53 protein-coding genes and 1 pseudogene (1 of these 54 cut by a window edge) are annotated in these 56230 nt (G+C 64.6%); 20 read left to right on the top strand and 34 right to left on the bottom strand.

Annotated elements, in window-relative coordinates; genetic code table 11:
* The 7 genes from AC2FM3_RS08735 to hutI all read right to left on the bottom strand — a co-directional run.
* On the bottom strand, positions 1 to 267 hold the 5' portion of the coding sequence (locus AC2FM3_RS08735; RefSeq protein WP_496680692.1) for an SRPBCC family protein. The gene continues 171 nt to the left of window position 1, outside the view; the window shows 267 of its 438 coding nt (coding positions 1–267); the start codon lies at positions 265 to 267; its stop codon lies beyond the left edge, outside the window.
* On the bottom strand, positions 255 to 584 hold the full coding sequence (locus tag AC2FM3_RS08730) for an ArsR/SmtB family transcription factor (protein WP_496680690.1): 330 nt from the start codon (positions 582 to 584) through the stop codon (positions 255 to 257). Before AC2FM3_RS08730 ends, AC2FM3_RS08735 begins: the two co-directional genes overlap by 13 nt.
* Before the next feature lie 50 nt (positions 585 to 634).
* A complete protein-coding gene (serB, locus tag AC2FM3_RS08725; RefSeq protein WP_496680688.1) occupies positions 635 to 1513 on the bottom strand; it encodes a phosphoserine phosphatase SerB in 879 nt (292 codons plus the stop codon).
* Between the two features lie 72 nt (positions 1514 to 1585).
* Positions 1586 to 3268 (bottom strand): urocanate hydratase, encoded by a 1683-nt coding sequence (gene hutU, locus AC2FM3_RS08720; RefSeq protein WP_496680687.1) that lies wholly within the window; start codon positions 3266 to 3268, stop codon positions 1586 to 1588.
* Positions 3265 to 4080: an N-formylglutamate deformylase gene (gene hutG, locus AC2FM3_RS08715; RefSeq protein WP_496680685.1), complete on the bottom strand. Its 816-nt coding sequence runs from the start codon at positions 4078 to 4080 to the stop codon at positions 3265 to 3267. The genes hutU and hutG overlap by 4 nt, the downstream gene beginning before the upstream one ends.
* The gene (gene hutH / locus AC2FM3_RS08710; RefSeq protein ID WP_496680683.1) at positions 4077 to 5615 is read right to left on the bottom strand and encodes a histidine ammonia-lyase; all 1539 of its coding nucleotides are present in this window, start codon (positions 5613 to 5615) and stop codon (positions 4077 to 4079) included. The genes hutG and hutH overlap by 4 nt, the downstream gene beginning before the upstream one ends.
* A complete protein-coding gene (gene hutI / locus AC2FM3_RS08705) occupies positions 5612 to 6817 on the bottom strand; it encodes an imidazolonepropionase (protein ID WP_496680681.1) in 1206 nt (401 codons plus the stop codon). The genes hutH and hutI overlap by 4 nt, the downstream gene beginning before the upstream one ends.
* Before the next feature lie 81 nt (positions 6818 to 6898).
* Between hutI and AC2FM3_RS08700 the strand changes: the two genes are divergently transcribed.
* From AC2FM3_RS08700 to AC2FM3_RS08690, 3 genes are all read left to right on the top strand, one after another.
* Positions 6899 to 8260, top strand: a complete 1362-nt coding sequence (locus tag AC2FM3_RS08700) for a formimidoylglutamate deiminase (protein WP_496680679.1) — start codon at positions 6899 to 6901, stop codon at positions 8258 to 8260.
* Between the two features lie 28 nt (positions 8261 to 8288).
* A complete protein-coding gene (gene hutC, locus AC2FM3_RS08695; protein WP_496680677.1) occupies positions 8289 to 8993 on the top strand; it encodes a histidine utilization transcriptional repressor HutC in 705 nt (234 codons plus the stop codon).
* Between the two features lie 88 nt (positions 8994 to 9081).
* On the top strand, positions 9082 to 10599 hold the full coding sequence (locus AC2FM3_RS08690; RefSeq protein WP_496680675.1) for a malonate--CoA ligase: 1518 nt from the start codon (positions 9082 to 9084) through the stop codon (positions 10597 to 10599).
* Here AC2FM3_RS08690 and AC2FM3_RS08685 read toward each other — a convergent pair whose 3' ends face one another.
* The 5 genes from AC2FM3_RS08685 to AC2FM3_RS08665 form a co-directional block, all read right to left on the bottom strand.
* Complete coding sequence (locus AC2FM3_RS08685; protein ID WP_496680673.1) at positions 10600 to 11106, bottom strand: hypothetical protein; 507 nt, start codon at positions 11104 to 11106, stop codon at positions 10600 to 10602.
* Between the two features lie 276 nt (positions 11107 to 11382).
* Complete coding sequence (gene serA / locus AC2FM3_RS08680) at positions 11383 to 12978, bottom strand: phosphoglycerate dehydrogenase (protein WP_496680671.1); 1596 nt, start codon at positions 12976 to 12978, stop codon at positions 11383 to 11385.
* 68 nt (positions 12979 to 13046) lie between these two features.
* On the bottom strand, positions 13047 to 14201 hold the full coding sequence (locus AC2FM3_RS08675) for a phosphoserine transaminase (protein WP_496680669.1): 1155 nt from the start codon (positions 14199 to 14201) through the stop codon (positions 13047 to 13049).
* A 182-nt stretch (positions 14202 to 14383) separates the two neighbouring features.
* Positions 14384 to 15484 carry a Gfo/Idh/MocA family protein gene (locus AC2FM3_RS08670; protein WP_496680668.1) on the bottom strand — a complete coding sequence of 367 codons (1101 nt, stop codon included), beginning with the start codon at positions 15482 to 15484 and terminating at the stop codon, positions 14384 to 14386.
* Positions 15485 to 15497: 13 nt separating this feature from the next.
* The gene (locus tag AC2FM3_RS08665) at positions 15498 to 16208 is read right to left on the bottom strand and encodes a GntR family transcriptional regulator (RefSeq protein ID WP_496680666.1); all 711 of its coding nucleotides are present in this window, start codon (positions 16206 to 16208) and stop codon (positions 15498 to 15500) included.
* 104 nt (positions 16209 to 16312) lie between these two features.
* Here AC2FM3_RS08665 and AC2FM3_RS08660 point away from each other — a divergent pair, with 104 nt between their 5' ends.
* From AC2FM3_RS08660 to AC2FM3_RS08635, 6 genes are read left to right on the top strand one after another with little or no spacing between them, the layout of a single operon-like run.
* On the top strand, positions 16313 to 17467 hold the full coding sequence (locus AC2FM3_RS08660; protein WP_496680664.1) for an LLM class flavin-dependent oxidoreductase: 1155 nt from the start codon (positions 16313 to 16315) through the stop codon (positions 17465 to 17467).
* Positions 17467 to 18357 carry an aldo/keto reductase gene (locus tag AC2FM3_RS08655; protein WP_496680662.1) on the top strand — a complete coding sequence of 297 codons (891 nt, stop codon included), beginning with the start codon at positions 17467 to 17469 and terminating at the stop codon, positions 18355 to 18357. The genes AC2FM3_RS08660 and AC2FM3_RS08655 overlap by 1 nt, the downstream gene beginning before the upstream one ends.
* A complete protein-coding gene (locus AC2FM3_RS08650; protein WP_496680661.1) occupies positions 18354 to 18872 on the top strand; it encodes a flavin reductase family protein in 519 nt (172 codons plus the stop codon). Before AC2FM3_RS08655 ends, AC2FM3_RS08650 begins: the two co-directional genes overlap by 4 nt.
* A gap of 52 nt (positions 18873 to 18924) precedes the next feature.
* Entirely contained in the window at positions 18925 to 19512 is a 588-nt protein-coding gene (locus AC2FM3_RS08645; RefSeq protein WP_496680659.1) for a TRAP transporter small permease, read from the top strand.
* The gene (locus AC2FM3_RS08640) at positions 19513 to 20802 is read left to right on the top strand and encodes a TRAP transporter large permease (protein WP_093964183.1); all 1290 of its coding nucleotides are present in this window, start codon (positions 19513 to 19515) and stop codon (positions 20800 to 20802) included. It begins immediately after the preceding gene.
* Between the two features lie 25 nt (positions 20803 to 20827).
* A complete protein-coding gene (locus tag AC2FM3_RS08635; RefSeq protein WP_496680656.1) occupies positions 20828 to 21889 on the top strand; it encodes a TRAP transporter substrate-binding protein in 1062 nt (353 codons plus the stop codon).
* Between the two features lie 40 nt (positions 21890 to 21929).
* Here the strand turns inward: AC2FM3_RS08635 and AC2FM3_RS08630 are convergent, their stop codons facing one another.
* Positions 21930 to 22400 carry a tetratricopeptide repeat protein gene (locus AC2FM3_RS08630; protein ID WP_496680654.1) on the bottom strand — a complete coding sequence of 157 codons (471 nt, stop codon included), beginning with the start codon at positions 22398 to 22400 and terminating at the stop codon, positions 21930 to 21932.
* Positions 22401 to 22406: 6 nt separating this feature from the next.
* On the opposite strand from AC2FM3_RS08630, the gene AC2FM3_RS08625 reads away from it, so the two are divergent.
* The gene (locus tag AC2FM3_RS08625) at positions 22407 to 23687 is read left to right on the top strand and encodes a cytochrome-c peroxidase (protein ID WP_496680652.1); all 1281 of its coding nucleotides are present in this window, start codon (positions 22407 to 22409) and stop codon (positions 23685 to 23687) included.
* A gap of 39 nt (positions 23688 to 23726) precedes the next feature.
* Here AC2FM3_RS08625 and gcvP read toward each other — a convergent pair whose 3' ends face one another.
* The 3 genes from gcvP to gcvT form a co-directional block, all read right to left on the bottom strand.
* Entirely contained in the window at positions 23727 to 26582 is a 2856-nt protein-coding gene (gcvP, locus tag AC2FM3_RS08620; RefSeq protein ID WP_496680650.1) for an aminomethyl-transferring glycine dehydrogenase, read from the bottom strand.
* A gap of 143 nt (positions 26583 to 26725) precedes the next feature.
* The gene (gcvH, locus tag AC2FM3_RS08615; protein WP_496680648.1) at positions 26726 to 27091 is read right to left on the bottom strand and encodes a glycine cleavage system protein GcvH; all 366 of its coding nucleotides are present in this window, start codon (positions 27089 to 27091) and stop codon (positions 26726 to 26728) included.
* An 18-nt stretch (positions 27092 to 27109) separates the two neighbouring features.
* The gene (gene gcvT / locus AC2FM3_RS08610) at positions 27110 to 28207 is read right to left on the bottom strand and encodes a glycine cleavage system aminomethyltransferase GcvT (RefSeq protein WP_496680646.1); all 1098 of its coding nucleotides are present in this window, start codon (positions 28205 to 28207) and stop codon (positions 27110 to 27112) included.
* 366 nt (positions 28208 to 28573) lie between these two features.
* Between gcvT and AC2FM3_RS08605 the strand changes: the two genes are divergently transcribed.
* Genes AC2FM3_RS08605 through AC2FM3_RS08590 form a run of 4 tightly spaced genes read left to right on the top strand, consistent with a single transcriptional unit; the run spans position 28574 to position 32080 of the window.
* Positions 28574 to 29224, top strand: coding sequence for a histidine phosphatase family protein (locus tag AC2FM3_RS08605; RefSeq protein ID WP_496680644.1), 651 nt, complete (start codon positions 28574 to 28576; stop codon positions 29222 to 29224).
* Between the two features lie 24 nt (positions 29225 to 29248).
* Positions 29249 to 29866, top strand: coding sequence for a glutathione S-transferase family protein (locus AC2FM3_RS08600; protein ID WP_496680641.1), 618 nt, complete (start codon positions 29249 to 29251; stop codon positions 29864 to 29866).
* 12 nt (positions 29867 to 29878) lie between these two features.
* Positions 29879 to 30934 carry a saccharopine dehydrogenase gene (locus AC2FM3_RS08595; protein WP_496680639.1) on the top strand — a complete coding sequence of 352 codons (1056 nt, stop codon included), beginning with the start codon at positions 29879 to 29881 and terminating at the stop codon, positions 30932 to 30934.
* Positions 30935 to 30937: 3 nt separating this feature from the next.
* Positions 30938 to 32080, top strand: coding sequence for a saccharopine dehydrogenase family protein (locus AC2FM3_RS08590; protein WP_496680637.1), 1143 nt, complete (start codon positions 30938 to 30940; stop codon positions 32078 to 32080).
* Between the two features lie 82 nt (positions 32081 to 32162).
* Here the strand turns inward: AC2FM3_RS08590 and AC2FM3_RS08585 are convergent, their stop codons facing one another.
* The 5 genes from AC2FM3_RS08585 to AC2FM3_RS08565 form a co-directional block, all read right to left on the bottom strand.
* Positions 32163 to 32366 (bottom strand): hypothetical protein, encoded by a 204-nt coding sequence (locus tag AC2FM3_RS08585; RefSeq protein ID WP_496680635.1) that lies wholly within the window; start codon positions 32364 to 32366, stop codon positions 32163 to 32165.
* 41 nt (positions 32367 to 32407) lie between these two features.
* On the bottom strand, positions 32408 to 32641 hold the full coding sequence (locus AC2FM3_RS08580; RefSeq protein WP_496680633.1) for a hypothetical protein: 234 nt from the start codon (positions 32639 to 32641) through the stop codon (positions 32408 to 32410).
* Between the two features lie 128 nt (positions 32642 to 32769).
* Positions 32770 to 33822, bottom strand: coding sequence for a hypothetical protein (locus AC2FM3_RS08575; RefSeq protein ID WP_496680631.1), 1053 nt, complete (start codon positions 33820 to 33822; stop codon positions 32770 to 32772).
* A gap of 106 nt (positions 33823 to 33928) precedes the next feature.
* Positions 33929 to 34246, bottom strand: a complete 318-nt coding sequence (locus tag AC2FM3_RS08570; protein WP_496680628.1) for a DUF3775 domain-containing protein — start codon at positions 34244 to 34246, stop codon at positions 33929 to 33931.
* Positions 34247 to 34332: 86 nt separating this feature from the next.
* Positions 34333 to 35103 (bottom strand): DUF1365 domain-containing protein, encoded by a 771-nt coding sequence (locus AC2FM3_RS08565; RefSeq protein WP_496680626.1) that lies wholly within the window; start codon positions 35101 to 35103, stop codon positions 34333 to 34335.
* Positions 35104 to 35241: 138 nt separating this feature from the next.
* On the opposite strand from AC2FM3_RS08565, the gene AC2FM3_RS08560 reads away from it, so the two are divergent.
* The 3 genes from AC2FM3_RS08560 to AC2FM3_RS08550 are packed head-to-tail and all read left to right on the top strand — an operon-like array spanning position 35242 to position 37020.
* Entirely contained in the window at positions 35242 to 35898 is a 657-nt protein-coding gene (locus AC2FM3_RS08560) for a sigma-70 family RNA polymerase sigma factor (RefSeq protein ID WP_496680623.1), read from the top strand.
* A 10-nt stretch (positions 35899 to 35908) separates the two neighbouring features.
* Positions 35909 to 36559, top strand: coding sequence for a ChrR family anti-sigma-E factor (locus AC2FM3_RS08555; RefSeq protein ID WP_496680622.1), 651 nt, complete (start codon positions 35909 to 35911; stop codon positions 36557 to 36559).
* Positions 36560 to 36615: 56 nt separating this feature from the next.
* Entirely contained in the window at positions 36616 to 37020 is a 405-nt protein-coding gene (locus AC2FM3_RS08550; protein ID WP_496680620.1) for a hypothetical protein, read from the top strand.
* Positions 37021 to 37023: 3 nt separating this feature from the next.
* Here AC2FM3_RS08550 and AC2FM3_RS08545 read toward each other — a convergent pair whose 3' ends face one another.
* The 6 genes from AC2FM3_RS08545 to AC2FM3_RS08520 form a co-directional block, all read right to left on the bottom strand.
* On the bottom strand, positions 37024 to 38262 hold the full coding sequence (locus tag AC2FM3_RS08545; RefSeq protein ID WP_496680618.1) for a DNA recombination protein RmuC: 1239 nt from the start codon (positions 38260 to 38262) through the stop codon (positions 37024 to 37026).
* 57 nt (positions 38263 to 38319) lie between these two features.
* A complete protein-coding gene (gene mutL / locus AC2FM3_RS08540) occupies positions 38320 to 40182 on the bottom strand; it encodes a DNA mismatch repair endonuclease MutL (RefSeq protein ID WP_496680617.1) in 1863 nt (620 codons plus the stop codon).
* Between the two features lie 283 nt (positions 40183 to 40465).
* Positions 40466 to 41395 (bottom strand): metal ABC transporter permease, encoded by a 930-nt coding sequence (locus AC2FM3_RS08535; RefSeq protein ID WP_496680614.1) that lies wholly within the window; start codon positions 41393 to 41395, stop codon positions 40466 to 40468.
* Positions 41392 to 42597 carry a metal ABC transporter permease gene (locus AC2FM3_RS08530; RefSeq protein WP_496680612.1) on the bottom strand — a complete coding sequence of 402 codons (1206 nt, stop codon included), beginning with the start codon at positions 42595 to 42597 and terminating at the stop codon, positions 41392 to 41394. The genes AC2FM3_RS08535 and AC2FM3_RS08530 overlap by 4 nt, the downstream gene beginning before the upstream one ends.
* Positions 42598 to 42600: 3 nt before the next feature.
* Complete coding sequence (locus AC2FM3_RS08525; protein WP_496680610.1) at positions 42601 to 43404, bottom strand: metal ABC transporter ATP-binding protein; 804 nt, start codon at positions 43402 to 43404, stop codon at positions 42601 to 42603.
* 1 nt (position 43405) lies between these two features.
* Positions 43406 to 44359, bottom strand: a complete 954-nt coding sequence (locus AC2FM3_RS08520; protein ID WP_496680607.1) for a metal ABC transporter solute-binding protein, Zn/Mn family — start codon at positions 44357 to 44359, stop codon at positions 43406 to 43408.
* Between the two features lie 197 nt (positions 44360 to 44556).
* On the opposite strand from AC2FM3_RS08520, the gene deoC reads away from it, so the two are divergent.
* The 3 genes from deoC to AC2FM3_RS08505 are packed head-to-tail and all read left to right on the top strand — an operon-like array spanning position 44557 to position 48743.
* On the top strand, positions 44557 to 45555 hold the full coding sequence (gene deoC, locus AC2FM3_RS08515) for a deoxyribose-phosphate aldolase (RefSeq protein WP_496680605.1): 999 nt from the start codon (positions 44557 to 44559) through the stop codon (positions 45553 to 45555).
* Between the two features lie 11 nt (positions 45556 to 45566).
* Complete coding sequence (locus AC2FM3_RS08510) at positions 45567 to 47900, top strand: aldehyde dehydrogenase family protein (RefSeq protein WP_496680602.1); 2334 nt, start codon at positions 45567 to 45569, stop codon at positions 47898 to 47900.
* A gap of 27 nt (positions 47901 to 47927) precedes the next feature.
* Complete coding sequence (locus tag AC2FM3_RS08505; protein ID WP_496680600.1) at positions 47928 to 48743, top strand: SDR family oxidoreductase; 816 nt, start codon at positions 47928 to 47930, stop codon at positions 48741 to 48743.
* A 20-nt stretch (positions 48744 to 48763) separates the two neighbouring features.
* Here AC2FM3_RS08505 and AC2FM3_RS08500 read toward each other — a convergent pair whose 3' ends face one another.
* From AC2FM3_RS08500 to AC2FM3_RS08470, 7 genes and pseudogenes are all read right to left on the bottom strand, one after another.
* Positions 48764 to 50074: a M16 family metallopeptidase gene (locus AC2FM3_RS08500; RefSeq protein ID WP_496680597.1), complete on the bottom strand. Its 1311-nt coding sequence runs from the start codon at positions 50072 to 50074 to the stop codon at positions 48764 to 48766.
* On the bottom strand, positions 50071 to 51411 hold the full coding sequence (locus tag AC2FM3_RS08495) for a M16 family metallopeptidase (RefSeq protein ID WP_496680595.1): 1341 nt from the start codon (positions 51409 to 51411) through the stop codon (positions 50071 to 50073). The genes AC2FM3_RS08500 and AC2FM3_RS08495 overlap by 4 nt, the downstream gene beginning before the upstream one ends.
* A gap of 82 nt (positions 51412 to 51493) precedes the next feature.
* The gene (locus AC2FM3_RS08490; protein WP_496680591.1) at positions 51494 to 52009 is read right to left on the bottom strand and encodes a DUF3035 domain-containing protein; all 516 of its coding nucleotides are present in this window, start codon (positions 52007 to 52009) and stop codon (positions 51494 to 51496) included.
* Between the two features lie 50 nt (positions 52010 to 52059).
* Entirely contained in the window at positions 52060 to 52536 is a 477-nt protein-coding gene (gene lspA / locus AC2FM3_RS08485; protein ID WP_490360251.1) for a signal peptidase II, read from the bottom strand.
* Positions 52536 to 54125 (bottom strand): bifunctional phosphoribosylaminoimidazolecarboxamide formyltransferase/IMP cyclohydrolase, encoded by a 1590-nt coding sequence (gene purH / locus AC2FM3_RS08480; protein ID WP_496680590.1) that lies wholly within the window; start codon positions 54123 to 54125, stop codon positions 52536 to 52538. Before purH ends, lspA begins: the two co-directional genes overlap by 1 nt.
* Positions 54126 to 54146: 21 nt before the next feature.
* Entirely contained in the window at positions 54147 to 55886 is a 1740-nt protein-coding gene (locus AC2FM3_RS08475) for a heparinase II/III family protein (RefSeq protein ID WP_496680589.1), read from the bottom strand.
* A gap of 88 nt (positions 55887 to 55974) precedes the next feature.
* Positions 55975 to 56230, bottom strand: a pseudogene (locus AC2FM3_RS08470) (16S rRNA methyltransferase); the annotation flags it as partial.

Genomic DNA, 56230 nt, shown 5'->3' with positions numbered 1-56230 from the left:
GTCCTGGTCGTCATGCCAGCCCCAGGTGAACCCGACCGAGTTCGGCGGGTCCACATGGGTCACATGCCCGGACACCTTGAACCGCTGCCCGTCGCCATTGACCATGACCGAATACCACGGACCAAGGCGCGAGAAATCCAGGTCGTGCTCCGGCACCTCGACCCCTTCAGGGCCCCACCACTGCAACAATCTGGTTCCGTCGCTGATCCAGACGAACAGGGTTTCGGCGCTGACCGGAAAGTCGCGCACCAGCTTCAGGTCGGCCATGAGGGGTCCTCCTGCAGAATGTCGCCCAGGCGGTCCAGGCTTGCCTCCCAGAACTTGCGTTTCGAGATGGTCCATTCGGCAATCGCCCGCAGCCCCTCGGGGCGGATCGAATAGATCCGCTGGGTGCCGTTGACGCGCAGGCTCACCAGCCCGGCCTGCCGCAAAACCTTCAGGTGCCGGGAAATGGCCGCGCCGGACATACCCTTGCCCCGGGCAAGGTCGCCTGCGGGCAGTTCGCCCTGATCCATCAGTTGTTCAACGATCGTGAATCGGGTCGGGTCGGACAGGGCCGAAAAGGCATCGAGCAGCGTGTTCATGCCCATTGTTTAACACGAATGTTAAACAATGAAAACCCGAAACCGTCGGATCAGCCCTGCGCAAAATCCGATCGGGCATATCCCTGCAGGTACAGCAGCGCGGTCAGGTCGCCATGGTTGATGCGCACGTCACACTGCGCGGCGACCGAGGGTTTGGCGTGCAAGGCCACCCCCGTCCCGGCACGCTCCAGCATGCCCAGATCATTCGCCCCGTCGCCCACGGCGATCACCTCGGCCTCGGAAATACCCAGCCGGGCCGAAATCTGTTCCAGCGCCTCAACCTTGGCCTGACGGCCCAGGATCGGGCGCTGCACGTCACCTGTCAGCTTGCCGTCCGCCGCCAGCAGCGTGTTGGCGCGGTTCTCGTCAAAACCCAGCAGCTCGGCCACGCGGGCCGTGAACGCGGTGAACCCGCCCGAGACCAGCGCGGCATAGCCGCCATTGGCCCGAATCGTAGCAACCAGTTCTCGGCCGCCCGGCATCAGGGTGATGCGTTGGTTCAGCACCCGGTCGATCACCGACACGTCCAGCCCCTTCAGCAGGCCCACCCGCTCGGTCAGCGCGCCTTCGAAATCCAGTTCGCCATTCATGGCGCGGGCAGTGATGTCCTTGACCCGCTCGCCCACCCCGGCCTCGTCGGCCAGTTCGTCGATGCATTCCTGCTGGATCATCGTGCTGTCCATGTCGGCCAACAGCATCTTCTTGCGGCGGCCCTGGGCCGGCTGCACCACCAGATCGACGCCTAGTTTCTGCAGGTCGGCCCAGACATCCCAGCGGTTTTCCGGAACCGCCGGCAGAGTAAATTCGGCCGCCTCGTCGGGGCTCAGCCACTGGATGTCGCCCCCACCCCAGGCATTGCGCAACGCGTCGATCAGCGCCCCGTCCAGCGACGGCGTCTTGGGGTTGGTCAACAGGGTGGCTACGTACATCTTGATCCTCCGGAAGCCTGCCCTGCGCATATCGCAGGCGCAGCATTTCCGCCAGAGGCCAATTCCGCGCCGCTACCCCAGAATGCCCGGCAGGCGCAGCCCGTGTTCGCGGGCGCAGTCCTTGGCGATGTCATAACCCGCATCCGCATGGCGCCACACGCCCGAGGCCGGGTCGTTCCACAACACCCGCTCCAGCCGCCGCGCGGCGTCCTCGGTGCCGTCAGCGCAGATCACCACGCCCGCGTGTTGACTGAAGCCCATGCCGACCCCGCCGCCGTGATGCAGCGACACCCAGGTCGCGCCGCTGGCGGTGTTGATCAATGCGTTCAGCAGCGGCCAGTCCGACACGGCGTCGGACCCATCCAGCATCGCCTCGGTCTCGCGGTTTGGGCTGGCGACCGAGCCGCTGTCCAGGTGATCTCGGCCGATGACGACCGGTGCGCTCAGCTCTCCATTCGCGACCATCTCGTTGAAGGCCAGCCCGGCCCGGTGCCGGTCGCCCAGCCCGATCCAGCAGATCCGCGCGGGCAGACCCTGAAACGCGATCCGGTCACGGGCCATGTCCAGCCAGCGATGCAGATGCTCGTTCTCGGGGAACAGCTCTTTCATCTTGGCGTCGGTCTTGTAGATATCCTCGGGGTCGCCCGACAGCGCGCACCAGCGGAACGGGCCGATGCCACGGCAGAACAGCGGGCGGATATAGGCCGGGACGAATCCGGGAAAGGCAAAGGCGTTCTCCAGCCCCTCGTCCTGCGCCACCTGCCGGATGTTGTTGCCGTAATCCAGCGTCGGCACGCCCGCGTTCCAGAAATCGACCATCGCCGCGACATGCTGCTTCATCGAGGCGCGCGCGGCCTTTTCCACCGCTTTAGGGTCTGTTTCCCGCTTTTCGCGCCACTGCGCCAGAGTCCAGCCCAGCGGCAGATACCCGTTGATCGGGTCGTGGGCGCTGGTCTGGTCGGTCACGATGTCGGGGCGCATCCCGCCCGCGGCCATGCGGCGGTAAATCTCAGGGAAGATCTCGGCCGCATTGCCCAGCAGACCCACGGATTTCGCCTCGCCCGCCTTGGTCCAGCGGTCGATCATGGCGAGCGCCTCGTCCAGCGTTTCGGCCTTCTCATCCAGGTATTTGGTGCGCAGACGGAAATCGATGCTGTCGGGGTTGCATTCCACCGCCAGACAGCAGGCCCCGGCGAAGACTGCCGCCAGGGGCTGTGCCCCGCCCATGCCGCCCAGCCCCCCGGTCAGGATCCATCGCCCGGTCAGGTCGCCGCCATAGTGCTGGCGCCCGGCCTCGGCGAAGGTTTCATAGGTGCCCTGAACGATGCCCTGCGTGCCGATATAGATCCACGACCCGGCCGTCATCTGGCCGTACATCATCAAGCCCTTCCGATCCAAATCGTTAAAGTGGTCCCAGGTCGCCCAATGCGGCACGAGGTTGGAATTGGCGATCAGAACCCGCGGCGCGTCCTTGTGCGTTCGGATGATCGCCACCGGCTTGCCGGACTGCACGATCAGGGTCTCGTCGGCCTCGAGATCCTTCAAACTGGCTACAATAGTGTCGAAATCTTTCCAGGTTCGCGCCGCACGGCCGATGCCGCCATAGACTACCAATTCGTGCGGGTTTTCGGCAACGTCGGGGTGGAGGTTGTTCATCAGCATCCTCAACGGGGCCTCGGTCAGCCAGCTTTTGGCATTCAGGTCCGGCCCGGTCGGTGGAAAGACGTCACGGGTGTTCTTGCGCGGGTCACTCATTTCGGGGCTCCTTTTTCGGCCAGTGCGCCCGACAAGGCCAAGGCACGCAGGCGGTCAAGCATCTCTTGCAGGTGCGGGCGCAGGCGTTCAGCCCGGTCCGCGCGCCAGGTCCAGGGCGGGGTCTCGTCCATATAGGCGCGTTGGGCGATCTCAATCTGGATCGCATGTATGCCCTTGTCCGGGCGGCCATAGTGCCGGGTGGTCCAACCGCCCTTGAATCGGCCGTTCAGCACCGCGGTACAGCCCGACGCCTGAGCCACGGCATCCACCGCCTGCGCGACCTCGGGTGCGCAGGTGGTGCCGTCATTGGTGCCCGTGTTGAACACCGGCAACTCTCCGTCGAATAGGAAGGGGATCAGGGACCGGATCGAGTGGCAGTCGAACAGGATCACCACGCCATGCCTGGCCCGCACCCGCTCCAATTCTTCCTGCAACGCGGCGTGATAGGGAGCGTGGAACTTTTCGCGCCTCTCCTCGATTTCATCTTCCGACGGTTCCTGTCCTTCCAGCCATATGGGTTGCCCGTCGAAATCGGTCAGCGGCACCAGGGTCGTCGTGTTCTGCCCCGGATAGAGCGACACGCCCGCCGGATCGCGATTGGCGTCGATCACATAGCGGTGCACGCGGGACTGAACCACCGTCGCATCGCTCAAGAGCCCTTGATAGAGCCTGTTTATGTGCCAATCCGTGTCGGCCAACGCCCGGCCGGTCTGGTTCAGGCGCGCATGGATCTCCTCGGGCACGAAGGTTCCGCCATGCGGTTGGCCCAGCACGATCGGGCTCTGCCCTTGCTGCACCTCGACCACGATCATGCCGTCACCTCCGGGAGCGGTACGCCCAGCGCCTCCAGGATCGCGCCGCTGGCCACAAGATCCTTGGCCTGTTCCAGTTCCGGGGCCAGGTACCGGTCCTCGGCCAAAGGCGGGATGTCGGCGCGCAGCCGCGCAATCACCCGCTGCAAGGGCGCGCTGGTGACTAGCGGGGCGCGGAACTCGACGCCCTGAGCGGCGCAGAGCAGCTCGATCCCCAGAATGTGGTTGAGGTTTTCCACCATACGCGTCAAACGCCGCGCACCGTGGGCGGCCATCGAGACGTGATCTTCCTGGTTGGCCGAGGTGGGCGTGCTGTCGGTGACGCACGGGTTGGCCAGATGCTTGTTTTCGCTCATCAGCGCGGCGGTCGTGACCTCAGCGATCATGAAGCCGGAATTCAGACCCGGGTCGGGGGTCAGGAATGGCGGCAGGTCGAAGCTGAGAGTCGGATCCACCATCAAGGCGATCCGGCGCTGCGCGATGGCACCGATCTCGGACAAGGCCAGTGCAATCATGTCGGCGGCAAACCCCACCGGTTCAGCGTGAAAATTGCCGCCCGAGACGATCGTGTCGGGATCGGACAGCACCAGCGGGTTGTCGGTGGCCGCGTTGGCCTCGGTCTGCAAGGTCGCGGCGGCCTGCCGGATCACGTCGATCGCGGCACCGGTGACCTGCGGCTGACAGCGGATGCAATACGGGTCCTGCACGCGACTGTCACCCTCGCGATGGCTTTCACGGATTTCCGAGCCCTGCAACACGGCGCGCATGGCGCTGGCGGCCTCTATCTGGCCGCGATGACCGCGCAGAGCGTGAATCTCGGGTTGAAGCGGCGCAGTGGACCCCATGATGGCATCGGTCGAAACGGCCGAAACGACCAGCGCGTTTTGCGCCGCGCGCCAGCCTTCGAACAGGCCCGCCAAGGCGTAGGCTGTCGAAAACTGGGTGCCGTTGATGAAGGCCAAGCCCTCCTTCGGCCCCAGCTGAACAGGCTCTAACCCGGCTTTTTTCAAGGCTTGGGCGCCCGGCATGACCGTACCGTCCAGTTCGGCTTTGCCTTCACCGATGACCACCGCCGTCATGTGGGCCAGCGGCGCCAGATCACCCGAGGCCCCGACCGAGCCCTGCGCCGGGATCACCGGGGTCACGCCACGGGCGAGCATCTGTTGCAGCAGGTCCACCAGCGCCCACCGCACGCCGGATGCGCCGCGCCCGAAGGACAACAGCTTGAGCGCCATCATCAGGCGCGCCAATCGCCGCGGCACCGCCGGGCCAACCCCGCAGCAATGGCTGAGGATCAGGTTGCGCTGCAGCGCCGAGGTGTCCTTGGCCGCGATCTTTAGGCTGGCCAGCTTGCCGAAACCGGTATTCACGCCATAGACGGGCTGGTCACCGGCGGCGGCCTCGGCGATGCGAGCGGCGGCGGCCTCGACAGCCGGGCGACAGCAATGATCCAGAACCACCGGCGTTTCGTTCCAGTAGATGTCCGCCAGTTGGGCCAGCGAGACCTGTCCCGGAACCAAGGTCAGAGCGCTCATGCCTCCCCTCCGAAAATGCGTGCGTGCAGCGGGTTGAACCCGATCCGATAGGCCAGCTCGGCCGGGTGAGAGACGTCCCAAACAGCCAGATCCGCCCGCTGGCCAGGCGCAATCGTACCGGCATCGGCCAGCCCAAGCGCGCGGGCGGCATTGCGGGTGACCCCGGCTAGTGCCTCGGCCGGGGTCATGCCAAACAGGGTGCAGCCCATGTTCATCGACAGCAGCAGCGACGTCAGCGGCGAGGACCCCGGATTGCAATCGGTGGCCAGGGCCATCGGCACCCCGGCCTTGCGGAACAGGTCGATCGGCGGGGCCTGCGTTTCCCGCAGCGTGTAGAACGCGCCGGGCAGCAGAACCGCAGTCGTTCCGGCCTCGGCCATGGCGTCCACCCCTGCGGCGTCCACATATTCGAGATGATCGGCCGACAGGGCGCCGTAGGACGCCGCCAGCCGGGCCCCGCCCAGATTCGACAATTGCTCGGCATGCAGCTTGACCGGCAGCCCCAGCTCACGCGCGGCGTCGAACATCCGCGCGATCTGAGCCGTATCGAAGGCGATTCCCTCGCAGAACCCGTCGACCGCGTCGATCAGCCCCTCGGCATGGGCCGCGCGCAGGGTCGGGATGCAGACCGTGTCGATATAGGCGTCCGCGCGCCCGTTGAATTCGGGCGGGATCGCGTGCGCGCCCAGAAAGCTGGTCATTACCCGAACCGGGCGCAGCTGCGGGATCTGACGGGCCACGCACAACATGCGCAGCTCCGCTTCTGGCTCCAGACCATAACCCGACTTGATCTCGATGCAGGTCACCCCTTCGGCGATCATGGCATCGACGCGGGGCAAGGCGGTGTCCAGCAACTCCTGCTGGCTGGCCGCGCGAGTGGCCGCCACCGTGGACAGGATACCGCCACCGGCCCGGGCGATATCGGCGTAAGAGGCACCGTTCAGACGCATCTCGAACTCGGCGGCGCGATTGCCGCCAAACACGACATGAGTGTGCGGGTCGATCAGGCCCGGCGTGATCAGGCGATCCCGGTAATCAATGACCGGGCCGGCCTGTCGCGCCAAGGGGTCCTGCCAAGATCCCACCCAGTCTATCCGGTCGCCGTTCAGCACGATGACGGCATCCTCGATCAGGCCATAGGGCGACGCGCCTTCGGCCATGGTCGCAACGTGCTGACAGCGGAGGACAGTTTTTTCGGCCATGGCGATTCTTTTGGACTCCCGTTGCAGTTGGATTTTTCGTATACGGGTAAAAGTCTAAAGTCTACACAAATTGAACGCAGTATGATGATACACGCAAAAACCGCTTTGTTAGGCTATAATTGGGTTCCGAACCTGCGGGTGGAAATCACCGAAGGGCGGATTGCCGGGCTGCAGGCCAACGTCCCGCCCGCGCCCGGTGATACATGCGTCGATCTCTTGCTGCCGGCCCTGTCGAACCTGCACAGCCACAGCTTTCAACGCACCATGGCCGGGATGACCGAGACCCGGACCGCTGGCCGGGAAAGCTTCTGGAGCTGGCGGCAGCTGATGTACCGGTTTCTGGAGAACCTGACGCCTAGGCATATCGAGGCCATCGCCGCCCTGACCTTCCTTGAGATGCAGGAGGCCGGATATGCTGCGGTCGGCGAGTTCCACTATGTCCATCACCAACCCGGCGGCGCGCCCTATGCCGATCTGTCCGAACTGAGTCAGCGCATCTTTGCCGCCGCGCAGCAGACGGGGATCGGGCTGACCCATCTGCCGGTGCTCTATACCTTTGGCGGAGTCCGGCAAGAGGCTTTGACCGGCGGGCAAATGCGGTTCGGCAACGATCTGGTCCGCTATCTGGACCTGCTCGACGCGACCCGGGACCGGGCCCGACAGGCCCCGGCCGACACCGTTGTCGGCATCGCCCCGCATTCGCTGCGGGCCACCCGCCCCGGCGACCTTTGCGCCCTGATCGACAACGTCCCGGACGGCCCTGTTCACATCCACATCGCCGAGCAGGTGAAAGAGGTTCAGGACGTGCAGGCCGCTTTGGGCAGCCGTCCGGTGGAGTGGTTGCTGAACACCCTGCCGGTCGATGACCGCTGGTGCCTCGTCCACGCCACCCATATGACGCCCGGCGAAACCCGGGCCCTAGCACGGTCGGGCGCCGTGGCGGGGCTGTGCCCGATCACCGAGGCCAATCTGGGCGACGGTATTTTCGAAGGTCCGACCTTTGTTGGTGAGAACGGGAGGTTCGGGGTTGGATCAGACTCTAACATTCGGATTTCGCTGCCCGAGGAACTGCGGACCCTCGAATATTCGCAACGCCTACGCGACCGCACGCGGGCGGTTCTGGTGCGGGGCGAAGGCTCGGTCGGGCATGCACTGTATACAGGTGCGGCCCAAGGCGGCGCGCAGGCGCTTGGGCGCGACGCCGGCGAAATCGCCCCAGGCAAGCTGGCCGATCTGGTGGCCATCGACCGCGCGCACCCGACCCTGTGCGCACTGCGAGACGACCAACTGCTGGACGGGCTGTGTTTCGCGGCCCCCGACGGGCTGGTAACCGATCTGTGGTCGGCCGGCCGCCACATGGTCCGCGCCGGGCGCCACGTCGCGCGCGACACGATCATCCCCGCCTATCGCCGGGCCATTGCCGATCTGCTGTCCCGAGTCTAATCAACTCCAACACCAAGCCGAGCGCCCTATGACCCAAAGCCCCGAGACCACCAGCTACAAGGACATCAAACAGACCGTGCTAGGCCGCATCCGTTCCGGCGAATGGCGGCCCGACACACTGCTGCCCAACGAAGAGGAACTGGCGGTCGAGTTTTCCTGCACCCGCACCACGGTGAACCGCGCGCTGCGCGAACTGGCCGAGGAGGGTTTCCTGGAACGCCGCCGCAAGGCGGGCACCCGCGTGTCCAGCGCCCCGCAGCGGCAGGCCCGCTTTACCATCCCGCTGGTACGCGACGAGGTCGAGGCCATGGGCGGCACCTATCGGTATGCACTGGTCTCGGCGCTGACTGAGACCGCGCCAGAATGGCTGGGGGCGCGGCTGGCGCTTACACCGAGGCAGCGCGTGGTGCATGTGCGCTGCATGCACTATTCCGGCAACACCCCCTTTCAGTTCGAGGACCGCTGGATCGTCATCGACAGCGTGCCGCAGGTCGAACAGGCAGATTTCTCCGCCATCGGCCCGAATGAATGGCTGGTGCAGACGGTCCCCTTCACCAATGTCGAACTGTCCTTTCTGGCCAGCCGGGCCGACGCCACGCTGGCCGGTTTTCTGGACGTGACCGAAGGCGAGCCGGTCTTTACCGCCGAACGCATCACATGGCTGCAGGGCGCACCTGTGACGCTGGCCAAGATGTATTTTGCCGCTGGCTATCGCATGACCACCCGGCTCTGATGCAAAAAGGCCCACAACAGGGTCTTTACCAGCGGCGCAATCCGATACAGGGTCCGGATCGGCAGCACCGCAATCAGGAGGACCCGAAATGGCCAACCCGCTTTATGATCGTCTGTTCGGCATCCATGCGGGCAAAGACACGCCGTTTCTGCATCTTCCGGACGGCCGTACGCTGACCCATGCCGCGTTTCTGGACATGGCGGCGCGGGTGGCCAATGCGCTGACGGGGCTGGGGCTGGAACCGGGCGACCGGGTGGCGGTTCAGGTCCACAAATCGCCCGAGGCGCTGGCGCTGTATGCGGCCTGCGTTCAAGCCGGGCTGATCTTTCTGCCGCTGAACACCGCCTATACCGGCGCCGAGCTGAGCTATTTCATCGATAACAGCGGCGCTGCGCTGGTGGTCTGCGATGCGGGTACGCTGTCCGAACTGGAGCCCATTGCCCACAGCCATGGCGCGCGGGTCGAAACGCTGAACGCCGACGGCTCGGGCAGCCTGATGCGGCGCGCGCTGGGGATGCTGCCGGCGTTTGAACCGGTGCGCCGCACTTCGGACGATCTGGCCGCGTTTCTCTATACCTCGGGCACTACCGGGCGGTCCAAGGGCGCCATGCTGACGCAGGCGAACCTGCTTTCGAACGCCGAAACGCTGGTGCAGGAGTGGCGCTTCACCGCGGATGACGTGTTGCTGCACGCGCTGCCGATCTTTCACACCCATGGCCTGTTCGTGGCCACCAATGTCATGCTGTCGGCCGGCGGGTCGATGATCTTTCTGCCGGGCTTCGATCTGGACGACATCCTGCGCCTGATGCCCAAGGCCACCTCGATGATGGGGGTGCCGACCTTCTATACTCGCCTTCTGAACGACGACCGATTCACCGGGGATCTGGCCCAACACATGCGGCTGTTCATTTCCGGCTCGGCGCCGTTGCTGGCCGAAACCCACACGCGGTTCGAGCAACGCACCGGCCACCGGATCCTGGAACGCTATGGCATGACCGAGACCAACATGAACACCTCGAACCCCTATGACGGCGAGCGCCGCGCCGGGACGGTGGGCTTTCCGCTGCCGGGGGTCGAGTTGAAGATCACCGACCCCGAAACGGGCGATCCGCTGCCGCAGGGCGAGATCGGCATGATCGAGGTGCGCGGCCCGAACGTGTTCAAGGGCTATTGGCAGATGCCCGAGAAAACCGCCGCCGAGCTGCGTGAGGACGGGTTCTTCATCACCGGTGATCTGGGCCGCATCGACGCTGACGGCTATGTGCATATCGTCGGGCGCGGCAAAGACCTGATCATCTCGGGCGGCTACAACATCTATCCCAAGGAAATCGAGCTGGTTCTGGATGAACAGCCCGGCGTGCTGGAAAGCGCAGTGATCGGCGTGCCGCACCCGGATTTCGGGGAAACCGTTCTGGGCATACTGGTGCCCGAGGCCGGCGCGGCACCGGATCTGGGCGCGATCATGGATGCGGTGAGCCAAAGCCTTGCCCGTTTTAAACATCCCCGCAAGCTGATCCTGCTGGACGAATTGCCCCGCAATACGATGGGCAAGGTGCAGAAAAACGTTCTGCGCGAGACCTACAAGGACATGTTCGCGGGCGGCTGATCAGGGGCGCAGCGGCACGCGCCCGGCTTCGGTCAGCAGCCAGCAGTCGCGCCCCCCGAACACGGCGACCCCGGTTTGGCGGCCATAGCCCGCGCCGATGTCCAGGTTGATGCGGTTCCTGTAATGGGTGGGGTGGTCCACCACCGTGTGGCCATGCACGATCAGCTTGGGGTTCGGGGTCTGACGGGCGTGAAAGCTCTGACGGAGCCAAACCAGATCATCCTCGGCCTGCGCGCTCAGCGGCACGCCCGGCCGGATGCCGGCATGAACAAAAGCAAGCTCGGGGGTCTGGTGCTTCCGCACCAGGTCTCGCAGAAATGCCTTGTGCGCAGCCGGCACCGCCGCGTGAGCCGCGCGATGCACACTCTGCAGCCGGATGCGATCTTCGAATTCGACACCATAGCTGCGCAGGGTTTCGGTTCCGCCCAGCCGCGCGTGCAGCAAGTGGTAGCCGACCAGAAGATGCGGATCATGGCACAGCTCATCCTGCAGGAACCACGCGAACATCCGGTCATGGTTGCCCAGCAGCGTGGCCCAGTTTCGCCCCGCGTCGCGCCCGGCAATCAGCCGGTCCAGCAGACCCCTGCTGTCGGGCCCCGATCGACGTAGTCGCCCAGAAACACGATCCGCACATCGCGTCCGCCATACTGCTCGATCAGGGACAGGGCGCGGTCATGCCGATGTCTCCGTTCCGGGCCGGGTTGGATTTGCGGGCCTTTGCAACGACAACGCCTGCACCGGGCGGGTGCAGGCGTCAATCGCTTTCATCCGGGTCTTGCCGGATCAGATCACGTCGAACTCCAGCGGCTTGATCTGGGTGAACAGCCCGGTTTCAGCCAGCTTGGCGCGGGCTTCAGCCGGAACCGGCTCGTCAACATACAGCAGCGCGATCGCCTCGCCACCCGCCTGGGCGCGGCCCAAGGTAAAGTTGGCGATGTTCACGCCATGCTCGCCCATGGTCTTCCCCAGGGTGCCGATGATGCCCGGCACGTCCTCGTTGGTGGTGTAGAGCATGTGCGCGCCGACCTCGGCATCGATGTTGATGCCCTTGATCTGGATGAAGCGCGGCTTGCCGTCGCTGAACACGGTACCCCCGATCGAGCGTTCGCGCTTGTCGGTCACCACGGTCACTTTGATATAGCCCTCGAAGGCGCCCGACTTGTCCTGATTGGTGGTCGAGATCTTGATGCCACGCTCTTTGGCCACGACCGGGGCCGAGACCATGTTCACCTCGGGGTTCGAGCGCTTCATGATCCCCGCTACCACCGCGCAGTTCAGCGCCGCCAGGTTCATCTGCGCCGCCACGCCGTCATACAGGATGTTGATTGCCTTGATCGGCTCGTCGGTCATCTGGCCGATGAAGCTGCCCAGATGGCCGGCCAGCTTGATCCAAGGCCCCATGACCTTGGCCTCTTCGGCGGTGACGCTGGGCATGTTCAGCGCATTCTCGACCGCGCCGGTCAGCAGATAGTTCGAGATCTGCTCGGCCACCTGCAGCGCCACGTTTTCCTGCGCTTCGGTAGTCGCCGCGCCCAGATGCGGGGTGCAGACCACGTTGGGCAGGTCGAACAGCGGGTTTTCCTTGGCCGGCTCTTCGCTGAACACGTCGAAGGCTGCTCCCGCGACATGGCCGGATTTGATCAGTTCGGCTAACGCCTCTTCGTCGACCAGACCGCCGCGGGCGCAGTTGATGATGCGCACGCCCTTCTTGGTCTTGGCCAGATTCTCGCGGCTGAGGATGTTGCGGGTCTGGTCGGTTAGCGGCACGTGCAGGGTGATGAAATCGGCCCGCGCCAGCAGCTCGTCCAGCTCGACCTTTTCCACGCCCATCTTGTCGGCCTTCTCCTGGCCCAGATAGGGGTCATAGGCGATGACCTTCATCTTCAGGCCATGCGCCCGGTCACAGACGATGCCGCCGATATTGCCGGCACCGATCACGCCCAGCGTCTTGTTGGTCAGCTCGACCCCCATGAATTTGGACTTTTCCCACTTGCCCGCATGGGTGCTGGCATTGGCCTCGGGGATTTGACGCGCCACGGCGAACATCATCGCGATGGCGTGCTCGGCGGTGGTGATCATGTTGCCGAACGGCGTGTTCATCACGATCACGCCCTTTTTCGAGGCGGCTTCCTTGTCGATATTGTCGGTGCCGATGCCGGCGCGGCCGATCACCTTCAGCTTGTCGGCTTTTTCCAGGATCTTCTCGGTGACCTTGGTGGCCGAGCGGATGGCCAGGCCGTCATAGTTGCCGATGATCTCGGCCAGCTTTTCCTTGTCCTTGCCCACGTCGGGCATGAAATCCACGTCGATGCCGCGATCACGGAAGATCTGAACCGCGGTTTCGCTGAGCTTGTCGGATACGAGTACTTTGGGGGCCATGTGCGTGGTCCTTGAATGGAATGATAACTCCGGGCCGGACACGGCCCGGATCTTGTAAGGGAAAGGGGTCAGGCGGCTTCGGCCTGGGCTGCGATCTCGGCCTCGAACGCCCATTTCAGCCAGGGCAGCATCGCCTGGATGTCGGACGTCTCGACCGTGCCGCCGCACCAGATGCGCAGCCCGGCCGGCGCATCGCGGTACGCGCCGATGTCCAGCGCCACGTTCTCGGCCTCCAGCCGCTTGGCGACCGCCTTGGCAAAGCTTGCGCCGTCGCGAATGCGCGGATCGGTGAATTTCAGGCAGACGCTGGTGTTCGACCGGGTGGCCGGGTCCTCGGCCAGGTTGTCGATCCAGTCGTTCTGGTCGCAGAATTCGAAAATCGCCTGCGCATTGGCATCGGCGCGGGCGATCAGGCCCTGCAGCCCGCCGACCGAGCGGGCCCAATCCAGCGCGAAAAGGTAATCCTCGACCGCAAGCATCGACGGCGTGTTGATGGTTGCGCCGGTAAAGATGCCCTCGTTTAGCTTGCCGCCCTTGGTCAGGCGGAAGATCTTCGGCAGCGGCCACGCAGGGGTATAGCTTTCCAACCGCTCGACCGCGCGGGGGCTGAGGATCAGCATGCCATGCGCGGCCTCGCCACCCAGAACCTTCTGCCAGCTGAAGGTGGTGACATCCAGCTTGTCCCAGGGCAGGTCCATCGCAAATGCGGCGCTGGTGGCGTCGCAGATGGTCAGGCCGGCGCGGTCATCGGCGATCCAGTCGCCATTCGGAACCCGCACGCCCGAGGTGGTCCCGTTCCAGGTAAAGACCACGTCATTGTTGAAATCGATGGTCGCCAGATCGACGATCTGCCCGTAATCGGCGGTTTTCACCTCGGCGTCGATCTTCAGCTGTTTGACCACGTCGGTGACCCAACCCGCGCCAAAGCTTTCCCAGGCCAGCATCTCGACCTTGCGTTCGCCCAGCAGCGACCAAAGCGCCATTTCCACCGCACCCGTATCCGAGGCCGGAACGATGCCGATACGATAGTCGGCCGGAATGCCCAGCACTTCGCGCGTGCCTTCGATGGCGGCCTTCAGCTTGTCCTTGCCGATGGCGGCGCGGTGCGACCGGCCCAGCGCGGCACCGGCCAGCTTGTTCAGCTCGAATGTGGGGGGTTTGGCGCAGGGGCCCGAGGAAAAACGCGGATTGGCCGGCCGCGTTGCCGGTCGTTCGATGGTCATTGGTGTTACCCTTCCAGATATACGCCCCTCGTTGGGGAGGGGTGTCCCGCGGCCAGACCTAGGGGGCCGCAGATGGACGGGCAAGCGGAAAAGACGCTTTGAATATCAAAAACGACATGGGCGGTGACGCCAAATTGGAACACAGGTTTCCGATCGGCGCATTTTGCACCCGCAGAAAGACCTCAGCGATCCAGCCAGATGGTTTCACCCGTGGCCAGAGATTGCTGTGCCGCCAGCCCCATGCGCACGGCCCACATGCCGTCGGTCAGGCTGACATCCGGGGCGTCGCGCTCACCGCGCACCAGCGCCAGAAAGCCCTGGTGCTGATAGAAGGTCGAGCCGTTGTGGTCGCCCGCCGCCAGCAGGCGCGGATCGACGGGAATGTCGCGGGCGATCGGACCTTTGGGGTCGCGCGGGCTGACGATGAGCTGCGGCACCGGCGGCTCGCCCAGATGTTCGGGCCAGAACCGGCCCGGCCCGGGGACCAGCGCCTCGATCTTGGCCTTGGGGCCGACGACCGAGATTTCCTCCTGATACCGCGCGCCCTCGGCGAACATGCAAAGTTCCAGCATCGCCCGCGCACCCGAGGCGAAATCGACGATGACATAGCCGTGGTCGAGGATGTCAGGCGTTTCGCCGTCATAGGTTTCGTCCAGATGGTTCACGGCCTGACCGCCGCTGGCGCTGATGCGCACTGGGTCGGATTGCAGGATCAGGCGCATCAGGTCGAAGAAATGACAGCATTTCTCGACGAAGGTGCCGCCCGTGTTGCGGTTGAACCGGTTCCAGTTGCCGACCTTTTCGAGGAACGGAAAGCGGTGTTCGCGGATGCTCAGCATCTTGACCCCGCCGCTGGTGTCCTGCGCCTCGGCGATCAGGGCGGCGATGGGCGGCATATAGCGGTACTCCATCGCCACCCAGATCGGACAGGGATAGCTGCGCTCGATCTCGGCCAGACGGGCCGCATCGTCGGGGTTGGTGAACAGCGGCTTCTCCACCAACAGCGGCAAGGGACGCGTTTCGGCGATCTGGGCGATCTGATCCACATGCAGATGGTTGGGGCTGGCGATGACGAGGCAGTCCAGCGCCTCGACCGCCAGCAGGTCCTGCACCGAAGCCATCATCCGGGCCCCCGGCGCAATCGCCTGCGCGGCGCGCGCCATCTCGGGGTCGGGCTCGAAAATGGCGGCCACTTGCGTGCCCTCCAGCAGGGCGATGTTGTGCAGGTGTTCCTGCCCCATCATGCCACATCCGATCAGCCCGTAATTGATGGTCCGGGTCATGCGCGTTTCCTCGTCATTTCAGTCGTTGGACGTAAGTTGCCCGGTCCGGGTCGAACCAGGTTTTCGAAAACTCGACGGGTTCAGGCCGTTCCGACCAGCTGAACCGCTCGATGTAACCGACGGTCTCGCCCGCCGGCCGGGTGAAGTTCGCAGGGGTCCAGTCGGGCAGCCGCCCGACCGAAACCCGATCCTCGGCGCGGGTGATCCAGAACCCAAGCTGCTGCTGGTAATAGCGATAGAGCGAGTCCGACAGCAGCCGCCGGTCGATCAGACCGGCTGATTCGTCCAGCCAGATCTCCTCGACCGCGATGATTGTGTCATTCAGATAGCGCATCCGCCGCACGCGCGACCCGCGCCGTGAGGTGCCGAAATCGGGCAGGTCGGCGGGCTTGTCCAAGTGATCGACCGACAGGATGTCGGCGCGCGGCAGGCCGCCGCCCTCGGGCAGCTCCAGCCGGAACATGGCATAGACGCTGTTCTGGGACCCAGTCTCGCGCACGTAGTTGCCCGAGCCCTGGATCCGCTCGAGCATCCCCTTTTTTTCCAGCTCGGCGAGCGATTTTCGCAGCGTTCCGACCGAGACGTTCAGCTGCGCCGCCATGTCCCGCTCGGGCGGCAGACGCTCGCCATCGATCAGCCGGCCGGCGGCGATGTCGCGGATCAGCAGCTCGGCGATCTGCACATAGATCGGCAGGGCGTTGGGGTTTCTGGTGGATGGGGGCACGCGGGCGCTTCACTTGGTCGCAGAAAAAATTGATACACTATTGATCTACATCAATGTGGTTGCTACGCAAGAGAAAAGTTGAGCCCGGCAGGAGAGAGAATCAGATGACGATCGTCCCCATCACATCCCCCGATCTGGATGCGGCCGAGGTTTCGTGGTTCGCGGCGCTGTGCTCGGACGATTATCAGTTTCTCGGTGTGCCCGACGGCGATCTGCGCTCCAGCTGGGAACATTGCTCGGGCATCGTGAAAGAGGCCGAGGCGCAGGGCTTCCGCAACATCCTGTGCCCGTCCTCGTATCAGGTGGGGCAGGACACGCTAAGTTTCGTGGCCGGCTGCGCCCCGATCACAGAAAAGATCAACCTTTTGGCCGCCGTGCGCTGCGGCGAGATGCAGCCGATCATGCTGGCACGCACGATCGCGACGCTGGATCACATGCTGAAGGGGCGGCTGACGGTCAACATCATCTCGTCGGATTTTCCGGGCGAAAAGGCCGAGAGCAGCTATCGCTACCAGCGCTCGCGCGAGGTGGTCGAGATTTTGAAACAGGCCTGGACGCAGGATGAGATCAATTATCAGGGTCAGGTCTACAATTTCTCGGGCCTGACGACCGATCCGGCCAAACCCTATCAGATCGGCGGGCCGCTGCTGTATTTCGGGGGCTATTCGCCCGATGCGCTGAAGCTGTGCGGCCAGCATTGCGACGTATATCTGATGTGGCCCGAAACCAAGGACCAGCTGGCCGAGCGGATGAAGGCCGTACACGCGGTGGCCGACGAGTACGGCCGCACGCTGGATTATGGCCTTCGGGTACACATGATCGTGCGCGACACCGAGGCCGAGGCCAAGGAATATGCCGACTATATCGTGTCGAAACTGGATGACGAATACGGCCGCGCAATCCGCGAACGGGCGCTGGACGCCACCTCACTAGGTGTTTCGCATCAGGCCAGGAACCGCGAGCTGGCGGACAAATACGGCTATGTCGAGCCGGGCCTGTGGACGGGCGTCGGCCGGGCGCGGTCAGGCTGCGGCGCGGCGCTGGTGGGGTCGACAGACCAGGTGCTGTCGAAGATCGAAGAGTATCAGAAGATGGGCATCCGCGCCTTCATCTTCTCGGGATATCCGCATATGGACGAGGCCCGCCATTTCGGCGCCCGTGTGATGCCACATCTGAAAACCTGCTCCCTTCCCGAAGCCTATGGAAGGGTCCCTGCTGACACCCCGGCGACGCCGCTGGGCAACGGAGTTCGTCGTTGATGCAACGTATCAAGCTTTCTGACACCCTGGAGCTGAGCCGCCTTGTCTATGGCATGTGGCGGCTGGGCGATGACAGCGATACCTCGGCCGCGCATGTGGCGGCCAAGATCCACGCCTGTCTGGATCAGGGCATCACCAGTTTCGATCAGGCCGACATCTATGGCGACTATGGCGCCGAGGCGATTCTGGGCAGCGCCCTGCGCGCCAATCCCGGCCTGCGGGATCGGATGGAGATCGTCACCAAATGCGACATCGTCGCCCCCTGCGGGCGCTATGCGGATGCCAAGGTGAAATACTATGACACCTCGCGCGCGCACATCCTGAAATCGGTCGACACCTCGCTGCGGGAAATGGCGATCGACCATATCGACCTGCTGCTGATCCACCGCCCCGACCCGTTCATGGACCACCATGAAACCGGCGCTGCGCTGGATGAGGTCGTGGCTAGCGGCAAGGTCCGCGCGGTGGGCGTGTCGAATTTCCGCCCCTGGGACTGGCAGCTGCTGCAATCGGCCATGAAGACCCCGCTGGCGACCAACCAGATCGAGATTTCTCTGGGCGCGATCGCCCCGTTCACCAATGGCGATCTGGCGTTTCACCAGCAGCACGGCCACCCGGTGATGGCGTGGTCGCCGCTGGGCGGCGGAGCGCTGATGGCGGGCAATCCTCCGGTTGGCGTCGTCGCGGATGAGATCGGCGCGCAGTTCGGCGTCGACCGTGCCGCGGTGGCCGTGGCCTTCCTGCTGGCCCATCCGGCCGGCATCCTGCCGGTTCTGGGCACCAACAGCCTGGACCGCATCAAGCGCATCTCGGACGCCCTGAAAGTCAATCTGGATCGTGAAGCCTGGTTCCGCCTCTACGAGGCGGCGCTGGGGCATGAGGTACCATGATGAACGCATTTTCGAACGACATGGCGCGCACCTTCATTCCGCACAAGGACGACACCCGCACCCTGCGGGACGCTTTCGGCCGGTTCGCCACCGGCGTCACCGTCGTGACCTGCGACAGCCCCGACGGGCCGGTCTGCATCACGGCCAACAGCTTTTCCTCGCTGTCGCTGGACCCGCCTTTGGTGATGTGGGCCGGAGACCGGAATTCGCGCCGGTTCCCCTATTTCCGCGCGGCCCGGCATTTCAGCATTCACGTGCTGTCGGCCGACCAGGCCGAGCTGTGCTTTGGCTGCTCGAAAGACGCCTTTGCCCTGCGTGACATCGACCACGACCGCTGCGAAAACGGTACGCCGCTGCTGCGCGGATGCCTGGCGCGGTTCGAATGTGAACAACATGCGTATCACGATGCGGGCGATCACGTTATCGTGGTGGGCAAGGTCTTGCGAGCCAGCATGGCGGACGGAGACGCGCTGACCTTTTACGCCGGCAAGCTCGGCCAATTCGCGCACCAATAAGCGCGGGACACGGTCGCGGGCCAAACCCGCGGCCTGAACAGGGAGGATCCGCATGGGCGGATTGACATCGGTGCTTGCGCCGATTGCATTCGTGAACGAAACCGCGCTGCGTCTGGGCCGCGCGGTTGGCGTCGTTGCGATCGCCCTCATGGTGATCGCGATCCTGATTCAGGTGTTCTTCCGATACGTTCTGGGCAACGCCCTGCCCTGGCCCGACGAGGCGGCGCGGTTCTGCATGTTGTGGATGACCGGCCTGATGGCACCCACCGCCTTTCGGCGCGGCGGGTTCGTGGCCATCGACATGCTGGTCCGCTTTCTGCCCCGCGTACCCGGCCAGTTGCTGAACCTGTTTCTGCTGCTGCTCAGCCTGACGGTTCTGGTGGTCGCCGTGCGCATCGGCTGGTCCGAGGTCACGGGCTTTGGCGGGCGTTTCGCCACCGCCGCGCTGTACCTGCCCACCTCGTTTGGCTTTGACGAATGGTACCGGATCCCGCGCAGCTGGATGATGGCATCCCTTCTGGTGGGTGTGATCCTGCTGCTGTCGGTCAACATCGAACTGATCCTGCGCTCGATCATCACCATGCTTGGCGGCGGTGACCTGCTGCCCGAGATCCCCGAAGCCGCCGTGGGGGCCGAATAGATGCTGGTCTGGTTCCTGCCCGTCTTTCTGGTGTTTCTGCTGATCGGCCTGCCGGTCTTTTTCGCGCTGCTGGCCGCGCCCGGCCTGCTGCTGTGGCTGAACGGCCAGACCAACGACATCACACTGCTGTATCGCAACGTCTACAACGGGATGGACAGCTTTCCGTTGATGGCCATCCCCTTCTTCATGCTGGCCGGAGAGCTGATGAACCGCGGCGGCATCACCATCCGTCTGGTCGAGTTCAGCCAGGCCCTGATGGGGCACTTGCGCGGCGGGCTGGCGCATGTGAATGTGCTCAGCTCGATCCTGTTCGCGGGGCTGTCGGGCTCTGCGGTGGCCGATACCTCGGCGCTAGGATCGATGCTGATCCCGGCGATGGAGAAGCAGGGCTATACCCGCAAGTTTGCCGCAGCGATCACCGCAGCGAGTTCGGTCATCGGACCGATCATCCCGCCCTCGGGGATCATGATCATCTATGCCTATGTCATGGGCGAAAGCGTCGCGGCCCTGTTTCTGGCCGGCATCGTGCCGGGCGTCATGGTGGGCATCGGCCTGATGCTGATGATCAAGGTCATGGCGAACCGCTATGATTTCCCGGTGGCCAGCCGCAAATACACCTGGCCCGAGCGCGGTCAGGCCAGCCTCAAGGCGTTTTTCCCGCTGATGACGCCGGTGATCATCCTGGGCGGCATCCTGGGCGGCATCTTCACCCCGACCGAGGCCGCCGCCGTTGCCGTGGGTTATGCCTTCATCATCGGGTTTTTCGTGCTGCGCACGCTGACCTTGAAAGAGGTGCCCGAAGTCCTCAGCAATGCGGGCATGACCTCGGCCGTGGTGCTGCTGTTGGTGGGGGCGGCGATGGCGTTCAAGACCGTGGTCAGCCTCAGCCACGCGCCCGAGCAACTGGCCGCGCTGATCCTCGGACTGTCGGAAAACCCGCTGATCCTGCTGTTCCTGATCAACCTGCTGCTGTTCGTCGTGGGCATGTTCCTGGATGCAGGCCCGGCGATCATCATCTTGGGTCCGATCCTGGGCCCGATCTTCACCAGCCTGGGGGTCGACCCGATCCATTTCGCCATCATCATGAGCGTCAACCTGACCGTTGGCCTGGCCACGCCGCCCATGGGGCTGGTGCTTTTCGTGGCCGCCGCCGTGTCACGCGAAAGGGTGGAAACCATCGCCAAGGCGATCCTGCCGTTCCTGGCCGTCGAAATCGCAGTGATCTTCCTGATCACCTATGTCCCCGCAATATCCATGACGATCCCGCGTTTGACGGGATTTGCAAACTAGACTGAGTACCACAGGGAGGAAACGCATGCTCAGAACATTCTTCAAAACCGCAGCACTGGCCACGTCGCTGGTGGCGGCCTCGGCGCTGGCGGCCTCGGCGGCCGACTACACGCTGCGCGCTACTGCCAACTCGAACGAAAACGACGAGGACTATGACGGCCTGGTCGTGTTCAAGAACTTCGTCGAGAACGCCTCGAACGGCGCGATCGAGGTCGAACTGTTCATCGGCACGCAGCTGTGCTCGAACGGCGCCGAATGCCTGCAGGGCGTGGCAGACGGCACCATCGACATCTACATCTCGACCTCGGGCGGGGCCTCGGGCATCTTCCCTTACGTGCAGGTTCTGGACCTGCCCTATCTGATGGCCGACGACCGCATCGCCGAGCGGGTACTGTCGGGTGATTTCACCCGCAAGATGCGCGAAATGGCGCTGGAAGATTCGGGCGGCGCGATCCGCCTGATGACCATCGGCAACACCGGCGGCTGGCGCAACTTCGCCAACACCAAGCGCCGCGTGACCCAGCCGTCCGACATGGACGGGCTGAAGATCCGCACCGTGGTCGCAGACCTGCCGCAGGAACTGGTCAAGGCCCTGGGCGCCTCGCCCACCCCTATCCCGTGGCCGGAACTGTTCACCAGCTTCCAGACCGGTGTGGTTGACGGCTCGAAGAACGGCATCACCGACATCATGGGCATGAAATTCCCCGATGCCGGCCTGCAATATGTCACGCTGGACGGGCACGCCTATATGGGTGCGCTGTGGTGGATGAACAACGCCAAGTTCCAGGAAATGCCGGAAGATCTGCGCCGTGTCGTCGTCGATGGGTTCTATGCGCTGCAGCAGGCCACCTTTGCCTCGCCCAAGCGCAAGTCGATCCAGGCCTACGAGGATTTCGTGGCCGGTGGCGGCGACCTGTACGTGCCGACCCCCGAAGAAAAAGAGGCGTTCAAGCAGGCCGCGACCCCGGTCTATGACTGGTTCCAGCAGAACGTCGCGCGCGGGGACGAGATCTATGCCGCGCTGACCGCGGCCGTGGCCGAGGCCGAGGCCGAGATCAACGCGGAACGCGCCGCCGACCTGAACTGATACAGTTCGGGCCGGGATGTCGCGTCATCCCGGCCCGCCCTTACCGAAAGGGGTACATCCACCCCTTGTAGTCATTGACCAGCACATGGGCCTTTTCGATCTGTTCGGGCGTCATCTTTTTGACCACCTCTTCCAGGCTGATCGCCGCATCGGGGTCGCCGCCGATGGCGCTGAGCGTATACCACATGTAGGCCCGCACCAGATCGGGCGCAGGCAGGCCCAGGCCCAGCTCGTAATACCATCCGACACCCGATTGCGCGCCCGGATGCCCCTTCATCGAGGCACGCAGATACCATTCGAACGCGCGCTCGTAGTCCTGCTTAACCCCAAGGCCAAGGCCGTACATCACGCCGATCAGCTCCTCGGCCTCGGCGTTGCCCGACCGGGCCGCCGGCAGAAGCTGTTCGCGCGCGGCGGCAAACTTGCCCGCCTCCATCAGGTCGCGGGCCTGTTCCAGTTCGGCCCAAACGGGCGTGGCGGCAAGACAAAGGGCAAGCACAAGCTGGCGCATGGTGCGGTGGGTCTCCTGTTTTGCGGGGCGGCCTGGGCGCAGGACCTGCCCGCGCCACTGACCGATGACGACTTTCTGTTCTTTGATAGGGAACAGGCCGCGATCGGTCATCAGCTATTTTATGACCCGATCCTGTCTGGCAACCGCAACATCAGCTGCGCCCATTGCCACCACCCCGATTTCGGCACCTCCGACGGCCTGTCGCTTGGCATCGGCGAGGGCGGCGAGGGTCTTGGCCCCGACCGCACACCCGGCACCGGGGCGGACCGCATCCGCAAACGCATCCCGCGCAACGCGCCGGGCCTATGGAACCTGGGCGCGCGCGACATCCACACGATGTTCCATGACGGGCGGCTCAGCCTGTCGGACGTCTATGGCAACGGGTTCAACTCGCCCGCGCAGGAATGGCTGCCCGAAGGGCTGAACTCGCTGCTGGCCGCGCAGGCGCTGTTTCCGCTGACCGCTCAGTTCGAAATGGCCGGGAACGTGGCCGAGAACGAGGTCACCGGCGCCGTGCATGACCGGATCGACAAGGGCTGGCCGATTCTGGCCAAGCGGGTGCGGACCGACCCCAAATACGGCCCGGCGATGGTGGCCGCCTTTGACGACGTGGACAGCACCGAGGACATAACCATCACCCATGTCGCCAACGCTCTGGCCGCTTTCATGGCCATCGAATGGCGCAGCACCGACAGCCCGTTCGACCAGTACCTGGCCGGAGACGAGACCGCCCTGACCCCCGATCAGAAGGCCGGGATGCGGCTGTTCTACGGCAAGGCGCGGTGCGCCACCTGCCATTCGGGGCCGCTGCTGTCGGATCAGAAATTCCACGCGCTGGCCCTGCCGCCATTCGGCCCGGGCCGCACCCGGCAATGGGACGCCTATGCCCGCGACGTGGGCCGCATGGGCGAAAGCGACCGGCTGGAGGACGCCTACCGGTTCCGCACGCCCATGCTGCGCAACGTGGCGCTGACCGCACCCTATGGCCACAACGGCGCCTTTCCCGACCTCGAAGGGATCATCCGCCATCACCTGAACCCGGCAACCAGCCTGTCGCGCTGGACAACCGATCAGGCCGCGCTGCCCAAGGCGCCGTGGCTGGAACAGACCGATTTCATCGTCTGGCAGGACCGGTTCGAGATGGCGCGCCAACGCGCCAAGGTCGACATCACGCCAGTTGCTCTGAGCGACGATGAGATCGCGCAACTGGTGGTGTTCCTGCACGCCCTGACCGGGATGAGCGTGGACGCGCCGCCCTTTGGCGTGCCCGCGGACTTCAAGCCCTAGGAAAAACCCCCGCCGGATCGGGCGGGGGTTTCAGGTTTTTTATTCGGCGGCTTCCTCGTACGCTTCCATGGGCGGGCATGTGCAGACAAGGTTCCGGTCCCCGTACGCGTTGTCGACACGGTTGACAGGCGACCAGTATTTGTCGACGCCCATCGACCCCGGCGGGAAGCAGGCCTGTTCGCGGGTGTAGGGTCGGTCCCACTCGCCCACCAGGTCGCGCACCGTGTGGGGGGCGTTCTTCAGCGGGTTGTTCTCGGGGTCGATCTTGCCGTCGATCACGTCCTGCGCCTCGGCGCGGATCGACAGCATGGCGTCGCAGAAGCGGTCCAGCTCGTCCTTGGGTTCCGATTCCGTCGGTTCGACCATCAGCGTGCCGGCCACCGGCCAGGACATGGTCGGCGCGTGGAAGCCGCTGTCGATCAGCCGCTTGGCCACGTCATCGACAGTGATGTTGCCGGCCTCGGCCAGCGGGCGGGTGTCGAGGATGCATTCATGCGCCACCCGGCCGGACTCGGAGGTGTATAGGATCGGATAGGCCTCCTGCAGACGCGCGGCGATGTAGTTGGCGTTCAGGATCGCAACCTTGGTCGCCTGGGTCAGACCCGCGCCGCCCATCAGCAGCACATAGGCCCAGCTGACCGGCAGGATCGAGGGCGAGCCGAAGGGCGCCGCCGAGACCGGCCCCACGGCGGTGCCGTATTCCGGGTGGCCCGGCAGGTAGGGCTCCAGATGCGCCTTGACGCCGATCGGGCCCATGCCGGGGCCGCCCCCGCCATGCGGGATGCAGAAGGTCTTGTGCAGGTTCAGGTGGCTGACGTCGCCGCCGATGTCGCCGGGGCGCGACAGGCCCACCATGGCGTTCATGTTGGCCCCGTCGATATAGACCTGCCCGCCGTGGTCATGGGTGATCTGACAGACTTCCTGCACGGTTTCCTCGAACACGCCGTGGGTCGAGGGATAGGTGATCATGCAGCCGGCCAGGTTTTCCGAGTGCTTCTCGGCCTTCTCGCGGAAGTCGGTCAGGTCGATGTTGCCCTTCGCGTCCGCCTTCACCGGCACCACCTGCCAGCCGACCATCTGGGCCGAGGCCGGGTTGGTACCATGCGCCGAGGTCGGGATCAGGCAGACATTGCGGTGCCCCTGCCCGTTGGCGATGTGATAGTTGCGGATCGTCAGCAGGCCCGCATATTCGCCTTGCGCGCCCGAGTTGGGCTGCTGGCTGATCGCGTCATAGCCGGTGATCTGGCACAGCTTGTCGTTCAGATCGGCGATCATCTCGTGATAGCCCTGCGCCTGATCTTCCGGAACGAACGGGTGCATATTGGCGAACTCGGGCCAAGTGACCGGGATCATCTCGATCGTCGCGTTCAGCTTCATGGTGCAGCTGCCCAGCGGGATCATCGCCCGGTCCAGCGCCAGGTCGCGGTCGGCCAGACGGCGCATGTAGCGGGTCATCTCGGCCTCGGCCCGGTTCTTGTGAAAGATCGGGTGGGTCAGGTAGGGCGTCTCGCGCAGCGCATAGTCCGGCAGGCGGTACTGCTTGTTCGAGCTGTCGTCCTTCTTGTCGATGCCAAAGGCACCCCAGACGGCCTCGATCGTCTCGGACCGGGTCTGTTCGTCGAGGCTGATGCCGACGCGGGTCTCGCCCACCTTGCGGAGGTTGACGCCGCGCGCCACGGCCGCCTCCATGACGGTCTTCTGCAGCGGGCCGACCTCGACGGTGATGGTGTCGAAGAACACCTCGGGTTCGACCTTGAAGCCGTGCTCTTCCAGCCCGGCCGCGAGGCGCGAGGTCTTGCGGTGCACCGACTGCGCGATCGCCTTGATCCCGTCGGGGCCGTGGTACACGGCATACATCGAGGCGATCACCGCCAGCAGCGCCTGCGCGGTGCAGACGTTCGAATTGGCCTTCTCGCGGCGGATGTGCTGTTCGCGGGTCTGCAGCGCCAGGCGATAGGCCTTGTTGCCGCGGCTATCGATGCTGACGCCGATGATCCGGCCCGGCATCGCGCGCTTGAGTTTGTCGGTGGTGGCCATGTAGGCGGCGTGCGGGCCGCCATAGCCCATCGGCACGCCGAAGCGCTGGGTCGAGCCCACGGCGATATCGGCGCCCATTTCGCCCGGGGATTTCAGCAGCGCCAGCGACAGGATGTCGGCGGCGACGATGGCGATCGCGTTGTGTTCATGCAGCGCCGCAATCTCCTTGGTGAAGTCGCGCACGTGGCCATAGGTGCCCGGATACTGGAAGATCGCGCCAAAGACCGCGCCGGGATCCAGTTCGTCGGGATCGGCTACCTTGACGTCGATGCCCAGGGGCTCGGCCCGGGTCTTGATCACCGCGATGGTCTGCGGGTGGCAGTTGCGGTCAACGAAGAAGGCCGCGTTGTTGGCCTTGGACCGGCCCCCGCGCTTGGCCATCGCCATCGCCTCGGCCGCTGCGGTCGCCTCGTCCAACAGCGAGGCGTTGGCCACGTCCAGCCCGGTCAGGTCGCTGACCATGGTCTGGAAGTTCAACAGCGCCTCGAGCCGGCCCTGGCTGATCTCGGGCTGATAGGGCGTATAAGCGGTGTACCAGGCCGGGTTTTCCAGGATGTTGCGCAGGATCGGCGCAGGCGTGGTGGTGCCGTAATAGCCCTGACCGATCAGCGAGGTCAGAACCTTGTTCTTACCCGCCACTTTTTTCATGTGATAGAGCGCGTCGCGTTCCGTCATCGCCGGACCCCAGTCCAGCGGGTCTTTCTGCCGGATCGCCGGGGGGACGGTGGCGTCGATCAGATCGTCCAGCGTCTTGAAGCCGATTACCTTGAGCATGTCGCGCATCTCGGTCGGGCTGGGACCGATATGGCGGCGGTTGGCAAAGTCATAGGCTTCGTAGTCGGTCAGTTTGAAGGCCATTGCAGCGCTCCCATGGATAGGTCAGGCCCGGCGGAGACTGCGGGAGCCTCCGGCGGGGATATTTCTTGCCAGATGAAGGGCGGAGCCCAAATTCGGCGGTATATAAAAAATGATGGAGCCCCATGCCGGGACTCCGGTCGGGTTTACCCGATGAACGTCTTGTAGGCGGCCTCGTCCATCAGATCTTCCAGCTGCGCGGCATCGGTGATCTTGATCTTGTAGATCCACGCTTCGCCCTCGGGATCCTCGTTCAGCGCGCCCGGGTTGTCGGCCAGCGCTTCGTTCACCTCGAGGATCTCGCCATCGACCGGGGCATAGATCTCGGAGGCCGCCTTGACGGATTCGATCACCCCGATCTCGCCGTCCTTCTCGAACTCTTCACCCACCTCCTGCTGCTCGACGAAGACCACCTCGCCCAGCTGCTCGGCCGCGTGCTTGGTGATGCCCAGCGTGGCCGTGTCGCCCTCGACCGTCAGCCATTCATGTTCTTCGGAATAATAGGTTGCCATGATGTCTCTCTCCTGACTTCAACGCTTGTAATTCTGTTTGACGAAGGGCAGCGCCACGATCCGCGCCGGCTGCGCCTTGCCCCGGATGATCAGGCTCACCTGTTCGCCCGGCTCGGAGTGGCCAGCGGCGACATAGCCCATCGCAACCGGACCGCCGACCGTCGGGCCGAACCCGCCCGAGGTGATCTGACCGATCGTGTTGCCCTGAAGATCCTGCACCTCGACCCCCTGTCGCGCCGGGGCGCGGCCGTCGGGCTTGATCCCAACCAGCTTGCGCGTGGGGCCGGCGGCCAGCTCTTTCTGGATGCGTGCCGCGCCGGGAAAGCCGCCCTCTTCCTTGCGCCGCTTCTGGATCGCCCAGGCCAGGTTGGCCTCGATCGCCGAGGTGCTCTGGTCGATGTCATTGCCGTAAAGGCACAGCCCCGCCTCCAGCCGCAGGCTGTCGCGCGCGCCCAGGCCCGCCGGCTCGCAATCCTCATGCGCCAGCAGGGCGCGGGTGATCTCGATCGCCTTGTCCTCGGGGATCGAGATCTCGTAGCCGTCCTCGCCCGTGTAGCCCAGCCGCGAGATCCGGCATTCGACGCCGTTGATCGGGGCCACGGTGGTTTCCATGAACTTCAGATCGCGGGCGGCCGGGCACAGTGCGCCCACCACGTCCTCGGCTTTCGGGCCCTGAACCGCCACCAGCGCGCGGTCGAAGATCTCGATCACCTCGACCCCGTCCAGATGCGCGCGCATGTGCGGAATGTCCTGATCGCGCAGCGCCGCGTTCACCACCACGAAGAAATGATCGCCCGCGTTCGACACGATCAGGTCGTCCATGATCCCGCCGTCTTCGTTGGTGAAGAACCCATAGCGCGCCTTGCCCTCGGGCAGTGTCGCAAAAGCCTGCGGGCACAATGCCTCGAGCTTCTCGCCCACATTCTCACCCCGCAGGATCACCTGGCCCATGTGGCTCACGTCAAACAGCGCCGCCTTCTCGCGGCATTGCTTGTGCTCGCCCATGATCCCCAAAGGATACTGAACGGGCATCTCCCAGCCTGCAAAGTCAACCAGCTTGCCACCCAGTTCGACATGAAGAGCGTGCAGCGGCGTGCGGCGGAGCGTGTCTGTCATTTCAATGACCTTTCCTTGGATAAGACCGCAGGGGCTGTGTCACACCGGAAGGGAAGGCGGTCTCGACTCGATCCCATCCTAGCCCAATAACCGCGATGCATGACCCCCATTCCTGCGGGTGAGACCGGATCAGCGGTGGCGTCAATCGGGTGGCGGTCATTGCGGCCCAAATCGCGATGCAAGACAAGAGGTATACGGCCGCATACGGCAGCCAATGTTCCTATAGGAAACTTTTTTCCGTTAAGCAACACGCGAATTGATCCGGGCCGCCTGTGTCGTGATCGCGAGATTTACGGCCCTGCCGGTCGAACGCCTCTGGCCCCTTGCGGAAACCTGCCCTAAGACTTCGCAGCAAGAGGGACGCACATGTCATACATCACATTGGTTCGCCACGGACAGGCCAACACCGCCGCGCGCGATGAGGTCAACTACGACAAGCTCAGCCCGCTGGGCCATCAGCAGGCACGGTGGCTGGGTGCCTATCTGCAAGACACGCGGGCGCATTACCCGCGCGTGTTCTGCGGCACCTTGACCCGCCACCTGGAAACGGCGGCCAGCATGGGCTTGCCGGATCCGGTCCGTGACCCGCGCCTGAACGAAATCGAGTATTTCACCCTAGCCAAACTGTTCGAGGAACAGCACGGCGTAGCGATCCCGACCGACCGCGAGGGCTTTGTCCGGCACCTGCCGCAGACCTTCGAGGCCTGGGCGCGGGGCGATATCAAAGATGCGCCGGAAACCTTCGAACAGTTCGAAACCCGCGTCTCGGACGCTCTGCGAGAGATTCACGCCGGGGACGGGCCGGCCATCGTGGTGACCTCGGGCGGGTTGATCTCGATGGTGGTGCGGCAGGCGATGGGGCTGGACATTCCGGCGATGGCGCGGGTGGCCCTTGCCATCATGAACACGTCGTTGCATCGTCTGCACCCGATCGGGGCCGATCTGAGCCCCGTTCTGTTCAACGCGGTCCCGCATCTGGAAGCGCCCGACCGGCAGTTCGCCCAGACGCATCTGTAACCGCCCAACCCGACGGAGCCGCCGATGCAGCTGTACTATGCGCCCAACACCATATCGGTTGCGACCGCCATCACCTTGGAAGAGGCAGCGCTGGACTATCAGCCGGTCCGACTGGACTTCGCTTCGGGCGAGCAGACGACGGCGGCCTACAGGCAGATCAACCCCAAGGGGCGCGTGCCCGCGCTGGTGGTCGAGGGCGGCATTCTGACCGAAACCGGCGCCTTGATGGAATTCATTGCCGCCAAGGCCCCCGAGGCCGGGCTTGTCCCCGACGACCCGCTGCAGGCGGCGCGGATGCGTGAGGTGATGTATTACCTGGCCTCGACCATGCATGTGAACCATGCGCACAAGATGCGTGGGCACCGCTGGGCCGACAGGAATTCCAGCTGGAAGGACATGGCGGCCAAGGTGGCCCAGACCATGACCGCATCCTGCAAGTATGTCGAGACGAACGGCCTGCGCGGCCCGTTCGTGCTGGGCGAAAGGTTCAGCCTTGCCGACCCGTATCTTTACGTGGTGTGCAGCTGGCTCGAGGGGGATGGGGTCGATGTTTCGGCCTTTCCCAAGATCGTCGCGTTTCGCGACGCGATGGAGGCACGCGCATCCGTCAGGGCGGTTCGAGCCGCCGGGATGCTGGGATAACAGGAAGAACAGATGACACATCTCTGGGTCCGGGCCGAACAGCGCCCGAACGAGGAACGGGTGGGGCTGACGCCCGAGGGTGCGGCGCAACTGATCGACGCCGGCATCCGCGTGACGGTCGAGGAAAGCCATGTCCGCGCCATCCCGATCGACGGCTACCGCGCGGCGGGCTGCGAGATTGCGCCGGAAAACTCTTGGCCGGAGGCGCCGCTGGATGCGATCATCTTCGGCCTCAAGGAATTGCCCGAGGACGGCACGCCCCTGCCGCATCGCCACATCATGTTCGGTCATGCCTTCAAGGGCCAGCATTCGGGCCGAAAGCTGTTGGAGCGATTCAAGGCCGGCGGCGGTACGCTATATGACCTGGAATACCTCGTGGACGAGACCGGGCGGCGCGTCGCGGCCTTCGGCTATTGGGCCGGGTATGCCGGCGCGGCGGTGACGCTCAAGACCTGGGCGGCGCAGCAGCGCGGCGAGATCTGCGGCCTCGTCGGTGTCTATTCCGGCAAGGACGCGCTGAACGCCGAGCTGCTGGCCGAGCTGGACGCCACCGGCGCGCCCCGCCCCCGCGCCATCGTGATCGGCGCGCTGGGAAGGGTCGGCACCGGCGCGTCCGACCTGTGCGAGGCAATGGGGGTCGAGGTGACGAAATGGGACATGGCGGAAACCGCCCATGGCGGGCCGTTCCCCGAAATCCTCGAACACGACATCTTCCTCAACTGCATCTTCGCGCGGCCCGGCACCCCGGTTTTCGTTCCGCGCGAGGCGCTGAGTGCCCCGCGCCAGCTGACCGCCATCGGCGACGTGGCCTGCGACCCCGACAGCGACTACAACCCGGTGCCGGTCTATGACCGCGCCACCACTTGGGAAGAACCCGCCCTGCGCGTGGCCACCGACCCGGTGCTGGACGTGATGGCCATCGACAACCTGCCCTCGATGCTGCCTGTCGAAAGCTCGGAAGACTACGCCGCGCAGCTTCTGCCCTCGCTGCTTGCGCTGACCGACATCGAAAACGGGGTGTGGGGCCGGGCCAAGGCGACATTCGAAACTCACATGAAGGGGATCTGAGCCATGACGATTCATTGGTGCGGCACCGGCCTGTCGGCCATTCCCGGTCTGCGACGCCTGATCGAGGCCGGCCACAAAGTGACCGTCTGGAACCGGACCGTCGAAAAGGCCCGCGCCGAGGTCGGCGACCTGACCGACGACATCCGGGCCTTCGACATAGACGCCTTGGGCGCGGTGCTGGAAAAGGGCGACGTGATCGTCTCGATGCTGCCGGGCGACTGGCACGTGCCGCTGGCAGAACTGGCGATCGAGAAGGGCGCGCATTTTGTCTCGTCCTCCTACATCGCGCCCGAAATGCGCGCGCTCGACGACAAGGCCCGCGAGGCCGGCGTCGCACTGGTCAATGAGGTCGGGCTGGATCCGGGCATCGACCACCTGATGGCCCATGCGCTGGTCGACGATTACCGCGCCTCCGACGCCTTCGATCCGGAAAATCACCTGAGCTTCATTTCCTATTGCGGCGGCATCCCCAAGAACCCCAACCCGTTCCGCTACAAGTTCAGCTGGTCGCCCTTGGGCGTGCTCAAGGCGCTGCGCTCGCCCTCGCGGTCGATCCGCGACTATGCTCCGCTGGACGTGGCCCGGCCCTGGGACGCGATCAGCACCTATGTCGCGCCGTTGCCTACGCCCGAAAGTTTCGAGGTCTATCCGAACCGCGACTCGATCCCCTTCATGCAGCAGTACCATTTCGAGGAGCACTGGCCGGTAAAGGAATTCGTCCGCGGCACCCTTCGGCTGAACGGCTGGTCGGATGCGTGGTCGGACGTGTTCCGCGAAATCGAAACGCTGGAAGGCCCCGAGGGCGAAGCGCGGCTCAAGGAAATGTCCGACCAGTTCTGGGCCGAGAACGCCTATGAAGAGGGCGAGCCCGACCGCGTTGTGCTCTGCGTCGGCCTGAAGGCCGAGAAGGACGGCAGGCCGGTCTGGCACAAGACCTACGTGATGGACGCCTGGGGCGACGCGCGCGGCAGCGCCATGGCCCGCCTCGTCTCAATCCCGGTCTCGCTCGCGGTCGAGGCGGTTTTGAACCGCGCCATCCCCGCCGGAGTCCACGCCGCCCCCAGCGACCCGAAACTGGTCCAGGCCTGGATGGCCGAGATCGACAAGCTGGCGCAGCACCTGCAGGAGGTCGACCACCTGGCCTGAACCAACCAAAAAGCCATTCCGGACGCACCGGAATGGCTTTTTTTTCCGGCTGGACAAGACTGTCCGATCGTCGCCTAGGGCGTCAGATGTAGCGCTCGATCGTTTCCTCAAGATCGCTGCGGTTGATCCCCAACTCGGACAGATGATGATCGCTCAACGTATTCAAATGCTGAGCGGCACTTACGATATCGCCCTTGATCGCGTGAATGCGCATGGCTCTGTCAAACAATAACAAAGCGCTGGCGGTCGGCTCATGTCGGCTGGTCGGTATGACGCGGTCAAACATTTTCCCTTCCTCCCCGGATGGTTGCATGGGCTGGGCGTCAGTCAGCGCGACTGCCGATATGGTGCGTTGCGATAAACGCTCTGGTATGCGCGGCGATTGATCTCCGTTCGATCGACACCGATGTCCTTCAGCCGATCATGGCTGAGCCGCTCGAGATCGCGCACGGTTTTTGCCAGGATACGGCGGCGGGATCGTTCAACTCTGGCATCCGTGTATTTGGCGAATATGCCCCTAATCAGGCTGGATTGAAGCTTTTCTGTTCGTGCGGTTGCCATTGTCGTGTCCTCCTGAAAACTGAGCTGCGATGCAGCACTGACACTAGATAAAGGAGGCCTACGTTAACGGTTCCGGACCGACCCATTAAGCCGAGTTAATCCTTTGCCGAAACGAAAGGTGAAGCGTGTCATTGGCCTGCTGGCAAGGTCGCGCGCAGGGCAAAAGCCGTGGCGGGATCGGTTTCCGGATCAAACAGCAGCTTGCGCAATCGAGGCACCAGCGTCTCGTCGCCCCAATCGCGGACAGCAAATGCAATACGCGCCGCGTTTCCGGTGTCTGTTTCCAAAACTTCGGCAAAGATTGCTACGATGGCCGCGCGATGTGCTGGCAACGCGTTGCCAGCATCGACGAGGGCGCGAACCAATGCTCGTGCGTCTTCACTGGCCGCTACAGGAGAACGAAGCGACTGTGCGATCTCGACAAGCGCGACTGCGCCATCCACCTCGATTGCCGCAAGCGCCCAATCCCGCAGGTTGAGACCACCGGTTTCCAACGCGCCCGGATAGACGGACCTTACAGCAGCCAAGGCCGCGTCGTCGGATTGCAAACCCAGCATACGAATGGAGGCAGGTGCATAGGCAATTCGGTTCAGATTGCGCAGGTCATGCAACAGCTGCCGGGTAGAAGCGCTGTCGCGATGCCCGCGCACGATATCGTAAGGTGCGCGGTGCAATTCAATCAGGGCGGTATTGCGCAACAGGCGATCATCATCCTGAAGAAAACCTGCAAAAAATGCGACCCGCTCAGCCGAGGCGGATCCACCAATGCTCCAGCCCGGCCCCTGTGCAAGTACCAACGCCACAAAGTCTTTCCGCGCGGGCGTCATCAAGAAGCCTTTGGTCCAGCCATGCACCAAAGCGCGCCCGGCCCGGTCACGACTGTCGGGGCCGTACATCATCAATACCGAACGATCCGGATCCGCTCGCACCGCCGCCCGCGTCACGCTATCGACCAAAAATGGGATTTCGGGCAAAACCGCCAAGTCTTTGCTGTTGCCCTTCAACACCTCGACGGGCACGTATCGGAACGGGTTGTCTGCTGTCGGTGCGGCCAGAACCACGAATTGCGCCATCATCAAACGGTCGGCCAGCGAATGCTCGGGCAGCGTCACGCATACCGTGCAAGCCCGCGCCGGGCTGTTCAGGGCGAAAAAGGCGCACAGGAATGCCAGAACTTGCAACAGAGTCGCTTGACTCGAAATGTGCCGCCTCTCCACCACGCCGCCTCATCAAAAACCAGGGACCTAGCTCACCATACCAAATGCGCGTGTCCGTGGCGACAGCGGTTCACATCAGATCGTTTTCCACATCCTCGGCCGAGATTCCAAGTGCGTCCAATCCATTTTCCAGGTGGTCAGACATATGCGGCGTACCGATCAGATAGTCGGCGCAGGGGGTCGAGGCCTCGGCCCGCGCGGTTGCGATCGCCTCGGCCAGGTCCTCGGGGAAAAAGCTTTCGCGACCGATCCACATGATCGCGACAAGCTCGGCCTGCTCGTCCTCGCTCATCCGGTCGATGAAGGCGCGCAATTCGCCTTCGGCCCGGTGCAGTTCGCGCCCCATCAGGGCAACCTGAGCCACTTTTCTGGGCGAGATTTCCAGCATCGGTGTCAACTCCTCTGTCCGCTTTTGCCCCCCATCTGAACCATCCGCACCGGGCGTCGTCCTTGATCTTGCGCAAATTGCGCCGGTCACTCGTGCGACCGCGACACGGGGTCGGCCGGCACCGGCGCGGTGCGGAACGGCAGGAAGGGCGCTTTCCTGACCCACAGCCTGAGCGCCTGCCAGTGAATCAGAAAGACCGCACGCCGGGCCCCGAATGGCCGCCGCAGCAACGACCACAGGATCGCCCGGTCGGTGAGCGCCCGGCGCGGGCCGGTAAGCGTGGCGATCAGTCCGCCCCCGTCGCGCCCATAGTCGATCCAAACGCCAACCCGGTCGGACCGGAAATCGAAGCGGAAGGTATATGTCCCCTCGATCTTCTGGAACGGGGACACATGCATGAGCTTCTCTGCACGGATGCGATCCGATGGCCCGATCGGTGCAAATCCGGGCTTGTGGCAGACATAGCTGTGGCGCGTGCCGTGGGTATTCGTGACCTCGGCCACGACTGCATAGGGTTGGTCCGCATCATCGAGGCAGAACCAGAAACTGACCGGGTTGAACACATGGCCGAAGACTCTGGGTTGCGTCAGCAGGGCGATCCGGGCGGGCTGCGGAATGTCCATTTCCTGAAGGCGCGCGCGTAGCCAGACGGCCCCACTGCCCCGCCCTGGCAGGCCACCGTGGTCGCGGATGCGCCAATTGGTGAGGTTGGCGCGGTCCACCGAGAAAAGAAGCGGCGTCCGCGGCCGGACTTCGGGATCGAGCAGAATATAGTCGACTGAATAGCGAAAGGCGTTCTCGATCGCACCTTTCCTGCCGTGATAGGTGTGGGCGGGGACGAATTCGATCGAAGTCATAAACTGGTGCCGTCTTCAACTGCTTGAGGCCGCAAGGTTTTTCGTGCGGCTTTCATTTTGTGTACGAAAATTATCCGTTTTCGGATCAAAAATCTCGTTTCCTGTGATCCAGCTTGGGCCAAGCGTCGTAATGCGGTTATGTTTACCGAGATCGACACCGTTGATTTGGACAGTGCCGCGGCAGAAACCGCGGCGCGGCGCGCCAGCAGCGGTAGCAAACGAACCAAGGGAAGTTCGGTGAACGCAACACAAACGAATGGCGCAGCGCGGTGCCCGTGGATCGACCACGTGAAGCGTATCCGCGAGGCGCAGGATCAGACGGCCTTTGCCGAGCTGTTCCAGCACTTTGCCCCTCGGGTCAAGGCGTTTCTGATCCGTTCGGGGTCCGACGCCGGTTTGGCCGAGGAGTGCGCGCAGGAGGTCATGGCGACGCTGTGGCACAAGGCCCATCTGTTCGACCCGACGCGGGCGACGGTATCCACCTGGGTCTTCACGATTGCGCGGAACAAACGCATCGACGCCCTGCGCAAGCAGCGGCGTCCCGAACCGGAAGAACTGACCTGGGGCCCCGAGGCGGAGCCCGAACAGGCTGACGTGGTTGCGTTGCAGCAGGAAACGGCGCAGTTGCGCACGGCCCTGCGCGAGCTGCCCGAGGCACAAAGGGAACTGATCGTGAAAGCCTATTTCGGCGACCTGAGCCACCGCGAGATTGCCGCGCAGACGGGTTTGCCTCTGGGTACGATCAAATCGAGAATACGACTGGCGCTGGATCGCCTGCGCCACGCGATGAACTGAGATGACAAAGATGAGCAACGCGATCAAACACCACCTGACAGACGATCTGCTGATGGCCTATGCCGCGGGCGCCTTGCCCGAGGCATTTGACCTGATGGTCGCCACGCACATCTCGCTGTGCGACCACTGCCGCGCGCAGGCCGAAAGCTACGAGGCCGTCGGCGGGCATCTGCTGGAAGATCAGGACGACACGGTGGCGATGAGCCAGGATTCGCTGGCGGCAACTATGGCGCTAATCGCGCAGAGCGCGCTCGCGTCGAGATCCAAGCGCGCGGCCTGCAGTGTTCTGCCCGCCCCGTTGCAGGATTACGTTGGCGGCGATGTGCACAGCATCCGCTGGAAACCGATCGGCATGGGCGTCAAGCAGGCCGTACTTCCGACCAGCAACGAAGCATCCGCACGCTTGCTGTTCATCCCGGCCGGTGCTGCGGTACCCGATCACGGCCACAAAGGCATGGAGCTGACCATGGTTTTGCAAGGCGCGTTTTCCGACGAGGTGGACCATTTCGCCCGCGGTGACGTCGAGATCGCAGACGAGGACTTGGAACACACGCCCGTGGCCGACATGTCCGAGGATTGCATCTGCCTGGCGGTGACCGACGCTCCGCTGAAGTTCAACAGCCTGATCCCACGTTTGGTGCAGCCCTTCCTGCGAATCTGAACGGTCCCTCGGTTGTGCTAGGCTTGGAGCCGGGAAACACCGGGAGGATATGCAGAATGTTGAAACAAGCTCTGGCAGCCCTGTTCATTGCCGTTGTGGCCTTGCCCGCCTTGGCCCAAAGAAAAGCCGAAGTGAAATTCCAGCCCGGAAATTTCGGCTCTATGGTCAGCGGCACCATCACGGGTGATGAATATTTCGACTACGTGCTGGGTGCGAAGGGCGGGCAGGAACTGTTTGCCGAGCTTCAGGTCAGCGACACCAACGGCAACGGCGTGATATATCTCAACATCCTGCCGCCGGGCAGCGACGGGGTCGCGATCTACAATGGCTCGGTCAACGGCAATACCGCCCGGATCAACCTGCCCGAGGACGGAGATTATACCATCCGCGTCTACCTGATGGGCAATGACCGCGATACCGGCAAGACCGTGGGCTACAATCTAGACCTGTCAATCCAGTAGGCCTCAGCCCTCGGACTTGCCCAGCGGCACCACGTTGGCGCGGTCTTCGGGGGCCAGTTCCTCGAAATCGAAATTGTCCAGCCGCTGCGCCCGGCGACCGGCTTTTTCGGCACTGATCTTGATTTCCGAGATATCCTTGGCCGCCTGACCGAAATGCCGGTCGAGATTGGCCACCCGGTCGCCCAGACGCTCGACATCCTTGTGCAGCATACCCAGTTCCTTGCGGATCGCGCCCGCCTGTTCGCGCATCCGCGCGTCCTTGAGGATGGCACGCATTGTGTTCAGCGTGGCCATGCAGGTGGTGGGCGAGACGATCCAGACCCGTTTCGAGAAACTCTCCTGCACCAGTTCGGGGAACTTGGCGTGCAGTTCGGCATAGACCGCCTCGGAGGGCAGGAACATCAGCGCCCCGTCGGCGGTTTCACCGTCCAAAATGTACTTGGTCGAGATGTCTGTGATGTGCTTGCGCACCGTGCTGCGGAACATCTGCACCGCCGCCTTCAACTCCATGTCACTGCCCGCGCCCACCAGCGCCTCATAGGCTTCCAGCGGGAACTTGCTGTCGATCACGATGGGCCCCGGCGGGTTGGGCAGGCGGATCAAACAGTCGGCGCGTTTGCCGTTCGACAGGGTCGCCTGCAGCACATAGCTGTCCGAGGGCAGCGCCTTGGACACGATGTCGTTCAACTGGATCTCGCCGAAGGCGCCGCGGGTCTGCTTGTTCGACAGGATGTCCTGCAGCGACAGCACGTCGCCCGACAGCTTGGTGATGTTGTCCTGCGCCTTGTCGATGGCGGCCAGACGCTCTTGCAGCTGGGTCAGCGAGGTCGCGGTCTGTTTCGAGGTGCCGTGCAGGGTTTCCTTCATCCGCTCCTGCATTTCGGCCAGCGCGCGGGCGGATTTCATGGCGTTGTCGGCCAGCCGGTCGTTCATGTGCTGCTGCACTGCCGACAGGCGTGCCTCGACCGTCTGGATCACCTGCACCTGCGCATTGGCCTGCGTGTCCGAGACATGCTGCAACCCGCCGCGCAGCTGTTCCTGCCCCTGCCCCAACTGCTGCACATGCTGGCCCAGATAGGCCAGCTGCTGCGCCAGCGGCTCGGCCATCCGGGCCGAGCGGTTGGCCGCGCGCAGGGCCAGGAACAGCAGGACGAGGATCAGCAGAACCACCCCCGCCCCGATCAGGGCGGCCATCACCATGGGGTCTTCCAGCGAATATCGGGTGCCTGCAATCTCGATCATCTCAACCTGCGTGTTCTTGTTTTGTTTCTTCTTTTCTATCGCCGACCGGCGGCCGGATCAACTGCGGCCGAACAACCGTTCGATATCGCCCAGCTTCAGTTCCACGTAAGTCGGTCGCCCGTGGTTGCACTGACCCGAATGGGGCGTGGCCTCCATCTCGCGCAACAGGGCGTTCATCTCTTCGGCGCGCATCCGGCGGCCCGAACGGACCGAGCCATGGCAGGCCACGCGGCTGAGGATCGCCTCGATCCGCGCCTGCACCGTCTGGCTTTCGCCCTGATCGGCCAACTCGTCCAGAATATCCAGGATCATCGCCCGCGCGTTGACCTCGCCCAGAATGGCCGGGGTCTCGCGCACCGCCACCGCGCCGCCGCCGAAGGGTTCGATGGTCAGGCCCAGGCGCGACAGGTCATCGGCCACCGCGAGCAGGCGGGCGCAGTCGCCCTCGGAAAGTTCGACGATCTCGGGGATCAGCAGCGCCTGCGCGGCCACGCCGTTCTCAGCCATCTGTTTCTTCAGTTTCTCATAGACCAGCCGTTCATGCGCGGCGTGTTGGTCCACGATCACCATACCGTCGGCGGTCTGGGCGATGATGTAGTTTTCATGCACCTGCCCGCGCGCGGCCCCCAGGGGCAGATGTTCGGGTGGCGTCTGGTCGGGCTGTGCAGAGGCGGGTTCGGCCACGGGCTCGACCACGCTACCGCTGTAGGCTTTGGCCAGATCGGCAAATCCGGGCGCCTGCGCCTGATAGGCCACCGACCGCGCCGCAGGCGACGGCCGGTCCATCTGATAGACCCGCGCGGGCGCCGCCGGGGCCGGTTCCGGCCGCATCGCGCCAAGCGTCGCATTGGCCACGGTGGTCGAGGCGCGGTGCCTCGCCTCGGCCAGCGCGTGCCGCAGGCTCGAGACGATCAGCCCGCGCGCCACACCGGGATCGCGGAAGCGCACCTCGGATTTCGCGGGGTGCACGTTCACGTCAACCAGCGTGGGCTCGCAGTCGATGAACAGGGCCGCCGCCGGGTGCCGGTCGCGGCTGAGGAAATCGAAATAGGCCGCCCGCAGCGCCCCGGTCAGCATCTTGTCGCGCACCGGTCGGCCGTTGACGAACAGGAACTGCGCCACTGCGGCCCCGCGCGAATAGGTCGGCAGGGCGGCATATCCGTACAGCCGGATCCCCTCGCGGGTGGCGTCTATCTGCAAGGCATTCTCGGCAAACTCGCGCCCCAGAATGCGGGCCAGCCGGGCGTGCAGCGCGTCGAACAGGTCTCCGTTCTCGCGGTCGGCGCGGAACACCACGCGCCCCTCGCCCCCGCCCGAGACATCGCGCAGGGTGAAGGTGATGGAGGGTTCCGCCATGGCCAGCCGCTTGACCGTGTCCGAGATCGCCTGCGCTTCGGCCCGGTCGGTGCGCATGAATTTCAGCCGCGCGGGCGTGGCATAGAACAGGTCGCGCAGCTCGACTACGGTGCCCGCGCGCAGGGCGGCAGGCTTGACGCTTTCCATCTTGCCACCGGCCACGCGGATCTGGGCCGCCTCGGCCCCCGGCGCGCGGCTGGTGATGGTCAGACGCCCCACCGCCCCCAGCGAGGGCAGCGCCTCGCCCCGGAACCCGAAGGTGTGGATGTTGAGCAGGTCCGACCCGTCGATCTTGGAGGTCGCGTGGCGCGACAGGGCCAGCGGCAGATCCTCGGGCGCGATGCCGCACCCGTCGTCGGTGACGCGAATCAAGGTCTTGCCGCCATCGGCGATGTCGATGCCGATCCGGGTCGCTCCGGCGTCGATCGCGTTTTCCACCAGTTCCTTGACGGCCGAGGCCGGGCGTTCGACCACTTCACCGGCGGCGATGCGGTTGATCGCGGCTTCGTCGAGTTGCCGGATCACGGGGCGATTTTCGCTGATATTGGGGTTTGCCTGCGCCATACCGCTAGACCTAGCACAAGCGCACGCGATTCTGCCACAGGTTTGGACAGGTTCAGGAGAGGGGGGTCGGATCGTCCGGGCCATCGAAACCGGCAAGCTCGACAGGTTGCCTGTATCATCGCGACTGCCCGAACGACCCGAGGTGAGTGGTGGTCGTGCATTTTGCAATGGCTGGGGATGTAGCACGATGTGCCGCTCAAAGCGCGTCCTGATTTCCGCCCCGCCCGGTCTCGGCGAAGTTTGGCCGAAGCAGTGCGGGTCCCGGCGGCGAAAACCTGCGGAATCAACTGGTGCCCGGCACCCCCGCCCGCCCGCGGCATGGCCCGAAAGCAGCGGCCAGGGCCAGGATGACGCCCGAGACCGTGGCGATCATGCCGGCGGCACTGACCGCATCGGCCCAGCCCAGCCACAGCGGCCCATAGCCCGCCAGAACATAGCCGATCACGGCCGACAGCACCGCGAACAGGACGCTCCAGCCGATCTGGGCCTCGAGCCGGTTGGTCATCATCCGGGCAGCGGCAGGCGGGCAAATGAACATCGCGATCACGATGATCGAGCCCACCGCGTCGAACGCAGCCACCGCTGAGATCGCCGCGACCAGCACCAACGCAAGGCCGAGCGCGCCGGTGCGGATGCCGATCGTGCGGGCGAACCCTTCGTCGAAGGTCGAAATCTTGAGCGGCCGCCAGAACAGTCGGATGAACAGGCTGACGGCCAGCAGCGTGACCGCGATCCGCGGCAGTTCCGGTGGCAATCCGGCCAGCGCCACCGGATCCAGAACCGAGGCCCAGCCCGTCGCGTCCAGCCAGATCAGGCTTTCGAGGTTGCCATACAGCGCGTGTTCCACGTCCAGATGCACGCTCGAGGTGTCGGTCTGTTCCAGCAGCAACACCCCGGCGGCGAACATGGTGGTGAACACCACGCCCATCGCCGCGCCCGGCTCGATCCGGCCCAGCCGCCGGATGGCCTCGATCAGGATCACCGCCACCGCGGCCGCGCCTGCCGCGCCCAGCATCATCGGCCAGGTCGAGATCACCCCGGTCAGCAGAAATGCCACCACGATGCCCGGCAGCACCACATGGCTGATCGCATCGCCGATCAGGGCCTGCCGGCGCAGCAGCAGGAAATTGCCCGGCAGCGCACAGGCCACCGCCGCGCAGATGCCGATCAGCAGTGGCGTCAAGGACAGCGAAACGAATTCTTCACCGCTCATGTGCGCACCTCATGCGGTGGGCCGATCCGGCGGTCGATCTCGTCGATCTGATCGCGGGTCAGGACGGTTTCGATTTCGCGCAGGCCGTCATATTGCGCCGCTGCGGCTTCGTGCGTCTGATCCGCGCGCACAAGGCTCCAGCGCCTTTCGTCGCGCAACGCCTTGGCCGCCCGCGCCCGACCCGCATCGGTGGCCACGCCGTCGGCCCGCATCAGCCCGGACCGGCGCAACAGACGCCGGGTATAGGGTTCATAGACTTCCTGCCCCTGCGCCAAAGCCAAAAGGCCCTGCCGGATATGGACGCGGCGCTGAAACCGCCGGTGACGCAGCACCGCGGCCAAGACGCCGCGCACCGGCGCCAGCAACAGCGATAGCGCAAAAAGCGCAAAGCTGATCAGCACGATGATCGGGCCGGTCGGAAGGTTCGGGGCCGAGGCGGATACGGCCGCGCCCAGATACCCCGCCAGCCCCCCGGCGAGCCCCGACAGCAGCACCACCCGATCCGCCCGGTCCGACCAGAACCGCGCCGTAACCGGCGGGATGATCAGAAGGGCCACGACCAGGATCAGGCCGACGATCTTCAAGCCGATCACCGTGACCGCCATCACCAGGCCCATCATCGCCAGGTCAACGCGATGCACCGGCACCCCCGCGGCTGCTGCGTATTCGGCGTCGAAGGCCACCATCAGCATCGGGCGACGCAGGATCATGACCAGCAGCACGGTCGCCGCCCCGCCCACCGCGATGATCAGCGCGTCGGCAAACAGCATCCCCGCGGTCGAGCCCAGCAGGAACCCCTCAAGCCCCGCCTGACGGCCAACGCCCATCGTCTGGATCACCGTCAGCAGCACTACGCCGAACCCGAAGAACACCGACAGAACGGCCCCGATCGCCGCATCCTCGGCCAACCGGGTGCGCCGGGTCAGGCCGTTGATGCACAACAGCCCCACCCAAGCCGACAGCGCCGAGCCCGCCAGCAGGCCGGGCAGGTTGCGCCCCTCGCCGCCCAGCGCCACCATGACCATGAAGGCGATGCAGACGCCCGGCAAGGTCGCATGGCTGATCGCATCGCTGACCAGCGCCCGTTTGCGCAGAAACAGGAAGGTACCGGTCACCCCGGCGGCAAACCCCAGAAGCGTCGCCCCGATGGCGACCAAAGTGGCGTTGTACCCCAGCTGCAGGGTCAGCGCGTCCCACAGCATGGCCTAGCCCAGCGCCCCGGCGATCTGGTCGATCTGCGCCGTGGCCAGACGCCCGCCATAGGTCGCCTGCAGGGTCTCGGCGGTAAAGGCCTCGGCCACGGGGCCTTCGGCGATCTTGCGCGTGTTGATCAAGAACACATGGTCGAAATAATCGGTGACGGTGGCCAGATCATGATGCACGGCGACAACCGTCTTGCCGGCCTGTTTCAACCCCTTCAGAACGCTGATGATGGCCTTTTCGGTGGCGGCATCGACGCCGGCAAAGGGTTCGTCCAGCAGGTACAGGTCGGCCTCCTGCGCCAGCGCGCGCGCCAGAAAGACACGCTGCTGCTGACCGCCCGACAACTGGCCGATTTGCCGGTCGGCGAATTCATGCATCCCAACCCGATGCAGACAGTCCATCGCGCGGGCCATGTGCCGCATGCGCACCCGGCCCAGCAGACCCAGCTCGCGCGACATGCCCATCAGGACCACGTCGATCACGCGGGTGGGGAAATCCCAATCGACGCTGGCGCGCTGCGGCACATAGGCGATGCGGGCGCGCTGTTTCTCAAGCGGCCTGCCAAAGACGGTGACCTGCCCGGATACCGGCCGGACGATGCCCAGCGCGGCCTTCAGCAGGGTGGACTTGCCCGCGCCATTCGGGCCGATGATCGCGGTCATCGACCCCGGTTGAACGGTGATGTCCACGGAAAACACGGCCGGTTTCTGGTTGTAGGACACGGTCAGCCCGCGAATGGCCAGCGGGCTGGCCTGAACCGACGGATCGGTCGGGCGGGTGCCCTGTTTCGCGGCAAGCTCAACCATGTCAGGACCCCGCCGCCAGCTTGCCGTCCATGCCGCGCGCGGGCACATCGGCGCCCAGCCCGCGGGCGATGACGGTGAAGTTGTGATCGAGCATGCCGACATAGGTGCCCTCGTAGGTGCCCGGCGCGCCCATCGCGTCCGAGAACAGCTCGCCGCCCACGGCAACGGTGTGCCCCTTGGCCGCCGCCCCCTCGATCAGCGCCCGAACCGACCGGTCGGACACCGAGCTTTCGACGAACACCGCCGACACCTGCCGTTCGACCAGCATGTCGACCAGTTCTCCGATCCGGTTGAGCCCGGCCTCGGACTGAGTGGAGATGCCCTGAATGCCGGTCACCTCGAACCCGTATTCCGCACCGAAATAGCCAAAGGCGTCATGGGCGGTGACCAGCACCCGCTTGTCCGCGGGGATCTGCGCCAGAACCTGTTGGCCATAGGCATGCAGGCGGTCGATCCGGTCCAGAAACGCCTGGGTGTTCGCGGCGAACAGGTCGGCAGCCTCGGGGCGCGCCTCGGTCAGGGCCTGCTGCACCTCGATCACGACGTCGCGCCACAGGACCGGGCTCATCCACAGATGCGGGTCGTACTTGTCGGCATAATCGTCATGAGCGCGCAGTTTCGACTTGTCGACCCCCTCTGCCACGGCCACCACCGGGCGCTTGCGGCCGAGATCGTGAAAGAAATCTTCCATCTGCGCCTCGAGATACAGGCCATGCCACAGAACCAGGTCGGCGCGGGTCATGGCGACGATGTCGCTGCGGGTCTGACGATAGGCATGGGGGTCCACGCCGGGGCCCATCAACGATTTCACCTCGACCTGGTCGCCCCCGATCTGACGCACCGCGTCGGCGATCATGCCGGTCGTGGCCACCACCTTCAGCGGCGCCCCGGCCAATCCGGCAACCGGAAGCGTGGCAGCAACGGCAAGCGCGGCAAGAAACTGACGGCGAATCATTTTTGACCTCGGGTTGGGTTCATGTTGACCCCAAATATGAGAACCATTCGCAACTAAGTCAATGCAATTGCGAATTACTCGCAAGAAAACGCCTATTTTGTCCATTTGGTCAAAAACCTGATGCCCGCAGCACGCGACACCTTTCCTTCGCCGGCCTGCCGTGCGATTTTGGCGCAAACCTCCCAAAGGACGTGACAATGGATACGCAGAGCTCAGAAAGCCCCGTGCGCACCGCGCATCTGCCGCAAGTGACCGAGCCCCGAAACCCCGGCATGGAACTGGACCTGGACTGGGTACGCGCCGTGCAGGCCAACACCTCGGCCATCGAGCGCCGCGCCGCGACCCTGCCTGGGCGCCGGTCGGTCAAGAAAGAATACCAAGCCGCCTGGCTGCTGAAGGCGATCACCATGATCGACCTGACCACCCTTTCGGGCGATGACACCGAGGGCCGCGTTCGCCGCCTATGCGCCAAGGCCCGCCAGCCCGTGTCACCCGCCCTGCTGAGGGCGCTGGACATGCCGCCGATCACCACCGGCGCGGTCTGTGTCTATCACGACATGATTGAAACGGCGGTGGATGCGCTGACAGGCACCGGCATTCCGGTCGCGGCCGTGTCCACCGGCTTTCCGGCGGGTCTGTCGCCCTTTCACCTGCGCGTGGCCGAGATCGAGGAAAGCGTGAAGGCCGGGGCCGAGGAGATCGACATCGTGATCTCGCGCCGCCATGTGCTGCAGGGCGACTGGCAGGCGCTGTATGACGAGATGAAGGCGTTCCGCGCAGCCTGCGGCGAGGCGCATGTCAAAGCGATCCTCGCCACCGGCGAGCTGGGCAGCCTGCGCAACGTGGCGCGCGCCTCGCTGGTCTGCATGATGGCGGGGGCAGATTTCATCAAGACCTCGACCGGCAAGGAAAGCGTCAACGCCACCCTGCCCGTGTCGCTAGTGATGATCCGCGCGATCCGTGACTATTACGACCGCACCGGCCATCGCGTGGGTTACAAGCCCGCAGGCGGGATTTCCAAGGCCAAGGACGCGCTGGTCTACCTGTCGCTGATCAAGGACGAGCTGGGCGACCGCTGGCTGCAACCCGACCTGTTCCGCTTTGGCGCATCGTCCCTGCTGGGCGATATCGAGCGGCAGTTGGAACATTTCGTCACCGGGGCATACTCGGCCGGTTACCGGCACCCGATGGGCTGAGGACAGGAACAATGACAGTCAAAGAGATTTTCGAGACCATGGAATACGGACCCGCCCCGGAAAGTGCCGCCGAAGCCCTGGCATGGCTGGTCGATCAGGGCGACAAGTTCGGCCATTTCATCGACGGCGCCTTCACCAAGCCCGGCCAAGGGTTTGAAAGCCGCAACCCGGCCACGGGCGAGGTTCTGGCGACCCTAGCCCAAGCCACCCGGGCCGATGTGGACGCCGCCGTGGCCGCCGCGCGAAAGGCGCAACCCAAATGGGAAAAGCTGGGCGGCCCGGCCCGCGCCCGCTACCTCTATGCCATCGCGCGGCTGATCCAGAAACACGCCCGCCTGTTCGCAGTGCTCGAGACGCTGGACAACGGCAAGCCGATCCGGGAATCGCGCGACATCGACATTCCGCTGGTACGGCGGCATTTCTACTATCACGCAGGCATGGCCCAGCTGATGGAAGCCGAGCTGCCCGACGCGCAGGCGCTGGGGGTCTGCGGCCAGATCATTCCGTGGAACTTCCCGCTGCTGATGCTGGCGTGGAAGGTGGCCCCGGCGCTGGCCATGGGCAACACGGTTGTTCTGAAGCCGGCCGAATACACCTCGCTGACGGCGCTGCTGTTTGCTGATATCTGCATGCAGGCCGGTCTGCCCAAGGGCGCGGTCAACATCGTCACCGGCGACGGCACGGTGGGCGAGATGATCGTGGCCTCGGACGTGGACAAGATCGCCTTTACCGGCTCGACCGAAGTGGGCCGCCGCATCCGCGAAGCCACCGCCGGGTCGGGCAAGTCCCTGACGCTCGAGCTGGGCGGCAAGTCGCCCTACATCGTCTTTGACGATGCCGACATCGATTCAGCCATCGAAGGTTTGGTCGATGCGATCTGGTTCAACCAGGGCCAGGTCTGTTGCGCGGGCTCGCGCCTGCTGGTGCAGGAGGGCATTGCCGACCGCTTCTACAACAAGCTGCGCGCCCGCATGGACAAGCTGCGCATCGGCAACCCGCTGGACAAATGCATCGACGTGGGCGCGGTGGTGGACCCGGTACAGCTGCAGACCATCAAGTCGATGGTCGAGGGCAACGCGGTGGGCCAGGTTTACCAACCCGCCTGCGAGTTGCCGTCGAATGGCTGCTACTACCCGCCGACGCTGATCACCGGACTCGAGACCTCGGACCCGCTGATGCAGGAGGAGATATTCGGCCCGGTTCTGGTCTCGTCGACCTTCCGCACCCCGGCCGAGGCGGTCGAACTGGCCAACAACACCCGTTACGGGCTGGCCGCAACGGTCTGGACCGAGAACGTCAACCTTGCGCTGGACATCGCGCCCAAGCTGGTCGCGGGCGTGGTCTGGGTCAATGCCACCAACCTGTTCGACGCGGCCGCGGGCTTTGGCGGCGTGCGCGAAAGTGGCTTTGGCCGTGAAGGTGGTTGGGAAGGGCTGGCCGCCTATACCAAGCCCAAGGGCAAAACCAAGCCGCTGGCCAAGATCGAACCTATCGTGGGCGAAGGTGGCCCGGTCGATCCGATCGACCGCACCGCCAAACTGTATGTCGGCGGCAAGCAGGCGCGGCCCGATGGCGGCTATTCCCGCGCGGTCTGGGGCAAGGCGGGGCTGTTGGGCCATGTAGGTCTGGCCAACCGCAAGGACGTGCGCAACGCGGTCGAGGCCGCGGCGGGGGCGGCGGGCTGGTCGAAAACCACCGGCCATCTACGGGCGCAGATCCTGTATTACATCGGCGAGAACCTCTCGGCCCGCGCCGAGGAGTTCGCGCATCGCATCGACGCGATGACCGGCCGCAAGGACGGTGCGAAAGAGGTCGACGCCGCGATCCAGCGCCTGTTCACCGCCGCCGCCTGGGCCGACAAGTATGACGGCCAGGTGCATGGCGTTCCGATCCGCGGCGTGGCGATTGCGATGAAGGAACCGGTTGGCGTGATCGGCACGCTTTGCGCTGACGAGGCGCCGCTGCTGGGTCTGGTCTCGGCCATGGCCCCGGCGATCGCGATGGGCAACCGGGTGGTTCTGGTGGCGTCCGAGCCCTATCCGCTGGCTGCCACCGATTTCTATCAGGTGCTGGACACCTCGGACGTGCCCGCCGGCGTGGTGAACATCCTGACCGGTAGCCACGAGGAACTGGCCAAACCGCTGGCCTCGCATCTGAACGTGGATGCGGTCTGGTCCTTCTCGTCGTCGAACCTGTCGGCACAGATCGAGAAAGCCTCGGCCGGGAACCTCAAGCGGACCTGGGTGAATAACGCGACGGCATTTGACTGGAGCGTGGACCACACCCGCCGCTTCCTGCAGGCTGCGACCGAGATCAAGAACATCTGGGTGCCCTACGGCGAGTAGGGCTCCCGCATCAGGGGGAGGCTCTGCATGGACTTCGCAGGAAAGACGGTCATCGTCATCGGTGGCACCAGCGGTATCAACCGGGGCATCGCCGAGGCCTTCGCGGCCTCGGGCGCGAAACTGGCCGTGGCCAGCCGCTCGCAGGAGAAGGTGGACGACACCATCGCCGCGCTGAAGACGGCGGGCGCGGCCGAGGCGATCGGCGCGGCCTTTGACGTGCGTGATGCTGAGGCGGTCGCCGAGGGGCTGAAACAGTTCCACGCGGCGCTCGGTGATTTCGACGTTCTGGTTTCCGGGGCGGCGGGCAACTTCCCGGCGCTTATGGCGGAAATGTCGGTCAACGCCTTCCGCACCGTGGTCGAGATCGACCTGATGGGCACCGTGCATGTTCTGAAAGGCGCCTATCCCTATCTGAAACGGCCCGGCGGCAACATCATCAACATCTCGGCCCCGCAATCCTACCTGCCCTACGAGGGCCAGGCCCATGTCTGCGCGGCCAAGGCGGGGGTCGATCAGATCACCCGCACCCTGTCGATGGAATGGGGCGTGGAAGGCATCCGGGTGAACTCGGTGGTGCCGGGTTTCATCGAGGGCACCGAGGGCGCCAAGCGTCTGGCCCCCACACCCGACGCGGGCAAGCAGTTGCTTCAGGACGTGCCTCTGGGCCGCTGGGGCACGCCGCAGGACGTGGCCAATGCCTGCCTGTTTCTGGCTTCGGACATGGCCAGCTATATCAGCGGGACGGTTCTGGCCGTGGACGGGGCGCTGTATCAGCGCGGCTCGGGCCGGTTCGGCCAGATGATGGGGCAGATGCTGCGCGACATGGCCGGCAACAAGGGCTGAGCACCGCTCAGCCCCGCACCTCAGTTCGTTGTCTCGAGCCCCTCGGGTTTGCCCACCACCACGAAATGCAGCCCGTCGGGGTCCAGCAGCTCGGCCGCGACGCGGTTCACCTCGTCCAGCGTCACCGCGTTCACTTTGTCGTTGCGGGTGGCGATGTAGTCGATCGGCAGGCCTTCCATCTGCATCCCCACCATGATCCCCGCGATCCGGGCATTGCCGTCGAAGCGCAGGGGATAGGCACCGGTCAGATAGGTCTTGGCGTCATCCAGCTCTTTCTGCGTCACGCCTTCGGTCGCGGCGCGGCGCCATTCGTCACGGATCACCGTGATCGCCTGCGCGATCCGATCATTGGCCGAGGACACCGACCCCAGATAGACCGAGGCCAGATCCTTGGGCACCAGATAGGTCCCAACGCCATAGGTCAGGCCGCGCTTCTCGCGCACTTCCTGCATCAGACGGCTTTCGAAACCGCCGCCGCCGAGGATGTGGTTCAGGATGTAGGCCGCGAAGAAATCCGGGTCGTCGCGGTCGATGCCCTTCTGACCGAACAGCGCCACCGATTGCGGCGTGTCGAATTCGACCACCGTGACGCCGCCGGGGATGTTCACCTGCGCCTTTCCGGGGATCGGCTTGCCCGTCTCGGGCAGATCGGCGAGCAGATGGTCCAGCAGCGCGCCCAGTTCGTCGGGGGTGATGTCGCCCACGGCGCCCACATACAGCCGGTCCTTGGCAAAGACGCCCTTGTGGGCCGCCACGATGTCATCGCGGGTCAGGGCCGAAACGCTTTCGATCGTGCCCTTCCCGTCCGAGCCGTAAGGGTGATCGCCATAGGCCATCCGGGCAAAGGTCTGCCCCGCGATGGTGTTCGGGTCAGTCTGGTCGGACCGCAACCCCGACAGCACCTGCGCCCGCACCCGGTCGATCGCATCCTGATCGAACCGCGGCTGCTGGATCGTGGTGCGCAGCAAGTCCACCGCCTGATCGCGATTTTCGGTCAGGAACTGGGCCGAGATCGCCACGCTGTCATCCGACGCGTCATAGCCGAAGGAGGCCGCCAGCGACTCCAGCGCCCGCGCATAGCTGCGCGCATCCATGTCGCCTGCGCCTTCCTCCAGCAGGCCACTCATCAGGTAGACCGCGCCGCGCTTTTCGGGATCGTCCAGCGAGGTGCCCCCGCGGAACCGCAGTTCCAGCGCGGTGAAGGGGATCGAGTGATCCTCGACCAGCCAGGCCCGGATGCCGCCAGGCGAGGTGACCTCTTGAATCTTGATTTCGGCCCAGGCGGGCAGCGCGAACAGCAGGGCAATCAGGGGGGCAAGGAAACGGATCATTGGGTTACCTCGTCATCACGCATCAGCCATCCGGTGACCGAAGCCTCGGGGCGCAGAACGTCGCGCGCGGCAGCGATGATGTCGTCGCCGGTGACGGCTTGCAGGATGTCGGGCCAGGCCTGCACGTCCTCGACCGTCAGACCGCTGGTCAGCGCCCGGCCATAGCGGTTGCCGATTCCGTCGACATTGTCGCGGGCATAGATCTGCGCGGCACGCAGTTGCAGCTTGATCCGGTCCAGATCCTCTTGCTTGACGCCCTCGGCGATGAAATCGGCCACCGCCTGATCCATCGCCTCTTCGGCCTGTTGCAGCGACACGCCCTGCGCAGGCACGACGATCAGGTCAAAGGTCGTGTCATCCAGCGACACCCCGCGATAGAACGCCCCGGCATAGACCGCCAATTGCTGCTCGAGCTGCAGCTTTTCGTTCAGGTAGGATGTGGTGCTACCGCCCAGCAGCTCGGCCAGCAAGTACAGCGCCGCGGCCTTCTCCTGCGCGCCGGCGTCGCGTTCGGGCGCCAAATAGCTGCGGTGGACATAAGGCTGCGACACCCGCGCATCCTTGAAGGTCAGCCGCCGCTCGGCGGTCTGAGGCGGCTCCTGCGAGCGGACCCGCTCGGGCAGGTCGGGGTTGGCCGGGATCACGCCGTAATAAGTCTCGGCAAGGGTCCTGACCTCGGCCGGGTCCACATCGCCGGTCACCACCAGGATCGCGTTGTTGGGCGCGTAATAAGTCTGGTAGAAGGACAGCGCGTCCTCCATGTCCAGTTCTTCCATCTCGTGCTTCCAGCCGATCACCGGAACGCCGTAGCGGTGGTTGAGGTACTGCGCCGCGCTCATCTGTTCACCGAACAGGGCGCGGGGGTTGTTCTCGGTGCGCTGGTTGCGCTCTTCCAGGATCACGTCGCGTTCGGTTGCGATGTCCTCCTGCGATAGCCTGAGGTTGCGCATCCGGTCGGCCTCCATCTTCATCATCAGGCCCAGCCGATCGGCGGCCACGCGCTGGAAATAGGCCGTATAGTCATACGAGGTGAAGGCATTGTCATTGCCGCCATTGGCCGCGACGGTGGCCGACAGCTCGCCGGGGGCCATGCTGTCGGTACCCTTGAACAGAAGATGTTCCAGGAAATGCGCCACACCGGATGACCCCACCGGCTCGTCCGCCGATCCGGCCCGGTACCAGACCATGTGCTGCACGACCGGAGCGCGGTGATCCTCGATCACCACCACGTCCATACCGTTATCCAAGGTAAAGGTGGTCACGGCCTCGTGCCCGGTTCCGGCCAGAACCGGGGCTGCGGCTGTCAGTGCGGCGCAAAACGCCAGGACCCGAACCATGGGGCATCCTCCGTCTGTGTCGTTGGTTTTCAAACTACGGTGGTGCCGGGCGGGATCAAGAGCGATGACGGAAAGTTAAGGATTATTCATCCGGCGGGAAGGACGGGGTTTCATATCCCTGTCGACGGAAAGCTTCGGCCTGCTGCCCGGCGTCGATCGACTCGCGCTTGTAGACCTGCGAGTAGCGGTCAACCTTGAACAGGCGCAGACGGGTCCAGCGCGCCTGGCGCGTGCGGAAGGCCTCGTCCTCGGCGGCCAGCGCCTGCCGGGTGTCGGGCGCCACGCCATAGCGGCTGGAAGCCGTGACCAGCGCCGCATCCGACGACGGGATGCCGCCCGCGGGCTTCAGCGCCGCCGCATTGCCGCCAAGCGCGGCCACCGCGTCACCTTTGGGGTTGGGATCGGTCAGGTTCTCGCCGCCCGGTGTGGGGGCGGGCAGAAAGGCATAATCCTTGGGCTGGGTCAGCGGCTTGACCGGCATCACCGAAAACTCGTCAGGCCCCGAGCCGGGCGCTTCGAGATGGCGCAGGCCGATATCGGAACATCCCGCGGCAAGGGCGGCGAGTGTCAGGGCAATGGTTGCGCGCGGCATCCGCATCTTGGTCTCCAGCCTGTTTCACGCGCTTTTATCGCATAACATTCGGCGCGTCACGAGGGCTTTTTGCCATCCAGCAGTATCAGCCCCAGCGCGCCGGCAAAGATGAACACGTCGGCCAGGTTGAACACATAGGGGTTGTTGATGCCGCAGCAGGACATGTTCAGGAAATCCAGAACATACCCGTACAGCACCCGGTCGACCACGTTGCCCAGCGCTCCGCCGATCAGCAAACCGCCGCAGATCACCATGCGGACGGGCTGCGCGCTGCGCCACAGCCAGATCGCCACGCCCGCGCAGACGGCCAGCGACACGGCCACCAGCGCCCAGCGTGCGGCTTCGGAATTGCCTTGAAACAGGCCGAAATTGATGCCGCGATTCTCGCCGTACCGAAAGGTCAGCAGCGGCGGCAGCACGTCGATACCGCCGGGCCGGTCGGCCACGCGCAACACGTGGACGACCAGATATTTGCTGAGCTGGTCGATCGCAAATGCGGCCAGCCCCGCCCAGAGCAGAACCCGGACCCGCATCAGTGACGGAAGTGCCGCATGCCGGTGAACACCATGGCCAGACCCGCCTCGTCGGCGGCGGCGATCACCTCGTCATCGCGCATCGACCCGCCCGGCTGGATCACGCAGGTTGCACCTGCGGCAGCAGCCTCCATCAGCCCGTCGGGGAAGGGGAAGAACGCGTCCGAGGCTACGGCCGAGCCGATGGTCAGCGGTTCGGGCAGGCCCAGGCTTTCGGCCATGCGCTCGGCCTTCTTGGCAGCGATCAGCGCCGAATCCACCCGGCTCATCTGACCGGCGCCGACGCCCACCGTGGCCTCGTTCTTGACGTAGACGATGGCGTTCGACTTGACGTGCTTAGCCACTTTCCAGGCAAACAGCAGATCGCGCATCTGCTCGGGCGTGGGGGCCAGCTTGGTTACGACCTTCAGGTCATCCATCTCGACATGGCCGTTGTCCTTGTCCTGCACCAGCAGCCCGCCGGCCACCTGGCGGAAGGCCAGCCCGCCCGCGCGTGGGTCGGGCAGCGCCTCGGTGGTCAGCAGGCGCAGGTTCTTCTTGGTGGCAAAGATCGCTTTGGCCTCGTCGGTGGCGCCGGGGGCGATCACGACCTCGGTGAAGATGCCGGTGATTTCGCGCGCGGTTTCCGCGTCCAGCGGCCGGTTCAGCGCGACGATCCCGCCAAAGGCCGAGGTCCGGTCGCAGTCGAAAGCGGCCTTGTATGCCTCGAGCAACGTCGCGCCCTTGGCCACGCCGCAGGGGTTCGCGTGCTTGATGATGGCGCATGCGGCACTGTCGCGCGGGTCGAACTCGGCCACCAATTCAAAGGCGGCGTCGGTATCGTTGATGTTGTTGTAGCTCAGCTCTTTGCCCTGATGCTGCACGGCGGTGGCGACGCCGGAACGGCCCGAGCCATCGACATAGAACGCCGCCTGCTGGTGGCTGTTCTCGCCATAGCGCAGGGGCTGTTTCAGCTCACCGGCGAACACGCGGCGCTTGGGGGTGTCGATCTGCAGTGCGTCGGCCAGCCAGCTGGACACTGCCGCGTCATAGGCTCCGGTGCGGGCATAGGCCTTCTGCGCCAGCCACTGGCGGAAGCCCAGCGACGTCTTGCCGTAGTTTTCCTCAAGCTGATCCAGCAGGGCCGAGTAGTCTTCGACATCGACCACCACGTTGACGAACGCGTGGTTCTTGGCCGCGGCGCGGATCATCGCCGGGCCGCCGATGTCGATGTTTTCGATGCATTCGTCGTAGCCTGCGCCCTTGGCCACCGTTTCCTCAAACGGGTAGAGGTTGACCACCAGTAGGTCGATCGGGCCGATGCCATGCTCCTGCATCGCCGCCACATGGGCGTCATTGTCGCGCAGCGCCAGCAGGCCACCATGCACCATAGGGTGCAGCGTCTTGACCCGGCCATCCATCATCTCGGGGAAACCTGTAACGTCGCTGACATCCTTGACCGCAAGCCCCGCATCGCGCAGCGCCTTGGCGGTGCCGCCGGTCGACAGCAGCTCGACCCCGCGGTCGGCCAGGGCCTTGCCCAGTTCGATCAATCCGGTCTTGTCGGAAACGGAAAGCAACGCGCGGCGCACGGGGTGAAGGTCGGTCATGGGTCCAAAGGTCCTTTTGGCTCAGTCGAAATCGGGCTCGTCCCGGTGCACGTCGCGCACGGCATAGGCTGTATCCTGCGCCTTGCTCAGCGTCCACCGGATGCGCGTCGCATACTCGATTGCGCGGCCGGATAGAACGATCTGTTTTGTCGCGCGGGGCTTCAGACGGCCTTTTTCCAGATAAACGCTTGGCTCAAGAGACAATTTTCCGGCGCCGTCATGGCGAAAAACCCAGATCTCGCCGCTTTTGAGCGCCATCGAAACCGCAGACCCCCCCAGATCCAGCGCGGCGTCCACGTCCGGATGCAGGTGAAACCGGATATCAAAACCGATCCCCGACAGCTTGGATGCGTCAACCGCCCGATCAAATTGGCGTTTTGCCTTGTCGGTGGCCGTCAGAAGGATGTCTTCACCGGTTACCTCCCGCCCGTCAAAGCGCAGCTCGATCGTACGGGCATGGGTAAGCCCGAACACCTTGGCGTACCCATCATGGCCCGCCATCACGCGCGCGCCTTCGAACGAATCTTCGAACTCCACCGGCACCTCGCTCGGGGCGTCCACCATTGCTTCGTTCGCGGTTCCCTTGGCCGGAGCAGCCAACCGGGCGCTGGAGTATCCATCCAGGCAAAGGGTCGAATGCGAAGGCGTGGCGCGCCCTGCCCGACGCCACTCCAACCCGAAGCTTTCGCCCGAACCGCAATTGACGATCAATGGCCGCCTCCCCGAGGTCAGTTCGAAAGCCAGTGTCGAGGCGTGCGCCATGTACGAGGCCGCCCCTTTGGCCGGGGGTGCTGCGTCGATGATCACCGTGGTGCGGGCGGCGGCCAGACGGGCATAGCCCATGGTCAGACCTTTGACGGGTTTGGGTTTGACCCCGCTTTGGGCAAGGGCCTGTTCCAACCGGCCTTCTACGCCGCGGCCACCGCCGTGAAACCGGGCCAGCCCGCCGTCGGCATGACGCAGGCTGCGCAGGGTCGGAGCAATCCGTTTGATTGCTGCCGTCTGAGCGGCGGGCGTGCCGCGCCCGACTTCGCTGAGCGCAGCGGATGTCCAGGCCAGCAGGGTAAAAACCTCAAGCAATTCCTCCGGATTCCGCGTGGGAATGCCGCCTTGGGTGTCGATCTGGGCCTCGCATTCCCGCGCCAGGGCCCGAACGGCCGGGTCCGAGATGTCTTCCATCCCCTCCAGCGCCAATCCTGCCTGAACCAAGCCTGCCAAAGCCTCGAAGCGCGGCAATCCCGGTGTCGCCGCGTGCCAGCGTTTGGACAGGAACCATGTCTGCTGTGACAGAGATCGGAAAAACAGGCGGCTGTGGGCCTCGTCCATACCGCGCAGCAGAAACAGCGCGTGATTGATCCAGCGGATCAGGCGGCGTCCGGTCAGGTCCGGGGCCCAACCCGGACCCTGCCCCTTGCCGTGGGTCTCGATCCAACCCCAGACCCAGCGTTGCGCCTTTTCCCGCGCCGCGGCATCACCCACTGCTGCCAGATCGTCCAGCCAGGCAAATCCATGCCGTTCATCCTCGAACGCAGCGTTGGGGGCTTGAACCTCCCACAGGCCGGTATCGCGGGCCTCGACCAGAAAACCGGCAAACAAGAGATTTCCGGCCACCAGCTGCCGCCCGCGCGCAAATGAACCGACGGTGCGCGGCTCGGGCTGACCGGCAAAGCCGCTGACGGGCTTGCGGCGCTGGCTGAGACGCGCATACAGACGGTTCTGAAACCGCACCCATCGGTTGGCCATGGTGTCCGAATTCGACATGACGTGTGTTGCTCTGCCCCTGCCGCTCTGCTGGCGTTTGAACCAACGATAGCCGGGCCGGTTCGTCAAGTCATCGAAAAGCGACCGGTCAGGCCGATTTGTTCAGGCAGGCGATGTAGAACCCATCCATGCCGCCCAGATCGGGCCAATAATCGGGACGCAGGCGCAACCCGCCTTCATCGGTCAGCCAGTCGGGCTGAACGCCGGGCACCTGCAGCGCGGCGCGGTCCACCTGCATGTCGGGATATTGCGGCAGAGCCTCTTCGATCTGCACTTCGCCTTCGTCGGGCAGCAGCGAGCAGGTGCAATAAACCAGCCGCCCGCCGGGTTTCAGCAGGGTCCAG

The organism is Ruegeria sp. BHSB172 (assembly GCF_059613165.1).
The sequence above is the reverse complement of the archived record's forward strand: the minus strand, read 5'-3'. Positions and strand labels throughout refer to the sequence as shown.

Bases quoted from the DNA above. Each gene is read 5' to 3' on its own strand.
- AC2FM3_RS08490 (WP_496680591.1), bottom strand. From the start codon at position 52,009: ATGCGGATGCCGCGCGCAACCATTGCCCTGACACTCGCCGCCCTTGCC.
- AC2FM3_RS08530 (WP_496680612.1), bottom strand. From the start codon at position 42,597: ATGCTGTGGGACGCGCTGACCCTGCAGCTGGGGTACAACGCCACTTTG.
- hutH (WP_496680683.1), bottom strand. From the start codon at position 5,615: ATGAGCGCTCTGACCTTGGTTCCGGGACAGGTCTCGCTGGCCCAACTG.
- AC2FM3_RS08510 (WP_496680602.1), top strand. From the start codon at position 45,567: ATGACAGTCAAAGAGATTTTCGAGACCATGGAATACGGACCCGCCCCG.
- hutG (WP_496680685.1), bottom strand. From the start codon at position 4,080: ATGATCGTGGTCGAGGTGCAGCAAGGGCAGAGCCCGATCGTGCTGGGC.
- hutC (WP_496680677.1), top strand. From the start codon at position 8,289: ATGACCCAAAGCCCCGAGACCACCAGCTACAAGGACATCAAACAGACC.
- AC2FM3_RS08670 (WP_496680668.1), bottom strand. From the start codon at position 15,484: ATGACCCGGACCATCAATTACGGGCTGATCGGATGTGGCATGATGGGG.
- purH (WP_496680590.1), bottom strand. From the start codon at position 54,125: ATGACCGACCTTCACCCCGTGCGCCGCGCGTTGCTTTCCGTTTCCGAC.
- AC2FM3_RS08555 (WP_496680622.1), top strand. From the start codon at position 35,909: ATGAGCAACGCGATCAAACACCACCTGACAGACGATCTGCTGATGGCC.
- AC2FM3_RS08605 (WP_496680644.1), top strand. From the start codon at position 28,574: ATGTCATACATCACATTGGTTCGCCACGGACAGGCCAACACCGCCGCG.
- mutL (WP_496680617.1), bottom strand. From the start codon at position 40,182: ATGGCGCAGGCAAACCCCAATATCAGCGAAAATCGCCCCGTGATCCGG.
- AC2FM3_RS08630 (WP_496680654.1), bottom strand. From the start codon at position 22,400: ATGCGCCAGCTTGTGCTTGCCCTTTGTCTTGCCGCCACGCCCGTTTGG.
- AC2FM3_RS08690 (WP_496680675.1), top strand. From the start codon at position 9,082: ATGGCCAACCCGCTTTATGATCGTCTGTTCGGCATCCATGCGGGCAAA.
- AC2FM3_RS08700 (WP_496680679.1), top strand. From the start codon at position 6,899: ATGATGATACACGCAAAAACCGCTTTGTTAGGCTATAATTGGGTTCCG.
- AC2FM3_RS08550 (WP_496680620.1), top strand. From the start codon at position 36,616: ATGTTGAAACAAGCTCTGGCAGCCCTGTTCATTGCCGTTGTGGCCTTG.
- lspA (WP_490360251.1), bottom strand. From the start codon at position 52,536: ATGCGGGTCCGGGTTCTGCTCTGGGCGGGGCTGGCCGCATTTGCGATC.
- AC2FM3_RS08730 (WP_496680690.1), bottom strand. From the start codon at position 584: ATGAACACGCTGCTCGATGCCTTTTCGGCCCTGTCCGACCCGACCCGA.
- gcvH (WP_496680648.1), bottom strand. From the start codon at position 27,091: ATGGCAACCTATTATTCCGAAGAACATGAATGGCTGACGGTCGAGGGC.
- AC2FM3_RS08535 (WP_496680614.1), bottom strand. From the start codon at position 41,395: ATGAGCGGTGAAGAATTCGTTTCGCTGTCCTTGACGCCACTGCTGATC.
- AC2FM3_RS08505 (WP_496680600.1), top strand. From the start codon at position 47,928: ATGGACTTCGCAGGAAAGACGGTCATCGTCATCGGTGGCACCAGCGGT.
- AC2FM3_RS08525 (WP_496680610.1), bottom strand. From the start codon at position 43,404: ATGGTTGAGCTTGCCGCGAAACAGGGCACCCGCCCGACCGATCCGTCG.
- serB (WP_496680688.1), bottom strand. From the start codon at position 1,513: ATGTACGTAGCCACCCTGTTGACCAACCCCAAGACGCCGTCGCTGGAC.
- serA (WP_496680671.1), bottom strand. From the start codon at position 12,978: ATGGCCCCCAAAGTACTCGTATCCGACAAGCTCAGCGAAACCGCGGTT.
- AC2FM3_RS08500 (WP_496680597.1), bottom strand. From the start codon at position 50,074: ATGATCCGTTTCCTTGCCCCCCTGATTGCCCTGCTGTTCGCGCTGCCC.
- AC2FM3_RS08520 (WP_496680607.1), bottom strand. From the start codon at position 44,359: ATGATTCGCCGTCAGTTTCTTGCCGCGCTTGCCGTTGCTGCCACGCTT.
- hutU (WP_496680687.1), bottom strand. From the start codon at position 3,268: ATGAGTGACCCGCGCAAGAACACCCGTGACGTCTTTCCACCGACCGGG.
- hutI (WP_496680681.1), bottom strand. From the start codon at position 6,817: ATGGCCGAAAAAACTGTCCTCCGCTGTCAGCACGTTGCGACCATGGCC.
- AC2FM3_RS08645 (WP_496680659.1), top strand. From the start codon at position 18,925: ATGGGCGGATTGACATCGGTGCTTGCGCCGATTGCATTCGTGAACGAA.
- AC2FM3_RS08560 (WP_496680623.1), top strand. From the start codon at position 35,242: ATGTTTACCGAGATCGACACCGTTGATTTGGACAGTGCCGCGGCAGAA.
- AC2FM3_RS08545 (WP_496680618.1), bottom strand. From the start codon at position 38,262: ATGATCGAGATTGCAGGCACCCGATATTCGCTGGAAGACCCCATGGTG.
- AC2FM3_RS08590 (WP_496680637.1), top strand. From the start codon at position 30,938: ATGACGATTCATTGGTGCGGCACCGGCCTGTCGGCCATTCCCGGTCTG.
- AC2FM3_RS08565 (WP_496680626.1), bottom strand. From the start codon at position 35,103: ATGACTTCGATCGAATTCGTCCCCGCCCACACCTATCACGGCAGGAAA.
- AC2FM3_RS08600 (WP_496680641.1), top strand. From the start codon at position 29,249: ATGCAGCTGTACTATGCGCCCAACACCATATCGGTTGCGACCGCCATC.
- gcvT (WP_496680646.1), bottom strand. From the start codon at position 28,207: ATGACAGACACGCTCCGCCGCACGCCGCTGCACGCTCTTCATGTCGAA.
- AC2FM3_RS08570 (WP_496680628.1), bottom strand. From the start codon at position 34,246: ATGCTGGAAATCTCGCCCAGAAAAGTGGCTCAGGTTGCCCTGATGGGG.
- AC2FM3_RS08595 (WP_496680639.1), top strand. From the start codon at position 29,879: ATGACACATCTCTGGGTCCGGGCCGAACAGCGCCCGAACGAGGAACGG.
- AC2FM3_RS08585 (WP_496680635.1), bottom strand. From the start codon at position 32,366: ATGTTTGACCGCGTCATACCGACCAGCCGACATGAGCCGACCGCCAGC.
- AC2FM3_RS08580 (WP_496680633.1), bottom strand. From the start codon at position 32,641: ATGGCAACCGCACGAACAGAAAAGCTTCAATCCAGCCTGATTAGGGGC.
- AC2FM3_RS08660 (WP_496680664.1), top strand. From the start codon at position 16,313: ATGACGATCGTCCCCATCACATCCCCCGATCTGGATGCGGCCGAGGTT.
- AC2FM3_RS08650 (WP_496680661.1), top strand. From the start codon at position 18,354: ATGATGAACGCATTTTCGAACGACATGGCGCGCACCTTCATTCCGCAC.
- AC2FM3_RS08635 (WP_496680656.1), top strand. From the start codon at position 20,828: ATGCTCAGAACATTCTTCAAAACCGCAGCACTGGCCACGTCGCTGGTG.
- AC2FM3_RS08675 (WP_496680669.1), bottom strand. From the start codon at position 14,201: ATGACCATCGAACGACCGGCAACGCGGCCGGCCAATCCGCGTTTTTCC.
- gcvP (WP_496680650.1), bottom strand. From the start codon at position 26,582: ATGGCCTTCAAACTGACCGACTACGAAGCCTATGACTTTGCCAACCGC.
- AC2FM3_RS08495 (WP_496680595.1), bottom strand. From the start codon at position 51,411: ATGGTTCGGGTCCTGGCGTTTTGCGCCGCACTGACAGCCGCAGCCCCG.
- AC2FM3_RS08655 (WP_496680662.1), top strand. From the start codon at position 17,467: ATGCAACGTATCAAGCTTTCTGACACCCTGGAGCTGAGCCGCCTTGTC.
- AC2FM3_RS08685 (WP_496680673.1), bottom strand. From the start codon at position 11,106: ATGTTCGCGTGGTTCCTGCAGGATGAGCTGTGCCATGATCCGCATCTT.
- AC2FM3_RS08640 (WP_093964183.1), top strand. From the start codon at position 19,513: ATGCTGGTCTGGTTCCTGCCCGTCTTTCTGGTGTTTCTGCTGATCGGC.
- deoC (WP_496680605.1), top strand. From the start codon at position 44,557: ATGGATACGCAGAGCTCAGAAAGCCCCGTGCGCACCGCGCATCTGCCG.
- AC2FM3_RS08475 (WP_496680589.1), bottom strand. From the start codon at position 55,886: ATGTCGAATTCGGACACCATGGCCAACCGATGGGTGCGGTTTCAGAAC.